This window comes from Sulfitobacter sp. 1A13368 (genome assembly GCF_043557275.1).
GTDB lineage: Bacteria > Pseudomonadota > Alphaproteobacteria > Rhodobacterales > Rhodobacteraceae > Sulfitobacter > Sulfitobacter faviae.
Genome location: NZ_JBIFFR010000007.1, coordinates 169,381 through 222,819, shown reverse-complemented (window position 1 = coordinate 222,819; position 53,439 = coordinate 169,381). Strand labels below are relative to the sequence as shown.

Sequence of the window (53,439 nt, the reverse complement as noted above, 5' to 3'; positions counted from 1 at the left end):
CGGTTGTAGCTCAGTTGGTTAGAGTACCGGCCTGTCACGCCGGGGGTCGCGGGTTCGAGCCCCGTCAACCGCGCCACTTTCCCACTCCATTTCGTAACGTGCAGGCGCTAAGACCTAGTTCGCGCAGGCTTATTTAGCGCGGCCCCTTGAGGCCCGGCCAATGGAATATATGGCGACCGGGCAGGCCCGATCGCCAATCTGCTCAGGTCAGCGCATCAATGATGCGCGCCCAAGAGCGGATGCCTTTGTGAAAGCTCTCCATGTCGTATTTCTCGTTCGGGGAGTGGATTTGATCGTCATCCTTGCCGAAACCGATCAGCATCGGCTCGGTCCCGAGAATCTTCTGAAAATGCCCGGCAATCGGAATCGAGCCACCACAGCCGATATAGGCCGCGGGCACCTGCCATTCGTCGCTCAGCGCTTGGCGCGCGGGTTCAAACATCGGATGGCCAATCTCCACGCCCGAGGCTTGGCTGGCGCCATGGCCTGAGAACTCTACCGTGCAGTCTTCGGGCAGCCTCTCTGCCACCATCTTGCGGAAGTTCTCACGGATGGCGAGCGGGTCTTGCGTACCGACGAGGCGGAAGCTGATCTTGGCATGCGCCTCGGACGGCAGCACCGTTTTAAAGCCATCGCCGGTATAGCCACCCCAGATGCCGTTGACCTCACAGGTCGGGCGCGACCAGATCATCTCAAGCGGGGTGCGGTCCTGCTCACCCGCCGGTTTGCTGAGACCCACATCGCCGAGGAAGGCGGCATGGTCAAAGGCCAAACCCTGCCACTGTGTTTCCAGATCCTCGGGCAGGTCCGGCACGCCGTCATAGAAGCCGGGGATGGTGATGCGGCCTTCGTCGTCATGCAGCGACGCGATCACCTTGCTCAGCGCGCGGATCGGGTTCATCGAAATACCGCCATACATGCCCGAATGCAGGTCTTTCGACGGGGCGGTGACGGTCAGCTCTTCGCCCAAAAGCCCGCGCAGCATGGTGACGATGGCAGGGGTCTTGCTTTCGAACAGTCCGGTGTCGCAGATCATCGCCACATCGGCTTTCAACTCCTCGGCGTTCTCCTCCATGAAAGGGACGAGGGAGGGGGAGCCGGATTCCTCTTCGCCTTCAAGGAAGAAGGTGATGCGGCAGGGCCAATCGCCTTTCACCTCTTTCCACGCGCGTAGGGCTTCAATGATGGTCATCAACTGGCCCTTGTCATCGGCGGCCCCGCGGCCCCGGATCACGCGACCCTTTTCCGTCTCCTCAACCGCCGGATCGAAGGGATCGCGGTCCCAAAGGTTCAGCGGGTCGACCGGCTGCACGTCATAATGGCCATAGAACAGCAGATGCGGCTTACCTTCGCCCACATGACCCACGACCATTGGATGCCCCGGTGTGGCGCGTTTTTCGGCTTCCACGCCCATGGATGTAAGGTCGGCCACCAGCCAATCGGCGGCGCGGTCGCAATCGGCCTTATAGGCCGGATCGGTCGAGATTGACGGGATGCGCAGCAGGTCCAACAGACGGTCGGTGGCGGCGGGCAGATCGTTGTCGATCCGGGCGAGAACATCGTCGAGGGACATGGGCATAATTCCTTGCGCTTGTGAATTTGGCGCGAAGGTATCAGGCGGGCAGGGCGTGTCCAGTGGCCGCAGGGCCCGCGTTCAGAAGGTGAGCGAGAGGCGGCTGCCCTCGGCGGTAAGCTGGCTGTCGACCTGCGCATTCAACTGCGACGCCGCCGCCGCCATCAAGGTTTGCCCAATGCTGTCGGCCCGCCCTTTGCCCTCGTTCGCGGCCCCGATGCCATCGTCTTTGCACTCAAGGTGGAAATTACCGTCTCGCAGGCTGAGGTCGATTTCGATATGGCCGGGCGCGCCATCCGGGAAGGCGTGTTTGATCGAATTGGCGGCAAACTCGCTAATGATCAGCCCCAAGGATGAAGCCGCGCTGGATCGTAGGGTCACAGGGTCCGACCGGTAGCTGATTTTGACATGCCCCGGTGCGGTTTCTCGCAAAAGCTCCAGGACCCTGTCGAGGTATTTGCCCATATCGACCTCATCGCGCCCCTGTCCGGTTTGCAACTCCCCATGCAGGGTTGCCATGGCGTTGACACGGCGCTGAATGCCGTTCAACACATTGACCGTGGTCGTGTCATCCAATTGCCGGGTGTGCAGCCGAACCATGGCCGACAGTGTCTGGAGCGAATTTTTGACCCGGTGGTCGGCCTCGCTCATCAGAACGGCTTGGCTGCGCAGGGAAAGGCGCAGGTCGAGTTGCTTCATCACCTGACGGGACAAGACAGAGATCGCCTTGCGCTGCAGCGCGGTCAGCCTGCGGGGTTTGGTGTCGAGGATGCACAGCGTGCCAAGCGGCAGCCCGTTGGACGCAATCAGCAGCGCACCTGCATAAAACCGCAGCCCGTCGCCTGCGGTGCACAGCGGGTTGTCGGCCATGCGCGGGTCTTTCAGCGTGTCGGGAATCTCAACGAAGCGCTCTTCCAGAATCGCGTGAGAGCAGAGCGAGGTTTCGAGCGGCGTCTCGCGCGCACCCAGACCCACTTCGGCCTTGAACCACTGTCTGTCCTTGTCGATCAGGTTGATCACTGAAATCGGCGCGTCACAGATCTCAGCCGCCAGTTCGACGATCTCGTCGAACTCCTCCTCGCGCGGGGTGTCGAGAATCTCGTAATTATAAAGCGTCCGCAGGCGCTGGTCCTGCTGGGGATGTGGAGTGGCGCGCAAAACAAACTGCCCTTTCTGGGTTGGTCCTTTGGAAACATGAAAGCGGCTGGCAATACAAGCGAACAATCTTAAATCGAGCGTAGAACGCGCAGCGCCTGCGACAGTTCGCCCCGCAAAGGGGCCGGGATAAGAGATTGAAGCTTCGGCTTTGGATCTGTAATCATTCTAAAAGCTGAATATGGAGGGGCCCCCTCCTGTTCGCGCCAAAAGATGGAGACGCGCATGGACTATAACGAGAAGCTCGACGCGGCGATTGCGCGCCTGCATGACGAAGGACGCTACCGGACCTTCATCGACATCGAGCGTCGCAATGGTCAGTTCCCCCATGCCGTCTGGACCAAACCCGACGGGTCGCAGCAGGATATCACCGTTTGGTGCGGCAACGACTATCTGGGCATGGGGCAGAACCCCGTGGTGATCGAAGCCATGGAAGAAGCGCTGCGCGCCACCGGCGCAGGCTCTGGCGGGACGCGCAACATCTCGGGCACAACGGTCTATCACAAGCAGCTCGAGGCCGAACTGGCCGATCTGCATGGCAAGGAAGCGGCGCTGCTGTTCACCTCGGCATATATTGCCAATGACGCCACGCTTTCGACCCTGCCCAAGCTCTTTCCCGGGCTGATCATCTATTCCGACGCACTGAACCATGCCTCCATGATCGAAGGCGTGCGCCGCAATGGCGGAGCCAAGCGTATTTTCCGCCACAACGATGTCGCCCATCTGCGCGAATTGATGGAAGCGGATGACCCTGCCGCGCCCAAGCTGATCGCCTTTGAATCGATCTATTCGATGGACGGCGATTTCGGCCCCATCGAAGAGATCTGCGATCTCGCGGATGAATTCGGCGCGCTGACCTATATCGATGAGGTGCACGCCGTGGGCATGTACGGCCCGCGCGGGGCAGGGGTCGCCGAGCGTGACCGGTTGATGCACCGGCTCGACATCATCAACGGCACGCTGGCCAAGGCTTATGGCGTGATGGGCGGCTATATCGCCGCCTCTGCCAAGATGTGCGACGCGATCCGTTCCTATGCACCGGGGTTCATCTTCACCACCTCGCTGCCGCCTGCCGTGGCCGCGGGGGCCGCGGCCTCGGTCGCCTATCTCAAACGCGCGCCCGAGTTGCGTGAGAAACACCAGCAGCAGGCCAAAGCGTTGAAACTGCGGCTGAAGGGGCTGGGCCTGCCGATCATCGACCATGGCAGCCACATCGTGCCCGTCATGGTGGGCAACCCGGTGCACACCAAGCTTCTGTCGGACATGCTGCTCGAAGATCACGGGATCTACGTCCAGCCCATCAACTTCCCCACCGTGCCGCGCGGCACGGAGCGGTTGCGCTTCACGCCCTCGCCGGTACATGGGCCTAAAGAGATGGATGCACTTGTCCGGGGGATGGACGTGCTCTGGTCGCATTGTGCGCTGAATCGTGCCGAAGCCGCGGGCTAACGCAGCGCTATTCGTGTTTTGCGTTGTCTTGTGGTAGCCTTTTGTCAAGAAAAGGCTACATCCGAATCGTTGGGGCGTGTTTGGATCAAAGCTACAGGCTAACAGGGACAGGGCATATTGATGATCGGGCGATGGGCCTCCAGAACCGCTGAGGACGAAACAGTCGAACCCAAAGGGTTCGATGCATTCGAATTGCGGTTGGGGGATGTCATGCGCGGCGAACGGGCCACGCTTGGTAAATCCCTGCTCGACGTGCAGCGCGAATTGCGCATCAAAGCTTCCTATATTGCCGCAATCGAAAACTGCGATCCCGGCGCATTTGACACGCCCGGCTTCATTGCGGGCTATGTGCGCTCCTACGCGCGCTACCTCAATATGGATCCCGATCAGGCCTTTGCCGCCTTCTGCAAGGAATCCGGTTTCGCCGTGGCCCATGGCATGTCCGCCGAAGCCTCTGTGGTCAAAAAGCCGAGCTTTGAGGAGCGCCGCAAGTCCCCGAAAGAAGACGATCTTTTCGCCCGGCCCAACACGCCCTTCGTGCCCACGGGCGACGGGTTGCTCAGCCGGATTGAGCCGGGGGCGGTTGGCTCTTCGCTGGTGCTAATCGCGCTGATCTCGGCCATTGGTTTTGGCGGCTGGACCGTGCTGAAAGAGGTGCAGCGCGTGCAGGTGGCCCCGGTGGATCAGACCCCGATCGTGCTTTCCGATCTCGACCCGCTGGATGGGGCACTGGCCAGCGCGCCTGACGCAGAAGACGATTCCGCCGCGCCGCAAAGCGTGGAAAGCCCCCGGGGCGAGGCGCTGGACCGGCTTTATCGCCCACAAGCGCTCGACGTGCCGGTGCTGGTGGCGCGTGACGCGCCGATTGCTTCTATCGACCCGCGCTCTGTCAGCAATTTCCCGACGCCGGACCGCCCCGATACCGCCGCGCAAGGCACCGTGGTGGCCGAGGCGACGGAGGGCGATGACAGCATCACCAGCGCCATCGACGAGGCGGTGATGCTCGCCAATGCCGATACCGACCTGCCCAAACCGCAGGTTGTGGAGCCTTTGGGCGAGAAAGTGCGCATGGTCGCCGCTTACCCCTCTTGGGTCCGAGTGCGCGCGGCTGACGGCACAGTGATTTTCGAAGGCGTGATGAACAAGGGCGACACATGGGATGTCCCCGTCACTGAAGAGCCGCCCTCCCTTCGGACGGGCGAATCCGGTGCGCTATATTTCGCCATGGCGGATGGCTGTTTCGGCCCCGTTGGGCCGCGCGGAGCAGTGACCTCCAACGTGCCGCTCCACGCGCAGGCTCTGGCTGAGCTTTATGAGCCGGTCGATCCGACGGCGGAGCAATCGCTCAGCCGGATGTTTGCCGATCTCGAAGGCTCGCTCGACCCCTCCGCTCTGGCGGCGATGCCCTGTCAGGGCAGCTAAACGCGCGGGCCGCCGCTTCCCATTGCACATGAGGCCCCGGCTGAATAGGTAGGGGGCCAAAGCCCCTGATCCCGCGAAAGGTGTCTTCATGTCGCTTCATTCCATTCGCCCTTGGCGTGATATTCCGCGTCGCAAGTCCCGGCAGATCATGGTGGGCAATGTGCCGGTGGGCGGTGACGCGCCGATCACCGTGCAGACCATGACCAACACGCTGACCACTGATGTCTCCGCCACCATCGCACAGGTCCAAGCCGCCGCTGACGCAGGCGCCGATATCGTGCGCGTCTCGGTCCCAGATGAGGACTCGTCCAAAGCCCTGCGTGAGATCGTGCCCGAAGTGTCGGTGCCCATCGTTGCGGACATCCACTTTCACTACAAGCGCGGGATCGAAGCCGCCGAGGCCGGTGCCGCCTGTCTGCGCATCAACCCGGGCAATATCGGCGATGAAAAGCGGGTGCGTGAGGTCATCAAAGCCGCGCGGGACCACAATTGCTCGATCCGCATCGGCGTGAACGCGGGCTCGCTGGAGCGGCATCTGCTGGAGAAATACGGCGAGCCATGCCCCGATGCGATGGTCGAAAGCGGGCTGGATCACATCAAAATCCTGCAAGACAACGATTTCCACGAGTTCAAGATTTCCTGTAAAGCCTCGGACGTTTTCATGGCCGCGGCGGCCTACCAACAGCTCGCCGATGCCACCGACGCGCCCATCCACCTCGGCATCACCGAGGCGGGCGGGCTTATGTCGGGCACGATTAAATCGGCCATCGGACTGGGCAACCTTTTGTGGAGTGGCATCGGCGATACCATCCGCGTCTCCCTCTCCGCCGATCCGGTGGAAGAGGTGAAGGTTGGCTATGAAATTCTCAAATCCCTCGGGCTGCGGCACCGAGGGGTGAACATCATCTCCTGCCCCTCCTGCGCGCGGCAGGGGTTCGATGTGATCAAAACCGTCGAGACCTTGGAGAAACGGCTGGAGCATATCAAGACGCCGATGAGCCTGTCGATCATCGGTTGCGTGGTGAACGGCCCCGGCGAGGCGCTGATGACCGACGTGGGCTTTACCGGTGGCGGGGCCGGGTCTGGCATGGTCTATCTGGCGGGCAAACAGAGCCATAAGCTCGGCAATGAAGGTATGATTGACCATATCGTCGAGCAGGTCGAGGAACGCGCGGCGCAGATTGAGGCTGAGGCGGTAAAGGCGGCTGAGTAGGTTGGGGGCTGGGCCGCTGGCGCTGTGTTGGTTGAGAGGCTGGGCAGAGGTATTTTTAAAAGGATGAAGATGATGGGAAGCGCGTGAGCCGGGAGGTTGGCGCGCTTTATCTGTTGTTGGAATGGGTTATTAATCAGTGGGTTGGGGAGTGGTCTTCAGCTTGTTTGGGGTGAGGTGTTTTTCGAGGACGATGGGCGGCATGTACCCGTTGAGGATCATTTCGGGCAGCACGTAGAAGGGGGCGTCGATGAGCTCTAGGGTGGCGGCCCAGCGGGCGGGCTGGGGGTGGCTGAGATCGTGTTGGATGAAGGTGATGCCGTAACGCTTTGTGACCGCGGTCAATTCTTTGGCGGCGGCAGCGCAGGTTTCGCAGTCTTCTGCGGTAAAAAGCGCGATGGGGTGGCCCCCCAGAAGGTCGGGAGCGAGCTGTTCGAGCAGAGACAGGTCGTTTTGGATATGCCGTTGCATCTGCGTTGGGCCGGCCAAGGCTTTGGCGATGACATCGCCATTGGCTAGGATCGCGGCGCGGAGTTCGGTTTCAAACGCATCTCGCGCGGACGGTTCATCGGCCCCGGCGGGCTGGGCCAGCGCGAGCGCGGCCAAGACTGCCAGGGCGCGCATCTTTAGCCGCGCTTTTCTTCTACCAGTGCCATCATTTGATCATAGGGCAGGTAGCCGCGCAGCATTTCGTCTTGCATGACGAAGGTGGGCGTGCCGGTGATCTGCAACTTTTGGGCCAGCGCGCGGGTTTGGGCGATCTCTTGCGTGACCGCGTCGCTGTCCATCTCGGCTTCGATTGCTGCGACATCCAGATCGAAGCTTTCGCCCAAGCGGCGGAGGGCGGGGAGGGTGACCGCTCCGTTGAAGGCCATAAGCGCATCGTTCAGTTGTTTGTAAGCGTCATCGCCCGCGACCTGTTTGGTCGCCACGGCAAAGCGCGAGGCCAGCAGCGATTGGTCGCCAAGGATCGGGAACTCTTTGACGATCAGTTTGATGTTACCGTCGGTTTCCAGAAGTTTGGCCACTTCGCCATGGGCGCGTTTGCAGTAGCCGCAGCGGTAGTCGAGGAATTCAACCAGCGTGATGTCCCCCTCCGGGTTGCCGCCGACCCAAGAGTAGCCATCGTCGAAAATCTCATCGGCATTGGCGGAGACCAGATCGAAATCCGCCTGCATCTGCGCTTGGGCCTGACGGTTTTGCATCTGCTCTACCGCTTGCAGGATCACTTCGGGGTTTTCCATCAGATAGGCGCGGACCTCGGCCCGGAACTGCGCGCGTTCGGCGTCCGTAAGCTCGGTCAGGTCCATCGCCCCGGCGGGGGCGGCAAGGGTGACTGCACCGGCGAGGGCGGGGGCGAGGAGGCGGGCGAACATGGGCGGTCCTTTCGGTAGAGCTGCGAAATAGGGGCCAAGGGTTGACGCCCGGCATCAGGCGCGGTGAAAGCACATGCCGACAGTAGGAGCAAGCCCATGCGCAATTCAACCAGGTCCGCCGTTGATCCCTTTATCGTGATGGACGTGATGCAGGCCGCCAGCGCCGCCGAAGAGGCGGGCCGTCACATCATTCATATGGAGGTTGGCCAGCCCGGCACGGGCGCGCCGAAAGGGGCGGCAGCCGCGCTGACCAAGGCGATGGGTGAGGGGGCCTTGGGCTATACCGTGGCGCTTGGCCTGCCCGCTTTGCACGCGCGGATCGCGAAGATGTATGGCGAATGGTATAACGTCGATCTCGATCCGGCGCGGGTGGTGATTACCCCCGGGTCGTCGGGCGGGTTTCTGCTGGCTTTTACCGCGCTTTTCGATTCCGGGGATCGGGTGGGCATCGGCGCGCCGGGCTATCCCAGCTACCGTCAGATCCTACGCGCCTTGGGGATGCGGCCCGTCGATCTGCCCGCCGCGCCGGAGAACAGATATCAGCCCGTCGCGGCGGATTTCGCGGGGGAAGACCTGCGCGGTTTGCTCGTGGCCTCCCCCGCCAATCCTTCGGGTACGATGCTCGACCGGCTCGCCTTGACGGCGCTGACGGATGCCTGTGCGGCCAATGACATGTCCTTCATCTCTGACGAGATTTACCATGGCATCGAATATGACAAGAAGGCCGTGACCGCGCTGGAGGTCACCGATGACTGCTATGTAATCAACTCCTTCTCGAAGTATTTCTCGATGACCGGTTGGCGCGTGGGCTGGATGGTGGTGCCCGAGGATCAGGTGCGCGTGGTCGAGCGGATCGCGCAGAACATGTTTATCTGCGCGCCCCATGCCAGCCAGATCGCCGCGCTGGCGGCGATGGACTGTGACGACGAATTGCAGGCCAATCTCGCGGTCTATCGGCGCAATCGCGACCTGATGATCACCGGTTTGCAAGAGGCGGGGTTTACCGACATCGCCCCGCCCGATGGGGCGTTTTACGTCTATGCCGATGTTTCGCGCTTTACCGATGACAGCCGCGCCTTTGCGGCGGAAATTCTGGAGAAGGCTGGCGTCGCCGTGACCCCCGGGCTCGATTTCGACCCGGCGCGGGGGCATAAGACGCTGCGCTTTTCCTATGCGCGCAGCACGGCGGATATGGAGGAGGGCATCGCCCGGCTCAAAGCCTTCATGGCGGCGCGCTGAGTGCTGGTTTGGCCGCGCGGCAGGTGGTAGAAGGGCGAAAACGGGCAGGGTGGTCGATCATGCGGGCAATTCTTAGAGGACTGGCAGTGGCGCTGGCCTGTGCGGGGCCGGTCACCGTCGCGGCGCAGGAATTGACCGCGCTGGCGCGGGTCGATCCGGTCGAAAGCGCTGTGAGTGATCGCTGGTTTGGCAAGACCGACCTGACCGTGGCGCTGAGCCAGGGGGTGCCTTTCCGTGTTTTTCTGCTGGATGATCCCGCCCGCCTGATCGTCGATTTCCGCGAGGCGGATTGGTCAAATGTCGCCCGGGGAGATCTGTTGGGAAAACCGGGCCGTATCTCGGCCCTGCGGTTTGGCGCGTTTCAGCCCGGTTGGTCGCGTCTGGTGGCGGATTTGGCCGAGCCGATGGTTCCCGCCGAGATTGGCATGCCGGTCGATGCAAGCAGTGGCAAGGCGCGGCTTGAGATTACCTTGGAAGTCGTCGAGTCGGAGGTTTTTGCCAAGGCCGCGGGCGCGCCGGTGGACCCTGATTGGACCACCGCGCTCACCGCGCCGCCGAAACCTGCGGTGGCAGACAAAGACAGTTTCACCGTCGTTCTAGACCCCGGCCACGGCGGCATCGACCCCGGTGCGCAGCGCGAGGGGTTGGACGAGAAAGACCTGATGCTCAACTTCGCCCGCGACCTGCGTGATGCGCTGCGGCGCAAGGGTGTGGATGTTTTGCTGACCCGAGACGAGGATATCTTTGTGGCTTTGGAGCACCGGGTGGCCATCGCCCATCAGGCTGAGGCCGATCTGTTTATCTCGCTCCACGCCGACAGCCTGTCGCAGGGCGGGGCGAGCGGGGCGACGGTCTATACCCTTTCCGATGATGCCAGCGATGTGGCGACCGAACATCTGGCCGCGCGACATGACCGGTCGGACATCATCGCGGGGGCGGATTTGACCGGCTCAGATGATCAGGTGGCGGGCATCCTGTTGGACCTTGCCCGGCAAGAGACCGAGCCGCGCTCAGATGCGCTGGCCGAGATTTTGGTCGAGGGCATGGGCGCAGCGGGCGGGCCGTTGAACAGCCGGCCTCTGCGGCGGGCGGGTTTCTCGGTCTTGAAGTCTGCCGATATTCCTTCGGTTTTGGTCGAAGTGGGGTTCCTGAGTTCCAAGCGCGATCTGACCAATCTGCGCGATCCGGTGTGGCGCGCGTCGATGGTGAGCGCGATGGCGGATGCGATCGTGACATGGCGTGATCAGGACGCGGCGCTCAAGCCTTTGATCAGAAAGTAAATTAGAAAGATATGGCTGCTTTGGCGATGGGCGAAGATTCGCCCCCGCTGGCGGCCATGTGTTTTGACCCGAGCCGGTGCATCCTGTATAGGCTCGGAACTGTCTCTAGCCAATGGTGGTCCGCGCGCGTGTTTCGATTTGTTCTGTCCTTTTTCGGGGGGATCTTTACCACCCTGACCCTGAGCGTCGGCATGGTGGCTTTGACCATCGGAGCGGTGTTCTGGATGTATGGCCGGGATTTGCCCAGCCATGAGTCGTTGGCGCAGTACACGCCACCGACGATCAGCCGGATTTACTCAGGCCAAGGCCGTCTGATCGACGAATTCGCCAAGGAACGTCGTCTTTTCGCCCCGGCCAATACCATTCCGGATCTGGTGAAACAGGCCTTCATCTCGGCAGAGGACAAGAACTTCTACACTCATGAGGGCTATGACCTTCGCGGCATCGGTGCGGCGGCGGTGGATGCGGTCAAATCGCGCGGGCGCGATGTGCGCGGGGCTTCGACGATCACCCAGCAGGTGATGAAGAACTTCCTGTTGTCGGGCGACCGCCGGGCCGAGCGTAAAATCAAGGAGATCATCCTTGCCTCGCGTCTGGAAGAGACCCTGAGCAAAGAGAAAATTCTCGAGCTCTATCTGAACGAGATTTTCCTCGGCCAGAACTCCTATGGCGTGGCGGCGGCGAGCCAGACGTATTTCAACAAGACGCTGAGCGAGTTGGCCCCGCATGAGGCGGCCTTCCTCGCCTCGCTGCCCAAGGCACCCTCGGATTACCACCCGGTGCGCCGCAAGGACCGCCTGCTGGCACGGCGGAACTTCGTGCTGCGCGAGATGAAAGAGAACGGCTATATCTCGGAAGCGGTCTATGAAACCGAAGTGGCGCAGCCGCTGCGCTCGGTCCAGAACGGTGATTTCGAGAGCTTCAAGGCCGAACTGCCGCCGCGGGATTACTTCACCGACGAAATTCGCCGCCAGTTGAGCGAGGATTTCGGTGAGGGGGAGTTCTTTACCGGCGGTCTGACCGTGCGCGCGACCATCGACAACGAGATGCAGCCCATCGCCGCCAACGCCCTGCGCCGTCAGCTGGAGCAATATGACCGCGGGCAGGGCATCTGGCGCGGGACACGCTTCGAGATCCCCGCCGATCAACTGGACAGCGAAGAGAAATGGCGTGCAGCACTTGCGGACCTGCGGGTGCCGCGCGACATCGATCTGGAGAACCAGTGGTATCCGGCGGTGGTGCTTGAGGTCGGCAGCAATGACGCCCGCATCGGGATCGAAGGCGTCGAGGATGACGAAGACGGCCACTGGATTCCGGCCAAGGACGTGCAATGGGCGCGCAAACGGCTGGATGACGGCTCTCTCGGGCGCAAGGCTCAGGTGGCGGGCGACCTGCTTGAAGTGGGCGAGGTGGTCTTGGTCCGGCGCATGACCTCGGACAGCGACGGCTCATTCATCCGCTGGACATTGCGGCAGGTGCCAGAGGTGCAGGGCGGTTTCGTCGCGATGGACGTGCACACGGGCCGCGTGATCGCGATGCAGGGTGGCTTTTCCTATCAGGCGAGCGTGTTCAACCGCGCCACACAGGCCAAGCGCCAGCCGGGGTCAAGCTTCAAGCCCTTTGTCTATGCCTCCGCGCTGGACAGCGGCTATAGCCCCGCGACCATCGTGGTCGATGCCCCGATTGAGATCAACACGCCGCAGGGCGTTTGGCGACCGCAGAACGCCTCGCATAAATTCTATGGTCCGACGCCCCTACGCACCGGGATCGAACAGTCGCGCAACCTGATGACCATCCGTCTGGCGCAAGAGGTCGGGATGGATGTGGTCGGCAGCTATGCGGAGCGTTTCGGCGTCTATGACGACCTCGCGCCCTTGCTGTCGAACGCGCTCGGCAGTCAGGAAACCACGCTTTATCAAATGGTTTCGGCCTATGCGATGTTCGCCAATGGCGGTGAGCGGGTACAGCCCACTTTGGTTGACCGGGTGCAAGACCGCTATGGCCGCACCGTCTACAAACATGATGAACGCAAATGCTACGACTGTGAGCAGATCAACCTCGCCCCCGGCGAGGCGCCGCGGATCATTTCCAACCGCGAGCGGGTGATGGACCCGGTGACCGCCTATCAGTTGACCTCCATGATGCGCGGCGTGGTCGAGCGTGGCACGGCGCGCAATGCGGTGAACCTGCCGGTGCCGATCGCAGGCAAGACAGGCACCACCAACGATGAGAAAGACGCGTGGTTCGTGGGCTTTTCCTCCAACGTGGTGGCGGGCTGCTATATCGGTTTTGACACCCCACGCCCGATGGGCCGGGGCGCGGGCGGCGGGCGGCTTTGTGCGCCTGTCTTCCAGCGCTTCATGAGCCAAGCGATCAAGAAATACGGCGGCGGTGACTTCGCAGTCCCCGACCAGTGCCGCTTTATCAAGATCGACCGTTTCACAGGTGCGCGGCTGAGCGACAGCGCCACCGGCGCCAATGTCGTTTCGGAATGTTTCCGCGATGGCGAAGAGCCGCTCTTTGGCATCTCTTTCGATGGCGGTTTTGCCATGGGGGCGGACCTGCCGCTGGTCGAAGAACTGGGCGGCTCCTCCTCGCGTGAGGTCACGACATCGACCGGCAAGAAAGCCACCGTCGGCCCCAAGGCGAGCTTTGGCACGCTGAGCTCCGGCGGTCTTTACTAATCAGGCCAAAGGGGGCGGGGCAAAGTTGCGCTTTGCCGCCCCCCACTTGCCGCCGCTGGCGGGCTGGTCTATCTCTCGTGCGGCTCCGGTTTTCGGGGCCGCATTACTTATCAAAGGCAGGCACACATGCGCGCAGAGGCACAGAATACCGCGGACCAGATCAGCAAATCGCTGGAATTGCTGGCCCAGCGACTGGATGTGGAGACCGCGCCCTACCGGCTGGAAGAATTCAACGCCCGCGTCGAAGACCCGAACCTTTGGGACAACCCCGATGCGGCGCAAAAGCTGATGCGCGAGCGTCAGTCGCTCGTGGATGCCATCGACACCTATGAGGGCATCAAACAAGAGTTGGCCGACAATCTCGAACTGATCGAACTGGGCGAGATGGAAGAGGACGAAGAGGTCATCTCTGACGCCGAAGCCGCGTTGAAGGCGCTGGCCGAAAAGGCCGCGCAGAAGGAACTCGAAGCGTTGCTAAACGGTGAGGCCGACAGCAACGACACCTTCCTTGAGATCAACGCAGGCGCGGGCGGCACGGAAAGCTGCGACTGGGCCAGCATGCTGGCGCGGATGTATGTCCGCTGGGCCGAGAAGAAGGGCTATAAGGTCGATCTTCAGGCCGAAAGCGCGGGAGACGAGGCAGGCATCAAATCCGCGACCTATAAGATTGAAGGCCATAACGCCTATGGCTGGCTGAAATCCGAAAGCGGCGTGCACCGTCTGGTGCGCATCTCGCCCTTCGACTCGGCAGCCAAGCGGCACACCTCTTTCACCTCCGTGAAGGTCTACCCGGTGGTCGACGACAATATCGAAATCGAAGTGAACCCGAGCGACATCCGGATCGACACTTATCGGTCCTCCGGCGCGGGCGGTCAGCACGTCAACACCACCGACTCGGCGGTGCGGATCACCCACCACCCCACGGGCATCGTCGTGACCTCTTCGGAGAAATCGCAGCACCAGAACCGCGACATCGCCATGAAAGCGCTGAAATCGCGGCTCTATCAGATGGAGTTGGACAAGCGCTCGGCGCTGGTGAACGAGGCGCATGAGAACGCAGGCGACGCGGGCTGGGGCAACCAGATCCGCTCCTACGTTCTGCAGCCCTATCAGATGGTCAAAGACCTGCGCACCAATTACGAGACCTCGGACACCAAAGGCGTGCTCGACGGCGATCTCGACGGGTTGATGGGGGCGACGCTGGCGCTGGCGGTCTCGGGCAAAAGCCGGGCCGAGGCGCAGGGCGACTGAGCCCATGACGTCCCCTTCATGGAATGACAGTGATCAATAGGGGGACATGATGGAATTGCTAAATTGGGACGCCTCAGAACTGTCTGAGGCACTGGCCGCGCGAAAGATCTCCGCGGTCGAGTTGATGCAGGCGACATTGGCCCGGATCGAGGCGGTGAACGGCAGGGTGAATGCCGTCGTCTCCCTCCGCGATCGCGACGCTCTGCTGGCCGAGGCTGAGGCCGCTGACGCGGGCCCGCGCAAGGGCTGGCTGCACGGCATTCCCATGGCGATCAAGGATTTGGCGGATGCAGAGGGGCTGCCCACCTCGCAGGGCTCGCCGCTGTTTGGCGCGGCCCCGGCCACGCGGGATCACCCGGCGGTCGCGCGGCTTCGCGCCGCCGGGGCGATTGTGATTGGCAAGACCAACACCCCGGAGTTTGGCCTTGGCAGCCATACGTTTAACCCGGTGCATGGGGCGACCTGCAACCCCTATGACCTCGGTCGCTCGGCTGGCGGCTCCTCTGGCGGGGCGGCGGCGGCGCTGGCGGCGCGGATGGTGGCCGTGGCCGATGGCTCCGACATGATGGGCTCCCTGCGCAATCCGGCGGGGTGGAACAACGTCTACGGCATGCGGCCCAGTTGGGGCACGGTGCCTTCGGGCAATGACGGCGATCTTTTTTTGCACCAGCTTTCGACCTTGGGGCCGATGGCGCGCAGCCCGCGCGACCTTGCCGCCCTGCTGGACGTGATGACAGGCTATGATCCGCGCGAACCGCTGACCCGCACGACCCCCGATGCGGCACCGCAGATCGACGCGGCACTGGCCCCCCAGCGGATCGGCTGGCTGGGTGACTGGGGCGGTGCCTTCCCCTGTGCGCCGGGGATCATCGACCATAGCGAGGCGGCGCTGAAGCGCTTGGCCGACCTTGGCCATACGGTCACGCCCTTGGCGGCACCCTTTGATGCGGAGGCCATGTGGGAAAGCTGGATCACCCTCCGGTCCTTTGCCGTGGCGGCCTCTCTCGGGGCGATCTATGACGACCCCGCTCGGCGCGAGGGGCTGAAACCTGCCGCGCAATGGGAGGTCGCACGGGGGCAGGGGTTCTCGGCCTCTGACATCCAGCGTGCCAGTAGCATCCGCTCCAATTGGTTCCGCGCGGCGGATGCTCTTTTTGAGGAAGTCGACGTGCTGGTGCTGCCTTCGGCGCAGGTCTGGCCCTTCGCTGTCGAACAGGTGCACCCGACCGAGATCGACGGTCAGCCGTTGGATACCTATCACCGTTGGATGCAGGTGGTGGTCCCGGCCAGCCTGATTGGCCTGCCGGTGGTCAACATCCCCGCGGGTTTTGATGCGCGCGGTCTGCCCTTGGGGCTGCAACTGATCGGCAGGCGCGGCGGTGACGCGCGTCTGTTGCAATTGGCCCAAGGTTGGCATGAGGCGACGGGCTATCCGCAGGCGCAGCCGCCCCAGCTATAGCCGGTCTCAGTTAAACGGTGCGTCGGGCTGAAGCAGGCGGCGGTGGTAGGGCATCAGCGCGTCGATGTCGGTGAACCCCGCCTGCCGCGCGGCGGGCAGAACGGTTTTGGGGTCTCTGCCGATATACTCATAGGTCAGCCGGGTCACCCGCGTGCCCGCGGCGCTTTCGGGGGCGGTGCGGGTGACGTAGCCCACCCAAAAGTTATTCTCGAAAGAGGCGACGCGGTTGAGGTAGTTGAACGACCCGGTCAGCGTGCGACGCCGCGAAACGACGATGGAAACCCCATTCTCTTGTCGTGAGACGATGCCGCGATATTCCCGCGCCATCGGGTTGGTCGGCAGCTCTTGTGCACGCAGCGATGGCGCGCTCTCATAGCCGCGCAGGAAGGTGTTGCTGCCATGGCGCGTGATAAAAACCACGCCGGTCACGAACCTGTCCTGATCCAGAAAAGACCGCCGCGCGAAACGGTAAAAACCGCTTGGAAAATCCGCCTCGGGCACGTTTTGAACCCCAGTGCCCAGAAAGTCGCGCAGGAAGCTGTTGTTGATAGGGTCTTGGTTCAGGGAAATCTCGGTTACCGGCTCCAGCAGCACCCGCGCGTCGATCTCGAAAAAGCGGCAGATCCGGGCCAGTACATCGGGCCGGGGGAAGCTTTCGCCCGAGAGGTAGCGGTTGAATTGCGTGCGATTGATGCCAAGCTGCCGGGCAAGGTCAGAGATCGAGGGGTAATCCGCTGCCAACTGGCGCAGATTGGCGCCGAACATGCTACGAAGTTCAGAGGGGGAGCGGTTGGGAGCGGACATGCGGCCTCGTTCTGATTTGCGTCGCGGCCTTAAAATAAAAGCCGTTATGGCCAGATGGTTAACAGGCTGACGCGAAGGCGCGTCAAAGCTGACGCTGATTTGTAGCTGACCCTACTGGAACCGACACAAAATGCAAGCGGACGTTGCATTTTAACCTATGTTTCACCTCTTTCGATTGTCGCAGAATGGAGAACAAACATCGAAAGCGGGGTGTACTATGATTGGTGTAGTTCTGTGGAGCGATAATAGCGCCGGAAAAGCGGTTTTCTGGTGCGAAGATCAAGGCGATCTTGCCTATTACGAAGAGCCGGCGATCCGTGTCGGGCAGGGGGCGGGGTTTGACACGGGCGATATGGTGCAGTTCGACGTCTCAGTACATCGCAAGCTGCGTATCGCGGACAACCCCCGGCTGGTGCAGGAGAAAGCGGCTTCGCATCTGCCCGAGGCGCTGCGGCAAGATAACCCCGTGGCGGCAGAGCCGGAGGCAGAGGGAAAGCGCCAGCAAGGCGCCCAGATCATCCCCTTTACCGCCAAGCCCGGACCGCGCCAATTCCGCGCGGCCCAGCTGAAAGCTTAAACGCCCCGCGTGTCAGACACCACGGGCGAGGGCGGCCACGCCGGTGCGGGCGACATCAGCCAGCCCCAGCGGGCGCATCAACTCGGCGAAAGCGTCGATCTTGTCGGGCGCGCCGGTGATCTCGAAAACAAAGCTTTCGAGCGTGCTGTCGACCACATTGGCGCGGAAGATATCTGCCAGCCGCAATGCTTCGACCCGATGCTCGCCCTTGCCGACGACTTTGAAAATCGCCAGTTCCCGCTCCACGCTTGGCCCTTCGACGGTGAGGTCATGCACCTCATGCACCGGCACGATGCGACCGACCTGCGCCTTGATCTGCTCGATCACCTGCGGCGTGCCGCTGGTGACGATGGTGATGCGCGACAGATGCCCGGTGTGGTCCACCTCGGCCACGGTCAGACTGTCGATATTGTACCCCCGGCCTGAGAACAGGCCGATCACCCGCGCCAGCGCGCCGGGCTCGTTCTCGACCAGCACGGCCAGCGTGTGTTTTTCAACCACATCCGAGAAGTTGGGCCGTAGGTTATAGGCGGAATGCGAGGTCGCACCTTTTTTGATTTTTAGGGCAGCCATGTCTTCGTCCTTCTTCATCTTCGCCGGAAACTTCAACAATTTCCGGGACGTTTTCTTTTAAAGAAAACGGGTTACACCAACACCGATCCTTTTGCGTCGATCACACCTTGAGTCTCATGATCGCCGGGCAACAGCATTTCGTTATGCGCCTTGCCGCTTGGGATCATCGGGAAGCAGTTCTCATGCTTCTCGACCAGACAGTCAAAGATCACCGGCCCGTCGTGGTTGATCATCTCCATGATCGCATCATCAAGGTCATCGGGGTCCGAGCAGATGATCCCCTTGGCGCCAAAGGCTTCGGCCAGTTTGACGAAATCGGGCAGGGCTTCGGACCAGCTTTGCGAATAGCGCTCACCATGCAGCAGTTCCTGCCACTGGCGCACCATGCCGAGCCGTTCGTTGTTGAGGATGAACTGTTTCACCGGCAGGCCGAATTGCATCGCCGTGCCCATTTCCTGCATGTTCATCAGCCACGAGGCTTCACCCGCCACATTGATCACCAGTGCCTCGGGGTGGGCCATCTGCACGCCGATGGAGGCGGGGAAACCATAGCCCATGGTGCCAAGGCCGCCCGAGGTCATCCAGCGGTTCGGCTCCTCAAAGCCGAGGTATTGCGCGGCCCACATTTGGTGCTGGCCCACTTCGGTGGTAATATAGCGGTCATGATCCTTGGTCAGCGCTTCGAGCCGTGCCAGCGCGTGCTGCGGTTTGATCACCTTGCCGGTCTGGTTGAACTTGAGGCAGTCGATGCTGCGCCATTCTTCGATCTGCTGCCACCATTTCGCCACCGCCTCGCTATTGGTCTTGCGGCCGCGCGATTTCCAGACCTTCAGCAGGTCTTCGAGCACATGTGCCACATCGCCGACGATCGGAATGTCGATGCGGATCACCTTGTTGATCGACGATGGGTCGATGTCGATATGCGCCTTGGTGGATTTCGGGCTGAAACTGTCGATCACGCCGGTGATCCGGTCATCGAACCGCGCGCCGATGTTGATCATCAGGTCGCAGTCATGCATCGCCATATTGGCCTCGTAGAGCCCGTGCATCCCGAGCATCCCAAGCCATTTGTCACCCGACGCCGGGTAGGCGCCGAGGCCCATCAGGGTGGAGGTGATGGGAAAGCCGGTGGCATCGACCAATTCGCGCAGCAACTGGCTCGCCGCCGGGCCGGAGTTGATGACCCCGCCGCCGGTGTAGAAAATCGGACGCTTCGCCGTCTCCATCGCCGCGACCAGTTCGGTGATCTCGGCCATGTCGCCCTTGACCTGAGGCTGATAGCGCGAGGTGGAGGGTTTGGGGGACTCGTAGTGGCCAGTGGCGAATTGCACGTCCTTGGGGATGTCGATCAGCACCGGGCCAGGGCGGCCATGGGTGGCGACATGGAAGGCCTCGTGCAGAGTGGCGCCAAGGGTGTCGGTCTCTTTCACCAGCCAGTTGTGCTTGGTGCAGGGGCGGGTGATGCCCACGGTGTCGGCCTCTTGAAAGGCGTCCGAGCCGATCATGAAAGTAGGCACCTGACCGGTCAGCACCACAAGCGGAATGGAATCGAGCAGCGCATCCGTTAGGCCCGTGACCGCATTCGTGGCACCGGGGCCGGAGGTCACCAGCACAACGCCCGGCTTCCCAGTGGAACGGGCATAGCCTTCGGCGGCGTGCACCGCCCCTTGTTCATGGCGCACCAGAACGTGTTTGATCGAATTCTGCTGAAAGACCTCGTCATAGATCGGTAGCACCGCGCCACCGGGATATCCAAAGACGGTGTCCACACCCTGGTCAATCAGGGCTTGGACGATCATTTTCGCTCCGGTCATCTGGCGTTTCATCTTGGGTGCTCCGTAAGGCAGGTTATTGCGATTGGCATAAAAAAACCCCCGGTCTGACGGGGGCGCATGGGAAGGATTATGGTCTACCGTTACCGGCCCATGCGCGTGTGTCTTACAATAATGACTAGGTTGGTCATCTTCAGGGTCCTTTAAGCGTGGCGTGAGATTAGGAGGGGGAAAGAGGGGCGTCAACAGCGAAATGGCGAAAATCTTGTGTGTCAGGCGGGATTATCTGTAGGTTTATTTCACAACGTGCCTCATCTTGGTTATTTTCGGAAAGATTTGATCGGCGCGGCGTACTTTCCTGCATTTCCGGCGCGGTATCGCACAAAGCAAAATGGGCCGCCCAAGGGGCCGCCCGTTAATAGTGCCAAAATCAATAGGTTTTCTCAGCGCGGGCTGACATCCGGCAGGGTAATATTGGCCACCTGTTCGGCGATGGGATCGTTGCTGAGCGGGTGCTGGTCGGGCACGAAACCCTCAGGATCGCGCAACTTTTGCCACTGCCCGCCCATATAGACCTCTAGCCCCGAGAATTTAGCCTTATACCCCATCTTCTGGCTGCCGGGCACCCAATAGCCCAGATAGACATAAGGCAGCCCCGCCGCGCGGGCGATTTCGATATGGTCGAGGATAATGTAATTGCCCAGCCCGTTGCGGGGCCGGTCGGGGGTGTAGAAGGAATAGACCATGCTCACCCCGTCGCCCAGCACATCGGTCAGGCAGACGCCGACGAGGGCATTGTCGGCCTCAGGGTCGGTATATTCGATCACCCGGCTGCGGATCGGGGTTTCCTCGATCATGGCAGCGAATTCGAATACGTCCATATCCGCCATGCCCCCATCCGCATGGCGGCTATCAAGGTAGCTGCGGAAAAGGTCATATTGCTCTTCCGTGGCCCAAGGCGATGTCGCGCGGCGCTCAAGCCCTGCGTTGCGCTTCAGGATGCGGCGCTGACTTTTGCTGGGGCGAAAGGCGGCCACGTCAATCCGCGCGGAAAGACAAGCGGCGCAATCGGCGCAGGACGGACGGTACAGGACGTTTTGCGAGCGGCGGAAGCCTTGGCTCGACAGGCTGTCATTCAGGCGTGCGGCATTGTCGCCCTGAAGGGCGGTGAACAGCTTGCGCTCCATCCGGCCCTCCAGATAGGGGCAGGGCTGCGGCGCTGTGACATAGAATTGCGGTGTCAAAGGCAGTGTATGTCGCATGGGCTTCCAGCATTTATCGGGGGATGCTATCAACCACCCCCCGCTGCGCCAAGGGCAAATTTGCGTGATGCCCTAGCGGCTGAGGCGGCGGTTCACCGGCACGGTGCCAAGCGCCATGTCCGTGAGGCTCTGACGGCGGGCAGTGGTGCAGATCAAGACGGCCGAAACCACCTGAATGATCGTGACCGTCATCGACAGCGAATAGCCGATGGTGTGCAAAAGCGCGGTCATGAAATCAAAGGGTCGATCGCGGTTGTCACGCAGCTCCATCGCCATCAGGCGCATCCCCCATGTGGCCGAGCCGCCGGTCAGCGTGGCCACCCGGTAGGCAAAGCCCACCACCAGCGTCAGGAAGGGGAAAAAGAACAGCCCCGTAAAGGCCGTGAACGGCAAGATCAGCACGCAAAAGAGCAGGACAAGGGTCACATCGATGACCCAAGCCAGCAGCCGTTTGCCAGCGATGCCGTCATAGAATTGCGGGTGTAGGTCGGGGTCTGGGGTCTGGGTCATGTCTTGTCCTGCGAAAGGCCCCCCGGGCGCGATGCCGGGGGGCGGGGGTCAGGGTGCGATCAGGCGTTTGTGGCCGTCTCGTCCCGCTTGGCGCGCTCGTCCATGAACTGGTCGAACTCGGCCTTGTCCTTGGCCTCGCGCAGACGCTCAAGGAAGGCTTCGAAGTTGTGCTGCTCTTCCTCCAAACGGCGCAGGGTGTCGGCCTTATAGGCGTCAAAGGCGCGGTTGCCGGTGCTGCGCGACATCATCGCGCGGCTGGATTTGCGGCTGCAGGATTTCGAAGAGAACATGCGTTTGCTCCAAGTCATATAGGCAAGAAGGGCGAGGCCCAGGGGCCAGAAGAAGATGAAGCCGAGCACCATGGCGGCGATCCATGCGCCTTTGCCGCGTGCGTCCATCCAGGCTTCTGTCCGGGCCAGCCAGCTGGGGCGGGGGGAGTAGGTCGGGTCGGTGGTCACTGTCGTCATTGTTGAGCCTTTCGGTCGTGACGGGCCTGTCGCCGGCCCGGGCGTTTCGGATAATGTGAATGTCTTTCACATTGAATAGATCGGAACGCCGATGTCATTTCGCAAGGGGGCTATGTGAATGTTTTTTACATTATTTAGGAAGCGACAGTGAAATCAGCTACTTGCGCGCCCGAAAGCTGCGCGATTCTCTGCGGTTCAAGACAGAAAACGTGATGCGGCGTGCCCGCAGCGGCCCAGACCAGCGGGAATTGCAGCAGGTTGCGGTCAAACCAAGCGCGCGGCGGCGTGATATGCCCCAAAGGCGCGACGCCGCCGATGGCAAAGCCGGTCTGCGCCCGGATCAGCGCGGCATCGGCCTTGCCCAAAGGCTCCCCCGCCAGCGCCGCGGCCTGTTCGAGATCGACCTGCTGCGCGCCCGCGGTGATGAAGAGCAGCGCCGCCCCGCTGTCTTCGCCGCGCAGAACGATCGATTTCGCGATCTGGTCGACCGCGCAATCAAGCGCCGTGGCCGCATCCACCGCCGTCCGCGCCAAAGCCGTCTCGCGGATTTTCGGCGTCACCCCAGCGGCCTCCAGCGTGGCGCGCACCCGTTTCAAACTTTTGCTCATCTTCATTCCCTTGCTAGATGGCAAAGTCGTAGCAAGGCCACGCCCTGTCGCAACCCCCATTGACGCCGCTTGGATCAGCCCGCAAAGCTGGCCCCATGACAGACCCATCTCTCGCCGCCCGGATCACCCGTTCCCCCCGTGTCTATCACCGCGAACGCGCGCAGGATGCGGCGGCGCTGCTGCCCGATCTCGCGCCGGAGTTGCGCGAGATGATCTCGGCGGCGGCCTCGACCGCGCCCTATCTGATGGCGCTTTTGGAGAAAGAGGCGGGCTGGCTGAGCGCGGCGGTGGCCAATCCCGAAGCCGCTCTGGCCGAGAATTGCGCGGCAGCGGCGGAACTGGCCCCTGACCGGCTTGCCGATGGGCTGCGGCAGGGCAAGCGGCGCATGGCTCTGCTGACCGCGCTGGCCGATCTGGGCGGGGCATGGTCGCTGGAGGAGGTGACCGACGCGCTGACGGAATACGCCGATGCCGCCAGCGGCGCGGCCCTGCGGGCGGGGCTGGCGGCACAGATCAAACGCGGCAAGCTGCCGGGCATGACGATGGACGATCTTTCCGATTGCGCCGGCATGGTCGTCTTTGCCATGGGCAAGATGGGCGCGGGGGAGCTGAACTATTCCTCAGACATCGACCTGATTTGCCTTTTTGATGAAAGCCGTTTTGCACCTGATGATTTCCACGCCGCCCGGAGCGCCTTCGTCAAAGCCACGCGCGCCATGTCTGCCACACTGAGCGAGAATACTGCCCAAGGCTATGTCTTCCGCACCGACCTACGCCTGCGCCCCGACCCGGCGGTCACCCCCGTCTGCATCGCGATGGAGGCAGCGGAGCGCTATTACGAAAGCCTTGGCCGCACATGGGAGCGCGCGGCCTATATCAAGGCCCGCCCGGCAGTGGGCGACATCGCGGCAGGCGAGGCGTTTTTGCAATCCCTGCGCCCTTTCGTCTGGCGCCGCCACTTGGATTTCGCCGCGATCCAAGACGCCCATGACATGCGGCTAGCAATCCGTGAGCACAAGGGCTTGGGCGGCCCAATCACCCTGCCGGGCCATGATATGAAACTGGGCCGGGGCGGCATCCGCGAGATCGAGTTTTTCACACAGACCCGGCAACTCATCGCCGGGGGCCGGGATGCGGACCTGCGACCCCGCGGGACGCTGGCGGGATTGCGCGTGCTGGCCGAAAAGGGCTGGGTGCCCGAGGAGGTGGCCGCGACGCTTGGCGATCACTACCGCGCGCACCGCACGGTCGAACACCGGTTGCAGATGGTGCAAGACGCCCAGACCCACACGCTGCCGCGCAATGATGCCGATTTCGACCGGCTGGCCGCCATGATGGATATGGATGTCAAAGACTTGCAGGCTGATCTTCATGCGCGACTTCAAGCTGTGCACGACCTGATCGAAAGCTTTTTCGCCGCCACGAGGGAAGAGCCGGAAGCCGCGCGCCCTGCGCATCAATTCGACACTTCGGTGCTGGACCGTTGGCCCAGCTACCCCGCGCTGCGCTCGGAGCGGGGTGCGGATATCTTCGGGCGGCTCAAACCGCTTCTGCTGGACCGTCTGGCGCAATCGGCCAAGCCGGATGAGGGGCTTTTGGCCTTTGACGGTTTTCTCGCGGGATTGCCTGCCGGGGTGCAGCTCTTCTCGCTTTTGCGGGCCAATCCGCAACTGGGCGATCTCTTGGTGGATATCGTCGCCACCTCGCCCGCATTGGCCACGCATCTGTCGCGCAACTCCGGCGTTTTCGACGCGGTGATCGGCGGGGATTTCTTTTCGGACTGGCCGGGGCAGACCAAGCTGACTGAGATGCTGGAGCAGCACCTTGCGGGGGAGGCGGATTATGAATTGCGCCTTGACGGCACCCGCCGTTGGGCGCGCGAATGGCATTTTCGGATCGGCGTGCATCTGCTGCGCGGGCTGATCGACGCGGCCACCGCCGGGCGGCAGTATGCCGAGCTTGCCCAAGCCGTCTTGCAGGCGCTTTGGCCCGTGGTCGTCGATCAATTCACCACCCGCCATGGCCCGCCGCCGGGGCGCGGGGCGGTGATCCTTGGCATGGGTTCGCTCGGGGCCGGGCGGCTGACGCCGACTTCTGACCTCGATATGCTGGTAATCTATGACGCCGATGGGGTGGAAAGTTCCGATGGCCCCAAACCCCTCGCCACGCGCATCTATTACGCGCGGCTGACCCAAGCGATGATCACTGCGATGACCGCGCCGATGGCCCAAGGCAAGCTCTACGACATCGACATGCGCCTGCGCCCTTCGGGCAATCAGGGGCCGGTGGCGACCAGCCTTGCCAGTTTCGAGAGCTATCAGAAAGAACAAGCATGGGTGTGGGAGCATCTGGCCCTCACCCGCGCCCGGGTGATCGCGGGGGCAGAGGATCTGGGCCGCGATGTTGACGCGCTGTGCAAAGACATCCTCAGCCGCGCCGCCCCGCGTGACAAGGTGCTGGGGGAGGTGGCCGATATGCGCCGCCGCATCGCCGCGGCCCGCAGCCCCGCAGGTGCGCTCGACGCCAAGACCGGCGCGGGGCGTTTGCAGGATATCGAACTCTTCGCGCAGGCGGGGGCGCTCATCGGGGGTACCGGCGCGCGTGAGATCGACGCGGGCCTTGCCGCCGCCCGCGACGAAGGGATGATCGACACCGAAGGGGAGGCGACCCTCTCCGCCGCCTATACCGACGCTTGGACCCTGAACTGCGCCGCGCGGCTGCTCTCGGCCAATCCGATCGAGGCGGGGGCGATGGGGCAGGCGGGGGCGAGTTTCCTCTGCCGGGTGCTGGAATGTGACGACCTCTCTGCCTTGGAAAGCAAGATGCAGACCGACTACGACAGCGCCGCGCAGATCATCAACGCGGCGCTGCCAGTGCCACGGCGGGAGGGCGCATGAGCGATCCCGATGACCCCAAGGGCCTGATCCGCGAATCCTACCGCATGGAGGGGATCGGCCCCGCCGAATGCCGCAGCATCTTCCTTGATTGGGCTTTGAGCCTGCCCGACGGACACGACAGCAGCGCCGCCATTACCCGATTGCTGGAACAACACCGCGCCACCGCCGATCACCCGATGACCCAAGTGCTGCGCGAGGGGCAGACGACGCTCACCACCCCGCGCCGTCGGGGCGGCTGGCGGGGCAGGGCGCGCAACTGACCGCCGATGGGGGCTTGCGAAACCTCTTTCCCCAGCCGCGCGAACGCAGTACGAGGGGCGCTATGACAACGCCCCAAACCCCCTCCGCCCCGCAGCCTGCCACACGTCCCGTGGTGCGCCTATTGCCCAAGGCCAACGCCCGCGCCATCCGCCACGGCTTTCCTTGGGTCTATGCCAATGAATTGGTCACCGACCGCCGCACGCGCGGGCTCGCCCCCGGCACGCTGGCGCTGTTGGAGGATGCCGAGCGCAAGCCCATGGGGCTGGTCGCGGTCAATCCGAATTCCAAGATCATCGCCCGGATGATCGACCAAGACGCCGAGACGCAGATCGATCAGGCCTGGTTCGAAGCCCGCCTCAATCGCGCCCTTCAACTGCGCAGCCAGCTTTACGATCAACCCTATTACCGCCTGATCCATGCCGAGGCCGATGGCCTGCCGGGTGTCATCATCGACCGTTTCGGCGATACCTGCGTGATCCAACCCAATGCCGCTTGGGCCGATGCGCTGATCGAACCGCTCGTCGCCGCGCTGCAATCCGTGACGGGCGTGCACAACGTACTCAAAAACGCCTCAGGCCGGACCCGCAAGCTCGAAGGGCTCGACGATGCCTCGGCCACGTTGGCGGGCGAGACGCCCGAGGGGCCGCTGCCGGTGCCGATGAATGGCGCGACCTATATGGCCGACCTCACCGGCGGGCAGAAAACCGGCCTGTTCTACGACCAACGCCCGAACCACGCCTTTGCCGCCAATCTCGCGCGGAATGGCGCGCGGGTGCTCGATGTTTTCTCCCACGTCGGCGGCTTCTCCCTCGCAGCACTTGCGGGCGGCGCGGCCTCAGCGCTGGCGGTGGACGGCTCCGCCCCCGCGCTGGAACTGGCCGAGGCCGGGGCCGCAGCGATGGGCATGCAAGACCGTTTCGCCACCCGCCAAGGCGATGCTTTCGACGTGCTCACCGCCCTGCGGGACGAGGGCGAGACTTTCGATGTGGTGATCTGCGACCCGCCTGCCTTTGCCCCCTCGCGCCAAGCGGTCGACGCTGGCTTGCGCGCCTATGAACGTGTCGCGCGCCTCTCGGCGCAACTGGTGGCGGAGAACGGCATTCTGGGGCTTTGCTCTTGCTCTCATGCCGCTGACCTGAACCAGTTCCGCACGGCTTCGGTGCGCGGCATCGGTCGGGCCGGACGCCGCGCCATGCTGCTGCACACCGGCTTCGCCGGGGCGGACCACCCGCAACTGCCGCAGCTTGCGGAAAGCGGCTACCTCAAATCGCTGTTCTTCCGCCTGTGATGAAAGCGCGCCCCCGCGTGCTGATCGACGCTTGCGTGCTTTACCCCACGGTGATGCGCGAAATGGTGCTCGGCGTGGCCGCAGGGGGCGCGTTCGAGCCGATTTGGTCGGCGCGTATCTTGGAGGAATGGGCCCGCGCGGCGGTCAAGCTTGGCCCCGCGGGCGAAGCGCAGGCACGGGCCGAGATTGCGCTGTTGCGCGGCAAATGGCCGGGGGCCGAGCGCGAGGCTTCCCCCGGTCTGCAAGCGCGGCTTTGGCTGCCGGATGAGAATGACATCCATGTGTTGGCCGTCGCCGTGGCCAGCAGTGCCGATATGATCCTGACGCTGAACGCCAAGGACTTCCCGCGCCAAATCCTCGCCGAAGAGGGGCTGAGCCGGGCCGATCCCGACAGCTACCTGCATGGCATCTGGCAGGCGACGCCGGAGATGGTCGCCCCCGTGGCCGAAGCCGTTCTGCAAGAGGCGCGGCGGCTTTCCGGTGAGCCATGGGAAATGCGCGCGCTGCTGAAAAAGGCGCGGCTGCCGAGGCTGGCAAAGGCTTTGGGCTAGGTCAGCCGTCCCACCGCAACTGCATCTGGCGCAGCTTGTCGATCCGCTCTTCCGTCTTTGGATGGCTCAGCAACCACGCAGGCGGACGGTTGCCGCCAGATTGGCTCAGCGCGTCGAGTTTTTCAAACAGGGAGATTTGCGGGCCAATGCCGATCCCGGCCTTGGTGAGCAGGGCGGCGGCATAGGCGTCGGCCTCATATTCATCGTTACGCGACAGCCGCGCGGCAAGCAGGCTGGTCAGCCCGCTGGCGATCCAGACGCCGATGCCGGGAATGAGCCGCCCGAGCACCATCGCAAGGGCCGTGCGCAGGGCGTTTTGGCCCGAGAAATCAATCATCCGGCGGCGCGAATGGCCAAGCGCGACATGGCCCAATTCATGGGCGATGACGCTTGCCAATTCTTCAGCCGTTACAGCACCTTGGCGGAATTTGTTGTAGAAGCCGCGGGTGATGAAAATCCGCCCATCGGGGGCCGCCAGCCCGTTTACGGGTTCGATCTCATAAAGATGCACCTTGATGCGCGGCAGGTCGAGCGCGCGGGCCATGCGGTTGCTGATCTCGTTTAACTTCGGATCGACCAGCGGCGTCGATTTCGCATCCAACTCCCGCGCCGTGCGCCAAGCCGAGAAACGGTACATCGCCAGCGCATAGAGGATGGCGAGAAGGATGGGGATAACGCGGATCATGCGCTCAATATGGGGAGCGGGGGGACCGGGGGCAAGCGGCCATGGCCTGCGCCCCGGTCGTATTCTTGGCGATCAGACGAGTTTCGCGTCCATCGTGATCTCTGCCGTCAGCAGCTTAGAGATCGGGCAGTTCTCCTTGGCGGTTTTCGCCGCCTTGTCGAAGTCCTCTTGGCTCGCGCCGGGGATGCTGGCCTCAACCGTCAGATGCACCTTGGGCACATGAAAGCCGCCGTCTTTCTCTTCCAGATGGACCTCTGCCTTGGTCTCGATACTGTCGGGCGTCAGGTCGCTTTGCCCGAGGATCATCGACAGGGCCATGGAAAAGCAGGAGGCATGGGCCGCACCGATCAACTCTTCGGGGTTGGTGCCTTGCTTGCCTTCGAAACGGGTGTTGAAGCCATAGGGCTGGTCGGACAGCACGCCGCTTTCGGTCGAGACATGGCCATTGCCCTCTTTGAGCGAGCCTTCCCATTTCGCGCTGCCGGATTTGATGATCGGGGACATTCTATTTCCTTCCACATTGCTTGCCTTCGCCCCCTGAGGTGGCGCGGCGCGGCAGGCTGTCAAGGAAGGGGTCAGCGCGTCATGGTCTTAATGCCACGGCTCAACCCTTCGAGCGTCATGGGCACCATTGCCTCGGGGCCGAAAATCTCTTGGATCATGGCGATGGATTGGGTGTAGCCCCACTGCCGTTCGGGGACGGGGTTGATCCACAGGTGGTTCGGCCATTGGTCCCGCGCACGCGCCAGCCATGTGGCTCCCGCCTCGGCATTCCAGTGCTCATTCGCGCCGCCCGGATAGGCGATCTCATAGGGCGACATGCTGGCATCGCCCACGAAAATGCATTTGTAGTCAGAGCCATAGCTGCGCAGCACCTCATGGGTGGGGATCTGCGCATCCCAGCGGCGGCGGTTGTCGCGCCACACGCCTTCGTAGAGACAATTGTGGAAGTAGAAATGTTCGAGATGCTTGAACTCACCTTTCGCGGCGCTGAAGAGTTCCTCGACCACTTTCACATGCGGATCCATCGAACCGCCGATGTCGAGAAACAGCAGCACTTTCACCGCATTGCGCCGCTCGGGCCGGGTTTTAACGTCGAGATAGCCATGTTCCGCCGTGGCGCGGATCGTGCCGTTGAGGTCAAACTCCTCTGCCGCGCCATCGCGCGCCCAACGGCGCAGGCGTTTCAGCGCCAGTTTAATATTGCGGGTGCCGATCTCGACATTGTCGTCGAGGTTGCGGAATTCGCGCTTATCCCAGACCTTGACCGCGCGTTGGTGGCGGCTTTCCTTCTGGCCGATCCGCACGCCCTCGGGATTGTAGCCATAGGCGCCGAAGGGCGAGGTGCCCGCCGTGCCGACCCATTTGGAGCCGCCCTGATGCCGGCCCTTCTGTTCCTCCAGCCGCTTTTTCAGCGTCTCCATCAGCTTGTCGAAACCGCCCATGGCTTCGATCTCGGCCTTTTCCTCAGGCGTGAGGTGCTTTTCGGCCATCTTGCGCAGCCAGTCTTCGGGCAGGTCCACGGCGTCGAGCACATCGTCGAGGCTGATCTTCTCCAACCCTTTGAAGGCGGCGGCGAAGGCGCGGTCGAACTTGTCGATGTTGCGCTCATCTTTGACCATCGACACGCGGGCGAGATAGTAAAACGCCTCAACGTCATAGGTCGCAAGCCCCGCTTTCATACCTTCGAGAAAGGCCAGAAATTCCCGCAGGGAGACCGGGACATTGTGGCGGCGCAGCTGATCGAAGAAGGGCAGAAACATCAGACGCTCAATGCGCGGTCCAGCAGAACCGTGGCGATCATGCCGACGATGAGAAAGGCCATGCCATAGCCCGCGGCATATTGCGCGATGTCCTTGCGGTTGCCGCCGCGTTTGCGCGCGGTCAGCCCGCCGATAATCGCGCCGATCAATGCCAATCCGAGTGCTATCATAACCTATTGCCCGTTTGTTTTGCGGGCCTATCCATTGCGCGGGTTTAGGCTTGCGATCTCGCGCAGCTTGGCCCGCACGGCCCAGTCAGGGCCAAAGCCGTATCGCGCCCAGCCGATGCTGTCCAGCCTGACGCGGCGCGCCTCAATGCCGCGGCCTTCGATCTCCAACGCTTCGGCCTTGAGCAGCATGAGTGTGGCCAGAAGGGCGGCGTTTTCGCTGGCTTCGGCCACGGGCAGATGCGGCGCGATCAGCGCCAGCGCGCCTGCGCCGTCGCCGATGGTCACCGCATAGCCTGCTCGCTGGGTGGCGACATAGGCGCGGTGCAGCGTGGTGCCGGGGGTGCGGGCATAGAGGGCGTCGGCGGTTTGGTAATGCGCCTGTGCGGCGGCGGGTTCGGTCATCTGGATGACCCGGCCCATGGCGTAATGCGAAAAGGCGTGGCGGTTGTCCTGCCAGCCCTGCGTCTCGGCGATGCGCAGCGCATCGCGGGCGGCCTTCAGCCGGGCGTTGCGGCCCACGTCGCGGCCAAGGGCGGTTTGGATCGCGCGGCTCCAGACCTGCGGCGTGGCGCGGGCGGGGCGGGGGGCGACGGTGCCGCCTGCGGGGTTCACCCGGGCCAGAATGCCCGGCAGACGGGCGGCCACCTCCTCGCGGTTCATGCCCGAGCGCAGCGCGGGGTCATAATAGATGCGCAGCACCAGCATGTCGAAACCGGTCAGCACCGTATGCACATTGTCGTCGTTAAACACCGAATCCGGCAGGCGGTAGAGATCGTTCAGCGGCCCAAGCGCTTGGGCCAGTTCCTCATGCAGGCAGTCGCGGCTTTCCTGCGGGCTCACGTCATTGGGCAGGAAGATCGCCAGCTTGCGCCGCTCGGTCAGGCGGGTCCAATCGGTGGCGGGCGAGCGGCGCGCGCGGCGGTATTCCTCAAGCGTGCTGACGTTTGGCACTACGAAACAGGCCGCCTGCGGCAAGAGCCGCCGGATCTGGCTGCGGTTCACCGCTTGAATGGTGATGCTTGCCTCTCCGCCCGTGACCTCACGCAGTTCGATCCCGGCCTCGCGGCGCAGACGGGCCAGCAGTCGCGCAAGGTCCGGCCCCAGCGTGGCGGGCGGCTGGCCCAGCACGCGCAGGGTGATCGGCCCCTCGAAACGGGTCAGAACGGGCAGGGCGCGGCCACTTTCCATCCGGAAGGACAGGTCGAGGAAATCCTCCGCCAGCGCGGCATTCGACACATGCGGCTGAGCGGGGCGGGCTTGGGTGAACTGTTTCATCGGGGGCAGGGTGCTGTCGGCGATGACCGCACGGGTTGCCACTTCGGAATGCGAGGCGGGCACGCAGGCGTTCAGCAGCAGCATCAGCGGCAGGATCAGCCGCGCCTTCACGCTGCGTCTCATGCGCCGGGGCCCCATGCGCCCGGGCCTCTCTGCCTCCCTGCGTGGGCTGCTCTATCCCAATATGCGCGTGGCGCGGTTGCTGATTGTCCTTGCATCTGCCTGCCCCATCGGTCGTTTCAACCCGGGTCTTTGCGCCCGTGATTGACCTCAGCCTAGGCAGGCGAAAAATCAAAAGCGAGGAAAATACCCGCTTTTGACGTAAAGTGGCATTTGTGTTGCCGCCCTACCGCTGGCGACGCGCCATGAAGGCCAGCCGCTCGAACAGATGCACGTCCTGTTCGTTCTTCAACAGCGCGCCATGCAGCTTGGGCAGGGCGTTGGGGCCGTCCTTGGCCAGATCTTCGGCGTCCATATCCTCGGCCAGCAGCAGTTTCAGCCAGTCCAGCACTTCGGAGGTCGAGGGTTTCTTCTTCAGCCCCTGCTGTTCGCGGATCTCGTAGAACTGCGTCAGCGCGGTGGTCAGAAGCTGTTGCTTGATGCCCGGATGGTGCACTTCGACGATCTGTTTCAGCGTCTCCATGTCGGGGAATTGGATGTAGTGGAAGAAACAGCGGCGCAGGAAGGCGTCGGGCAGTTCTTTTTCGTTGTTCGAGGTGATGATGACGATGGGGCGCTGCTTGGCCCGGATCGTCTCACCCGTCTCATAAACGAAGAATTCCATCTTATCGAGTTCCTGCAACAGGTCGTTGGGAAACTCGATGTCGGCCTTGTCGATCTCGTCGATCAGCAGCACGACCTTCTCGTCCGCCTCGAAAGCCTGCCAAAGCTTGCCCTTGCGGATGTAGTTCTTCACGTCATGAACCCGCTCGTCGCCCAACTGGCTGTCGCGCAGACGGTTCACGGCGTCATACTCGTACAGGCCCTGCTGTGCGCGGGTGGTCGATTTGATGTTCCATTCGATCATGCGCAGGCCCAAAGCGTCGCTGACCTGCCGCGCCAACTCGGTCTTGCCGGTGCCGGGCTCGCCCTTCACCAGCAATGGCCGCTCCAGCGTCACCGCCGCATTGACGGCAATTTTCAGGTCATCGGTGGCGACGTAGTCTTTGGTGCCTTGGAATTTCATCTTGTTTTCAACCTCGTGTGACGGGCGCTTGATCCTTGGCCTTTAACCAAAAATCAAAGGGATTGTGTAGTGACAATTGTTACCCGCTCAGATAGACGCTGCGGCAGGGGACGATGTCGGGAGACAGGCCTTTTTAATGTCTGAATTGAAAAACGCCGGGGAAAAACAAATGAAGCAGGAAATCTTCCTGCCGGACGACTATCGTCCGGCCGAGGACGAGCCATTCATGAATGACCGTCAGCTTGAATACTTTCGGCGCAAGCTGATCAACTGGAAAGCGGAACTGTTGGCAGGTAGCCGCGACACCATCGAGACACTACAAGACGGCACCCGGAACATCCCGGACGTGACCGATCGCGCTTCGGAAGAGACCGACCGCGCCTTGGAACTGCGCACCCGGGATCGGGCGCGTAAACTGGTCGGCAAGATCGACGCGGCGCTGCGGCGGATCGACGAGGGAGAGTTCGGTTACTGCATGGTCACCGGCGATCCGATCTCGCTAAAACGGCTGGACGCGCGGCCCATCGCCACCATGACCCTTGAGGCGCAAGAGCGTCACGAGCGGCGCGAGAAAGTCCACCGCGACGACTGACATCACCTGAAACACCACACGCCGGGGCAAATGCTTCGGCGTTTGTGGTTGGGGCGCGAATGAAACCTTCCAATGCGATTGTCGTGGGCGGCGGGATCGGCGGGCTGGCGCTGGCCACGGCGCTGGCGCGGCGTGGCGTGGCCGTGACCCTGCTCGAACAGGCCGCCCGCTTTTCCGAGATCGGTGCCGGGTTGCAGATCAGCCCCAATGGCCTCGCCGTCCTGCGCGGGCTGGGGCTTGAGCGCGGGTTGGCAGCGCGCGGCGCGGTGCGCGGGCAGGCGGTACGGCTCTGCGACTACGCCAAGGGCGGCCAAGTGGCGCGGCTTGATCTGACCCGTCTGCCGGATGATCAGCGCTATTATTTCCTCCACCGTGCCGATTTGGTCGATCTGCTGCGCGAGGCCGCGCAGCGTGCCAACGTCAGCTTTGAGACCGACGCGCAGGTCGCCTCCATCCACCCCGGCGCTTTGCCGCAGGTGCAGATGGCGCGCGGCGGGCGGCGGCGGGCGGAACTGGTGGTGGCCGCCGATGGCATCCACTCGGTCGGGCGGATACAGTTGAATGGGGCGGATCAGGCGCGGTTCTCGGGGCAGGTGGCATGGCGCGCGCTTATCCCCAACGTGGTCGATCACCCGCCCGAGGCGCGGGTCACCATGGGCCCGGGGAAACATCTGGTCAGCTATCCGCTGCGCGAGGGGCGTATGGTCAACCTCGTGGCCGTGGAAGAGCGCGACGATTGGGCCGCCGAAGGCTGGCACCACAGCGACGATCCTGCCAACCTGCGCCGCGCCTTTGCCGGTTTCGGCGGTGAGGCCGCGCAGATGTTAGAGATGGTGCAGGACGTGACCCTGTGGGGGCTGCACCACCACCCCGTCGCCGCCGATTGGCAGGCGGAGGGTGTGGCGCTTTTGGGCGATGCGGCCCATCCGACACTGCCCTTTCTGGCGCAGGGCGCGAATATGGCGTTGGAGGATGCATGGGTTTTGGCCGATTGCCTGACCCGCCATCCGCGCGACGTGGCGCTCACCGCCTATCAGGCCGCGCGCATCGACCGGGCGCGGCGCATCGTGAAAACCTCCGAAGGCAACGCCACCCGCTATCACCTGCGCTCAGGTCCGATACGCTTTGCGGCCCATACCGGGCTGCGCATCGCCTCAACGCTGGCGCCCGGCGCGATGCTGCGGGTCTTCGATTGGCTCTATGCCCATGACGTGACGAAAGGGTAGAGGCCGCCGCGGAAGGACGGCGGCCCCAAACACTCAACCCGCGCGTTGCAGCATGCCAAACAGGTCGCGCGGATCATCCGGGTCGGCCAGAAGGTCGAGCGGCTGGAACAGCCCGGTTTCGGCAATCTGGTCGCGGACATAGCGCAGGGCCGAGAAATCTTCGATCGCGAAGCCCACGGAGTCGAACAGGGTGATCTGTTGCGCATCGCGGCGGCCCTCTGCCTGACCGGTCAGCACCTGCCAGATCTCGGTCACCGGGTGGTCAGGCTCAAGCTGCTGGATTTCGCCCTCGATGCGAGTCTGCTCGGGGTATTCCACGAAGATGGCCGAACGGTGCAGGATCGCGGGCGCCAGTTCCGTCTTGCCCGGACAGTCGCCGCCGATCGCGTTGATATGTACGCCGGAGCCGACCATATTGTCGGTCAGGATCGTGGCATATTGCTTGTCCGCGGTGCAGGTCGTGATGATCTGCGCGCCCATGATCGCCTCCTCGGCACTGTCGCATTCCACCACCTTCAGCCCCGAGCCCGCCAGATTGCGCGCGCATTTCGCGGTCGCCGCGCGGTCGATGTCGTAAAGGCGCACCTCGTCCACGCCGCAGATCGCCTTCATGGCGAGGCTCTGGAACTCGGACTGCGCGCCGTTGCCGATCATCGCCATGACCCGGCTGCCCTTGGGTGCCAGCAGCCGCGCCACCACCGCCGAGGTCGCCGCCGTGCGCAGGGCGGTGAGGATCGTCATCTCGGTCAGCAGCACCGGGTAGCCGTTGGCCACATTGGCCAGAAGGCCAAATGCGGTGACGGTCTGGAAGCCGGTCTTGGTGTTGTCGGGGTGGCCGTTGACGTATTTGAAACCGTAAACATCGCCGTCAGAGGTCGGCATCAACTCGATCACGCCCTTCTCGGAATGGCTCGCCACGCGCGGGGTCTTGTCGAAAAGCTCCCAACGTTTGAAATCGGCTTCGATGTAGTCGGCCAGCCCGCGCAGCATCTCTTCGACGCCGACATGGTGGATCAGCTTCATCATCTGATCTACGGAAACAAAAGGCACCAGTGCCTTGTCGGAGGGTTTGAGGTTGGTCATCTTGGGGTCTCCAATCAATATGCGCGTGTGGGGCGGTCAAAGACGCGGCGGCCAAAGGCCGAGGCGGTGAGGTCGACCATCAGCTGCGCGGTGCGCCCGCGTTCATCGAGGAAGGGGTTCAGCTCCACCAGATCGAGCGAGGTCATCAGACCGCTGTCCGAAAGCATCTCCATCACCAGATGCCCCTCGCGCACGGTGGCGCCGCCCGGCACGGTGGTGCCCACGGCGGGCGCGACGGAAGGGTCGAGGAAATCAACGTCGAGCGAGACATGCAGCATCCCGCCCGCCGCCGCGACCTTGTCGAGGAAACGTTGCAGCGGCTTGGCGATGCCGCTCTCGTCGATCTCGCGCATGTCGACGTAAGTAACGGTGGTTTCCTGCAAGGCGGCACGTTCGGCGGCATCGACGGAGCGCAGCCCGATCATGGCGATATTGTCATGGGGCAGGGGGCTATCCATTTTTGGGAAGCCGTCAAAGCCCTCGCGCCCGGTGACATAGCCCAAAGGCGTGCCATGCAGATTGCCGCTGTCGCTGGTCTGGGGCGTGTGGAAATCCGTATGCGCATCGAGCCAGAGCACGAAGAGCGGGCGGCCCGCCTTCTCGGCGTGGCGCATCGCGCCCAGCACGGTGCCAAGCGCCAGCGCGTGGTCGCCACCCATGAAGATCGGCAGCCCGTCGTCCATCGCCGCATCGGCGGCGGCGGCGAGGCTCTCGGTCCAGGCGATGGTCTCTTCCAGCGCGTGCAGTTTGTCGTGCTCCTTGGCGTGGTAGGGGGCAGGGGCCACGTTGCCGCGGTCGGTCACGCTATGGCCGAGGTCGCGCAGCGCGCGCTCCAGCCCCGCGGTGCGGTAGGCGTCCGGCCCCATCAGGCAGCCGCGACGGCGCTTGCCGCTGTCCAGCGGAACGCCCAGCAAAATACAGTTCTGTTGGTTCGACATGGGGGACTCCTGAGATGTTTGATCTCAGATAATCCGCGCATCTGTCGAACGACAAGCCGTCAAACTGTCCGTTTCGGGGGTGTTTTTGACAAACTGGAAGGTCACCTGTCCAGTTTGTCCGGTTCTCGTTCTTCAGGCCGCCTTCCGCGCGGCGGCGACCCAAAGGCCGACCAAGATGAAAGAGAAAATCGCGTTCCACCCGGCCATCGACAGGCCCAGAAACTGCCAGACGATCTCATCGCACATGACCAAGCCGCTGGGGCCTTCGGTCGACAGCAGCGACCCGCCATCGAGGCTGCCCAAATCCATGCCGCCGCCGGTGCAGGAACTTGGCCCGGGCCACCAGCCCCATTCCACACCGGCATGAAAGACGCCAATCAACGCGGTCACCGCCGCCGCCAAAGCGCCGAGCCAGGCCAGCACGCGCGGCCCGCCAAGCAGTACGATTGCCCCAAACAGCACCGCCGCCGCATGGGGCCAGCGCTGCCAAAGGCACATCTGACAGGGCGCGTAGCCGCCCAGATGTTGAAACCCGAAAGCCCCCAGCAACAGCGCGGCCGAACCGAGCGTCGCCAGCAAAGTCAATGTCTTACCCGTCATAGAACCTTCACCACCATGAAGCCGCCGATCAGCAGGGCGACGGCCAATGTGAACATCAAACCCAAGCGCCGTTCAATGAAGTCTCGGATCGGTGCGCCAAAGCGCCACAGCAGCCCCGCCACGACAAAAAACCGCAGCCCGCGGGCGAGGATCGAGGTCATGATAAAGGTGCCAAGCGGCATACCCGTCCAGCCCGACATGATCGTGATGACCTTGTAGGGGAAGGGGGTGACCCCGGCGACCAGCACCGCCCAAAAGCCCATGTCATTGAACCGGGTCGAGAATTCCGCCATGGCATCGGTCTTGCCCAGACTTGCAAGGATCGGCTGGCCGAGGTTCTCAAAGGCCAGCGCGCCGATGGCATAGCCCAAAAGCCCGCCCAAGACCGACGCGAGCAGCGCCACCCCGGCGATCAGCCAGGCGCGATTTGGCCGCGCGATGATCATCGGGATCATCAGGATGTCGGGGGGGATGGGAAAGAAGGAGCTTTCGACAAATGCGACAACGGCAAGCGCCCAAAGGGCATGGCGGTGTTGGGCCAGGCCCAGGGTCCAGTCATAAAGGCGGCGGATCATTATTGGGGGCTCCGGCTGTTTTGAATGCCTCACCATGTCGCGCGGCCAAGGTCAAGCAACTGGGCGCGCAGCGCGGGTGAAAATCCACTTGCTCCTGCCGCTTTTGCAGGCTACATCGCCCTACGTGCCCAAGTGGCGGAATGGTAGACGCAGGGGATTCAAAATCCCCCGCCGCGAGGCGTGCCGGTTCGAGTCCGGCCTTGGGTACCACCTTTTTCGTAAGGTTTTCCGCATATTCGTATAAGTGAGACCGGTCCTCTGCGCTTTCGGGCCTGTTCATTCTTCGCGCCAAAACACTGCGATCACCTCCTGCGCCATCTTATTCTGCACTGTAAAATCAGTATCCCCCGCACCGCCGCCTTCGGGGTCGGTGAACCAACGCCAGATCCAGACGTCTTGAATCCCCCGGGCCTCAAGGGCGCGGAGCCAGCGATCCAGCACCTCGGCCTGAAGCGCCATGTCGGCGGGGGCGGCGCGTTCTTCGGCGCTTTCCCATGGGCGCGCGGTCGCGCCTTCGGCGGAGCGGAGGCCGATTTCCGCGATCCAGAGGGGTTTTGCGTGTTTTCGCGCCACGGCGGCGACCCGGTCCAATTCTGCGGCGATGGCGCGGTCCCAATCGGTCGGCGCGTCCGGGGCGCCTAGAACGGGGTAGAGGGATACCGCTACGGCATCCAGTTCGGGCCAGAAGGTGATCTTCTCGGCCTCATCGGCGCCATGGGCGACATAGGTGAGTTTTCCGCTGAAAAGCGCGCGTATCTCGGCGATGGTCTCGCCCCAACGCGCCGCCCCCGATACGCCGCGCAATTCGGTGCCGAGGACAAGCACGTCGGCGCCGTTACGCTCTGCTGTGAATGCGATGGCGCGTAGAACCTCTGCGTAGGCGGCGTGCCATGCGTCTGCGCTGTCCGGCTCGGGGGCAATGGCGCCGGCCCAGCTTTCGGGCACCCAGACATGGGGTTTGACGATGGCGGCGATCCCGGCGGCGTGCAGCTGCGCGATCCCGGTGGCGATCCTGTCATGGGGCAGCGCATCCCCCATGACGATGGCGCTGGAGCTGGGCGAAGGCTGCCATAGGAAGGGGATCACCGTCGCCGCCGTCGCGCCTGTGTCACGTAGCCGCGCGATGCTTTGGGCGGCGGCGGGGCTGCCGAAGGGAGCGTTCGGCGTCTCGATCAGGTTGAACCCGCGTAGGATGCCACCCGCCTCTCGGGAAAATGCCGCTGTCGCAGTCAAAGCGGTAGAGCCGAGGGCCCAGAGAAGCGTGCGACGGTCGATCATGGGGCTAGGGTAGGATGACTTCCCCTGCCGCACAACGGCATGCTGGCGAAGCTGCGTGGCCTTTTGGTCACAGCCGCGAGCCAAATAGCGTCAATTTCGCGTAAAACTGGCGGGCTTTTATCTGTCGGACCCGCGCAGAGCCCAGTGACAATTCCCTTTCCCCGCTCGGCCCAAGCGCGTAGGCAGCGCCTACCTTGGAAAACGAGACATATCATGGCGCAGAATGCCACCATCTACAAAGTCGAGCTTTCGGTCTCGGACATGGACCGTCATTATTACGAGACCCATAAGCTGACCATCGCCAAACACCCTTCGGAAACCGATGAGCGCCTGATGGTGCGGCTGGTGGCCTTTGCCCTTAACGCCCATGAGCATCTGGAGATGACCAAGGGCCTCTCTACGGATGATGAGCCGGACATCTGGCAGAAGAGTCTGAGCGGCGAGTTGGACGTTTGGATCACGCTCGGCTTGCCGAGTGAGAAGGTCCTGCGTCAGTCCTGCAACAAGGCGGCGAAGGTCGTGGTCTACCCCTATGGCGGCAAGACGGCGGAGGTCTGGTGGGATAAGGTCAAGAACGGCACCACCCGTTTTGACAATCTGGACGTGGTGAACCTGGCCGAGGCCGACACGAAAGCGCTGGCCGATCTGGCAAACCGCGCGATGAAGCTTCAGGTGATGATCCAAGACGGCGAGGTGACGGTGAACCTTGATGAGGCGATGGTGACCCTCACGCTCGACCGTTGGAAGACTGCCCAGTAAAGGACGGCGCGCTTAACTACTGTAGAAAAAGAGGCGCGCCGCAATCGGGCGCGCCTTTAAATTTAAACGTCCAGCTTCTTGTCGCCGCGCTTCCATGCCAGCGGCTGGAAAACCTCATCCACCGGGGTCTCGGCAACGTGGTTGACGTAGTTGGAGATGGTTTTCTGCGCCATGCCGAGGATCACGTCCAGCACCGCGCGGTGGCCATAGCCTGCGTCGAAAAACGCCTGCATCTGTGCGTCGGAAACGAAGCCGCGGTTGCGCACCATTTGCACGGTGAAGGTCCGCAGCGCTTCAAGTTTGGGCGTCGGCAGGGCGGTTTCATTGCGCAGCGCGTCGCTGATCTCGTCCGAGACCTTCATCATCTTGGCGATGCCGGTGTGGGCGGGCACGCAGTAATGGCACTCGTTCTCGACGTTGATCGACTGCCAAACAACGGTCAGCTCTTCGGCGTCGAACTCGGTCTCGGTGAAAAGCTTGTGCAGCACCTGATAGCCTTCATAGGCCTGCGGGCTTTCGGCCAGCACCTTGTGCAGACCCGGCAGGCGGCCAAAGGCCTTTTGCGATTCTTCCAGCAGCGGCTTGGAGGCTTCGGGCGCGGTGTTTTGGTCGTGGGACGGGAATGTCATGGTTTCTACCTTTGTAAATCGTCGATATCCGTCATTTAGGCTTTCTTGAGCGATCACTCAAGTATATATTTGAGTGATCGTTCAACATATGGTGATCTCATGCCCCGCAAACCGAACCACGACCGAGCCGAGTTGATCGACCGCGCCCGCGATCTGTTCTGGCGTCAGGGCTGGGCGGGCACGTCGCTGAAAGACCTCGAAGCGGTGCTGAAGATGAAGCCCGGCAGTTTCTACGCGGCCTTCGGGTCAAAAGAGGCGCTGTTTGAAATCGCTTTGGACAAATATGCCGAGGATGGGGCCGGGCGCTTGGCCGAATTGGTCGCGGAACATGGTCCGATGGCGGCGCTGAAACGCTATCCCGAATTGGCGATCTGCCGCGAGGAAGCTCCGGCCAAAGCCTGCATGCTCTCCAAAACCTTGTTGGAGCTACAGGCTCATGGCCACCCGTTGGCGAAACGGGCCAGCGCGCATCTTATGGGGATGGAAGAGCAATTCGCGGCGCTTTTCGCGCAGATGCAGCGAGACGGGGAAATCGGCGCGGGGCATGATCCAAAGGCGCTGGCCCGGCGCTATCAGAGCGATCTTTTGGGCCTGCGCGTCTCGGCCGAGCGGGAGGGGATCGACGCCCATGCCATCGCCTGCGAGATCGCGGAAGGGCTGGAGCGGCTGTAGCCCCAGAGGGCGCTATTCGATCTGCTCTTCCAACATTGTGGTGATCTTGCGCCGTTGAAAGATATTGCGGATCTGATGCGCCATGATCCGCTCCGGCACGAAATATGGTTTGCCGTCTTTCCATTCCGCCCGGAACTCATGCCGCGCGGCGATCAGCTTGGTGGTATGGCCATCCGCTGCAGCAACGGTGAGGTCCATCTGCCGGACTTTATCGAACAGCCCCTCGGTCCCGATGCGCGTCTCGGCGCGACGCAATAGGTCCAGAAAGCTGCCGATGTCGATGAAATCACCGCTTTTGATCGGCCCCTGATTGGTGCGGGTCAGGGGGTTCTCCACATCGTTCAACGCCACCTCTTCGCGTTCGGTGACCTTGACGTGATAGGTTTTCTCCTCCGTCACGACCCGCGCCATGACCTCCAGCAGGTAAATCGGCTCGGCCCCCATATTCGTCACGAAGCAATGGGCATTCTCATCCCGCGCGATCGAGCGGTTGATCAGGATCACCGGCTGCCGCTGCCGCCGGAAGTTGAGCCATAGGATATGCAGATAGGCGAGCCAGACCACTGCCGTAAAAAGGCTCACTGCCACTTGCAACGTGCCGGAATTCTCTGCAATCCAATCAAGCATCCTATCTCTTCCTTATCAAGCCTGCGGGGGGCGCGAGATTAACGCACGGGGCGGCGCTTCGTTGCACAGAGATTGGCGGGGCGGGGTTGACCGGGCGGTATTATATCAATAATTCGCGATATATGGATAATGAAGACGCCCTCCAAGCCTTCGCCGCCTTGGGTCAGCCGACCCGGCTGGATGTCTTTCGCCTGCTGATCAAAGCGGGCGGTAAAGGCATGTCGGCGGGCGAGATCGGCACCGCGCTTGATGTGCGGCAAAACACGATGTCGGCCAACCTCTCGGTACTGGCCCGCGCGGGGTTGATCCGCAGCAAGCGCGAAGGGCGCAGCATTCGATATTTCGCCGATATGAATGGGCTGCGCGCGCTGCTGGGCTTTCTCTTGGAAGACTGCTGCGGCGGCCAGCCTGAACTGTGCCAACCGCTGCTGGATGAGCTGACCTGTTGCTAACCCCATAGATACAAACGAAAGACCGCCATGACCGATACCGCAAACCCCGCATCCGCTGGCCTTGGGGCGTTTGAACGCTGGCTCTCGCTCTGGGTGGCGCTGGCCATCGGGGCGGGGCTTTTGCTGGGCAATCTCTTTCCCGGACTCTTCGGCGCGCTGGCGGCACTTGAGGTCGCCTCGGTCAACCTGCCGGTGGCGGTGCTGATCTGGGCCATGGTCTATCCGATGATGGTCGGCGTCGATTTCGGCGCGCTGCGGCAGGTGGGGGACAAGCCGAAAGGGCTGGTGGTGACGCTGGTGGTCAACTGGCTGATCAAACCCTTCACCATGGCCGCCCTCGGAGTGCTGTTCTTCAACTACGTTTTCGCCGGGCTGATCCCGCCGGATGATGCGCAGGCCTATCTGGCGGGGGTGATCCTCTTGGGGGCAGCGCCCTGTACCGCGATGGTTTTTGTCTGGTCCAACCTCACGCGCGGCGATGCCACCTATACGCTGGTGCAGGTCAGCGTGAACGATGTGATCATGGTCTTCGCCTTTGCCCCGATCGTGGCTTTCCTCTTGGGTGTGACCGACATCACCGTGCCTTGGGACACGCTGCTGATCTCGGTCGGCCTCTACGTCATGCTGCCGCTGCTGGCCGGCTACCTCACCCGCGGGCGGTTGGTAGCTAAGGGCGGTGAGGCGGCGGTCGACGCTTTCAAGGCTCGGGTGCAGCCCTTTGCCATCATGGGGCTTCTGCTGACGGTCGTGTTGCTCTTTGGCTTTCAGGGCGAGGTGATCCTCGACCGTCCGCTCGTCATCGCGCTGATCGCCGTGCCGCTGTTGCTGCAATCCTACGGCATCTTCTTTATCGCCTATGGTGCTGCGCGGGCGTGGGGCATTCCCTTCAACGTGGCCGCCCCCTGCGCCTTGATCGGCACGTCGAACTTCTTTGAACTGGCCGTCGCCGTGGCGATCAGCCTGTTCGGACTGGGGTCGGGCGCGGCCTTGGCCACCGTCGTGGGTGTCTTGGTCGAAGTGCCGGTCATGCTCTCCCTCGTGGGCTTTGCCAACCGCACACAGCATTGGTTCCCCGCCGCCAAATGAACCACGCCCGATAACCCACTGCCGCCTAAGGATATTCCCGTGACCGATACGCCAAATATCGAAGAAGACCACTTTAACCCCATCGACGAGGCCCGCCTCCTGTCGCCTGACCGCGCCACCCACGGCCCGCGCATTCTTCTTCTCTACGGCTCGCTTCGCCCGCGGTCCTTCAGCCGCCTGATGACCGAAGAGGCCGCTCGCATCCTCACCCGTCTCGGGGCCGAGACGCGCACCTTCAACCCCACGGGCCTGCCGCTGCCCGACGATGCCGCGCCTGAGCATCCCAAGGTGCAGGAACTGCGCGATCTGGTGTCATGGTCCGAAGGCATGGTCTGGTGTTCGCCCGAACGCCACGGCGCGATGACGGGGATCATGAAAACCCAGATCGACTGGATCCCCCTGTCGCTCGGCGGGGTGCGCCCGACACAAGGCAAGACATTGGCGGTGATGCAGGTCAGCGGTGGCTCGCAAAGTTTCAACGCGGTGAACCAGCTGCGCATTTTGGGCCGCTGGATGCGGCTGCTGACCATTCCCAACCAATCCTCGACCCCCAAAGCTTTCTTGGAGTTTGACGAGGATGACCGGATGAAACCCTCGCCCTTCTATGACCGCGTCGTCGATGTGATGGAGGAGTTGGTGAAATTCACCCTGCTGACCCGCGACAATAAGGATTATCTGCTCGACCGTTATAGCGAGCGTAAGGAAAGCGCCGAGGAGCTTTCCAAACGGGTAAACCAAAAGGCGATCTGACCGCCAAATGCAAACGGCAGGGCCAATCTTGGCCCTGCCGCATCATACTCGCGCTAAAAAGCGATCAGTCGTTGGACCAGCCGGAAACCGCTTTGATTTCGCAGAAGTCCTCGATCCCCCAAACGCCGCCTTCGCGCCCGTTGCCCGAACGTTTCATGCCGCCGAAGGGCGCACCTGCGCCACGGCTCTCGCCGTTCATCTCAACCATGCCCGAACGCAGCTTGGTCGCCAGACGGTTGCGGCGGGTGCCATCGCTGGATTGAACATAGTTGGTCAGGCCATAGACCGTGTCATTGGCCATCTCGACGGCCTGATCCTCGCTCTCGAACTTCATGATCGACAGCACGGGGCCAAAGATTTCCTCACGAGCGATGGTCATATCGGGCGTCACATCGGCGAAGACCGTGGGTTTGACATAGAAACCCCGGTTCAGATGCTCGGGCCGACCGGTGCCACCGGCCACCAGCCGCGCGCCTTCGTCGATGCCTTTCTGGATCAGGTCTTGGATCTTGCCCCATTGCGCCTCGTTCACGACCGGGCCGATGTGGCGGCCCTCTTCGCTGGCGGGGCCGACTTCGACCTTATTGGCCACTTCGGCTGCCGTCTCGACCGCTTGGTCATAGACGCTGGCCTCGACCATCATCCGGCTCGGCGCGTTACAGCTTTGGCCGGTGTTGTTCATCATATGCAGCACGCCGCGTTTGACGGCCTTGTCATCGGCATCGGCGAAGACAAGGTTCGCGCCCTTGCCGCCAAGCTCCAGATGGACCTTCTTCAGCGTATCCGCCGCGTTCTTGGAAATCGCGATGCCGGCGCGGGTGGAGCCGGTGAAGCTCACCATATCCACATCCTCATGGCCGGTCATGGCGGTGCCCACGGTCGCGCCGTCGCCGTTCACAAGGTTGAAGACACCGGCGGGGAAGCCTGCCTCATCCATCATCTCGGCAAAGATCACCGCGCTCAGCGGGCTTTCCTCAGACGGCTTCAGCACCATGGTGCAGCCCGCGGCAACAGCGGCGCCGACTTTCAGCATCACTTGGTTCATCGGCCAGTTCCACGGCGTGATCATCGCCACGACGCCAACCGCTTCGTGAATGATCCGGTCGTTTGGCGCGTGATCCCCCAAGGGCTTTACGAATTTGAAATCTTTCGCCGCTTTGATGAAGTTCTTCAGGTGGGTGTAACCCGCCCCCCATTGGGAACTGCGCGCCATCTCGATGGGCGCGCCCATCTCGGTGCTGATCGCTTGGGCCATGTCCTCGGTCCGGGATTTATAGACCTCGGCCAATTTCTCCATCAGCGCGATACGCTCTTCGGGGGCGGTGGCCATCCATGCGGGCAGGGCGGCCTTGGCCGCGGCTACGGCGGCGTCCACATCCTTCGGCCCGCCGAGCGAGATCACGGTGCAGGGTTCTTCGGTCGACGGGTTGATGACCTTATGTTCACTGCCCTCAAGCGGGGCAACCCATTTGCCGTCGATATAGAAATCACGTTTTTCGATCATGCTCTGTCTCCGTTATTGGCCAGGCGCGCGTCTTTCTTGCCGCCTAGAAGTGTCCGGGAATCGCCGGCTCCCGATATGCCTAGGACAATTTTACGGGGCGGAAAAGTTCGGAGGTGATTTTTGATCAAAAAGACGGGCGCGGCGGCCCGAAACCCGTGGGCGGGCAGGGCGCGCGCTTAGCCCTGCGCCGGGAAGCTGATTTCGACGCAAAGCCCGTCTTGGCCTTCGACCTTCAACGTCGCTTCGTGCTGGAAGGTCAGCGTGCGGATCATCCGCCAGCCCAACGAATCCGACCGCTCGGGCCGTTTGGCGTCCTCAGGCAGGCCGACGCCATCGTCATAGACCTTGAGCGTCAGACCTTCATCGCTCTCTTGCGTGACCTCAATGGTGATCACCCCTTTGTCGCGCCCTTTGAAAGCGTGTTTATAGGCGTTGGTGATCAACTCCCCCACGATCAGCCCGATGTCGACGGCCAGTTTGTTGTCCATCTTGAGGCTGGGGCAAATCAGCTTGATGCCGATGTTCTGACGATCCCCGGTAAAGGCGCGTTCGGCGTTTTTGGCGACCTCATCCAGCATGTCCGCAAGGTCGAGATCGGTGCTGTTGGTTGAGCGTTGCATCAACTCATGCGCCTTGGAAAGCGAGCCGACGCGGGTTTCCAACTCGCGCAGCACTTGGCGGGTCTCGTCCTCTTTGGCTTGGCTTTTGCTCATCCGGATCAGCGCCACGATCAGGGCAAGGTTGTTGCCCGTGCGGTGATGAAGCTCTTGCATCAAGAGGTCGCGGTCGGCGATGCCTTCGCTGAGTTCGCGGTTCTGTTCGGTCAGCGCGGCGGTCGGGTCTTTGGCGTTATAGGCCTCCAGCGCCGCCATGGCATCGGCCTTGATCTGCTCAACCGCGCTTTGCGGCTCGGGCAGCAGGAACTCCGCATGAACCCGCGTGCCTTCTTGCCCGGTGTCCACATCGAAACGCGCCGCGATACGCTGCACGCCGCGCAGGCCGAGGCCCAGACCGGTCTCCGACACGATGTCGCGGGTGGGGTCGAGCTTGTCTTCCTCGATCCCGCGGCCCTGATCGATTACCGTTAGGCCAAGGGCGGGCTTCCCGTTGACATCCGTCAGTGAAAAGCGCGCGCGGCCTTTCTGGCCGTGCTCTATCGCATTGCGGCCCAGTTCCACGGCGGCGGTCACGGTGCGCGTCCGCTCGAATGAGGTAAAGCGCATGGCTTCGGTGAGGGTCAGGGCGATCTGGCGCAGGGCTGCGATATCACCGCCCTTTTCAAGGTTCACCGATGTGAGGTTCGTTGCTTTCATCAGTCCGCGTCCCGTGCAATGCGTATGACCACGATGGAGGCGTCGTCACGCCCGCGAAATGCCCGGTCGAGCAGGTAGCCAGCGATCAAAAGCGGAGATTTCCACAATAGACCCTGTGGGAGATAGCTGTCGCGCAGGGTTTTCAACCCGTCGCTGTGCAGGATCATCAGATCCCCCGGTTCAAGGTCAAAGGTGTCTTCATAGCCTCGCGTGGCGCGGGCACCGATCCGCCCGTCACGCACCGGCAGGCGTTTGACCGCACCGTCGCGGACCCGCAGCGTGGCGATATTGCCCAAGGCAGCATAGCGCAGGACCATCTGCGGCTGCGCGATATGTACAAGGGCCGCCACCGCGCCGCGCTTGCCGATCAACTGCTCGGTCACCTCATACATCACCGCGCCCGGCTCACTGTTGAAGCTGCGCGTGGCTTTGACGGCGTCGGTGACCTCCAGCGAAGCGGCTGCGGCTTCGGGGCCATGGCCCAACCCGTCGCACAGCAGGATGTCGGTGGCTTTCGGCGTCTGCCGCAGCAGGTAATCGTCGCCACACTCCTCTTCGTTCGGATGGCAGACCCGTAGGCCCACGGCCTCGACCCCATGGGTCGGGCAGGGGGTACTGTTTTTGACAAAGCTGCAAACGATGGTGGTGCCCACCTCCGGCCCGCTGAAAATGTCGAAATCATTCGACAGGCGGCGGATCGCCCCGAGGCCCAGCCCAGCAGAGCCGCCGCTGCTCATGCCGTCCTGAAACATGTGATCCATATCGCTGATGCCGGGGCCACGGTCGGTGAAGATCATCACGATCTTATCGCCCTTGCCCTCGGCCGGGGCATTGATCAGCGCGCGGCCCTTTTCGGCGTAGCGCAGGATGTTGGTGGTGGCTTCGGTGGCGACGATGGCCAATTCGTCGGTCCGGTGTTTGGGCCAGCCGTGTTCAGCGGCCAGACGACGCGCGGCGCGGCGCACCACGGCGATGGCGCTTTGGTCCTGCACTTCGACCCACTGTATCATAGGTTCACACTCATCAACACGCTGGTGCCCCCGCCCACGGCGGTGCGGATTTCAAATTTCTGGGCGAGCCGCTGTGCGCCGCCCAAGCCCCGGCCAAGCCCGCCGCCCGAGGTATAGCCGTCCGTCAGGGCCAATGCCACGTCCTCGATCCCCGGTCCCTTGTCCCAACAGACCACGCTCAACCGCTTGGCCTTCGGGTCGACATAGATGGAAAATTCGCCGCCGCCAGCATGAACGATCGCATTGCGCGCGATTTCACTGACGGCGGTGGCGAAACGTGTGATATTCAGCGCCGAGGCGCCATGTTCTTTCATGTAGCGCGCCACGGCTTGGCGGACCGTAACCGCGTCGCCGCTGGTCTTTAGTTTGAACTGAGAGAGAAGAACCTGCGCCCCAAGGTCCTTTTCATCAAACGCGTCGTAGCTGGGTGAGGGCATGGGTCAGGCTCAAGGCGGTGCGGATTTCTGGCAAGTACATGCCAAGCTCAACCAGCGTGACCGCCACTGTGGGGCGCATGCCGACCACATAGGTATCCGCCGCCAGCAGGCGAGAGATCCCCGCCAACTGCGCAATCACCCGCCCAACGAAAGTGTCCACGATCTCAAGCGCCGAGATATCGAGGATCACCCCATCGATGCGATTCTGGGATATCTTGTTCGACAGCCGATCCTGAAGCTCCAAAATCTCCGTGTCCGTGATGTCATCCTGTATCGAAACGAGGAGCGCATGTTCGACCAGATTAATCGACGTGACACCGGCCACCTTATTGGCCCTCGGTCTTCTTGATCACATAGCCGACGGTCATCAGCGCATCCGACAGGGCGGTGCGGATGCTGGACCGGGTAGAGACGGTACCCACGTCGATGCCAAGCTGCACCATGGTCTGGGCGATCATCGGGCTGATGCCGCTGATGATACATTCGGCCCCCATCAGGCGCACGGCGGCGGCGGCGCGCAGCAGGTGTTGCGCCACTTGCGTATCGACAGTGCCCACACCGGTGATGTCCATGATGACCACTTCGGCCTGACGCTCAAGAATGGTCTGCAGCAGGTTCTCCATCACCTCTTGGGCGCGGGCGGAATCCAGCGTGCCGATCAGCGGCAGGGTCAAAACGCGGTCCCAAAGCTCGACCACAGGAGTCGACAGTTCCAGCATCTCTTGGCGCTGGCGATCAATGATCTGCTCACGCTCAAGAATGAAGATCTCGTTGGTGTAGATGGCAAAGGCATCGACCAAACGGGTGACCAGCATCACGTCGCGGATCAGCATCGCGTGGTCGCTGTCCAGCATCGTTTCAAGCCGTTTGAACAGCGGCGTTTTCAACGCCAGCACAAAGGTCGCCATCTCGGTCGGGGTCACGCCCCGGTTGACCCGCTCGCGGCTGACATCGGTCAGAACGGCGCGCAGATCGTCCCATTGGGTATCGTCAAAGTCGAAATCCTCGCCGGTGACCCCATCGCGCACACCTTTGGAGAAGGCTTTGAGCAATTCGCGGTTCTGGTTACGGCTCTCCGCATCGGAGAACAGGTCAGAACGCTTTACGCCTTCTTTGACCTGCGTTCCCAGCCACTCCTCGATGATACCTTTGAAATCGGTGTCGAGAACAGTCAGAATATTGGCCGTAGCAGATTGCGGCATCTTGAACCCCAGTATTTATTTCACCCCCCATAGGCCAATCGTGTGCGTGAGTGTCAATAGGACGCAGGGAGTTTGATCGGCGGTAAAGCGCCGTTTTACAGAATGAAATGGCGCGTAAGTAGCTGTTTTTAAGCAGGCTCTCGCGACGAAACGTAAGGGTCGCCTGCAAAAAGGGCAGCAACGGCGCTTTGGCCGGGTGCTGCCCCTTTCTTGGTCTTGTCTTGCGGCTGTCAGGTTGCCGCGAGGTTATTCCGCCGCCTCGCCGGGGTGACGCGGCACCAGCGCGCGCACCAGATCGCGCATATGCAGCACGCCAACCTGTTTGCCTTCGCGCATGACGCGGTAGTTGTTGGTGGTATCCCCGCCGGAGACCGCGATGATGCTTTCCAGCGTGTCGTCGAAATCAACCTCACCGGCCACATCCGTGGGCGGTACATCGGTCTTTTCCATGACAGAGCGGACGCGCAGCACGCGGGCACGGTTAATGTCGCTGACGAAGGCTTCGATATAGGGATCGTTGGGGTTCAGCAGGATATGCTGCGGCTCGCCCTGTTGGACGATGAACCCGTCTTTGAGGATCACCAGATGATCCGCCAGTTTCAGCGCCTCGTCCAGATCGTGGGTGATGAAGATCACGGTCTTATGCAGTTCTTCCTGCAATTCGATCAGCAGGTCCTGCATGTCGGTGCGGATCAACGGGTCGAGCGCGGAAAACGCCTCGTCCATCAGCATCACGTCGGAGTTTGAGGTCAGCGCCCGGGCAATGCCCACACGTTGCTGCATCCCGCCGGAAAGCTGCGCGGGATACTGCTCTCCTTGGCCTTCCAGCCCGACGCGGTTGAGCCATTTGGTGGCCTCATCCGCGTATTTGCTGCGGCTCTTGCCTTCGATCTCCCAACTCAGTCCGGTGTTTTCCAGCACCGTGCGGTGGGGCAGCAGGGCGAACTTTTGGAACACCATCGACATGTCATGCTTGCGCAACTGGCGCAGGCGACGCTCGTTATAGTCGAGGATGTTCTCGCCGTTCACGATGACCTCGCCCGCCGTGGGGTCGATCAGCCGGTTGAGGTGTCGGATCAGCGTTGATTTGCCCGAGCCCGAGAGCCCCATGATCACCGTCGTCTTGCCCGCAGGCATGTCCACGTTGATGTCATTGAGACCCAGCACATGGCCGGTTTCGGCCTGAAGGTCGGCCTTGCTCATCCCGCCCCGCACCTTTTCCAGCGCGGATTTGGGATCGTCGCCGAAGATCTTATAGAGATTGCGGACGGAAATCTTGATGTCGTCTGTCATGTCTGGCCTCACTTCTGCGCCGCGTTGATCCGCGCAAGCGCGGCTTTGGTGACCCGGTCAAGGATGATCGCAAGAAGCACGATCCCCAGACCCGACAGGAGGCCCACGCCCAACTCAAGGCTGCGAATGCCGCGCAGCACCAGCACGCCAAGACCGGGAGCGGACACCAGCGAGGCGATGACGACCATGGCAAGGCTCATCATGATGGTCTGGTTCACACCGGCCATGATATTGGGCAGCGCCAGCGGGATCTGCACCTTGTAAAGCTTTTGGCGGTTGGTCATGCCAAAGGCATCCGCGGCCTCGATTACGTCCTTGTCGACCAGACGGATGCCGAGGTCAGTCAAGCGCACCACGGGTACGATGGCATAGAGGATGATCGCGATGCCGTAGAGCTTGGGCTCGGTCACCGAAAAGAGGAAAATCAACGGGATCAGGTAGACGAAGGGTGGCAGGGTCTGCAGCATATCCAAAACCGGGATCATCGAGCGTTGCACCCTGTCACTGCGCGACATGGCGATGCCGATGGGCACACCCAAAAGCACGCAGATGAAGGCGCAGACAAAGATGATCGCCAGCGTCTGCATGGTGTGCTCATAAAAGTCGATGAAGGCGAGGAAGCCAAATACCAGCGCCACGAGACCCACCAGCTTGAGCGAACGGCCCACGGCATAGGTGATTGCCATCAAAAGCGGGATCATCACAAACCACGGCACCGATTGCATCAGCCAAAGCGCGTTCTCCAGCGCCCAGCTCAGCGGTTGGGTGAGGGGGTCGACAACAACTTTGAGACTGTCCTTAATGGCAAGGAAGCCTTGCTCCAGCCCTTGGGTCAGGTCGCGCGATTGTGGGATGGCGTCGCAACTGTCGTGCAGCGCATCCAGAGAGGGAAAGGGCATGTCCCAAAGCGTGGTGTCGGTATCACCGCCCGCTTGGCCCATGAGGTCGGCCATGGAGCTTAGCCCGCCGCCTTGATCGTCGCCGCACCAGTCCCGCAGGCCGAGCGTGTCAAAGAGATTGTCGTAGGTTGCCATCTGTCGCTTTCCCGGCCTGCATCAGACCGTTTGCTTTCGGGGAGGGGGCCGGGGCGCCGCGCAGGCCGCGCGGCGTCGGCTGCCCCATGCAGTGGCGGCAATTCAAACCTATGTCCTTACAAAGGAACTGCGCTTCGGGCCAAAGGGGCCAAGGCGCAGTCGGTATGAAAAGACGTAAGTCTTGCCGCCGGTCATCGAAACGAACGGGCGGGAAACCCTGATGAGTTCCCCGCCCGTCGTTTTGGTCAGTCTGTCTTACTGCTCAAGCAGCTTGGACAGGTTGCCACGGGCGTCATCGCTCAGCCATTCGGCCCAGACGTCCTTGTTGTTTTGCAGGAAATACACCGCCGCTTCCTCGTTGGAGGCGTTGTTTTCACCCTGCCATGCCAGCAGCTTGCTCATCTCGTCGGTCTTGAAGGTCACATTGCCGATGAACTCCGCGATCTCGGGGTTCTCGTCGTGGAAATCCTTGGTCATGACGGTCAGCACCGGCGCGGTCGGGAAGGCCGAAGGTTTGGGGTCCGGCGTGTCGGCGTTCTGGTTGGCGTTATGCGCGGCTTCGTCATATTCGCCCAGATCGACGCTGGTCATGTCGTATTTGCCAAGCGGGGTGGTGGGCGCCCAATAGTAGCCGAACCAAGGCTCTTGGCTCTCATAAGCCGACGCCATCGAGGTCACCATCGTCTCACCCGAGCCGTGGTTGAAGACTTCGATGCCGTTGCCTTCGAGGTCATAGGCCCGCGCGAGGTTGTCGCTCACCACGCGGCAGCCCCAGCCATCGGGGCAGTTGTTGAACATGCCGCCGACCAGTTCGGGGTTTTCCAAGATGCCTTCGATGGTCTTCAGCTCGGGGTGCTCTTCGGCCAGATAGGTGGGGATCCACCAGCCTTCGACGCCGCCGGGATCGAGCACGGAGGTCAGCTCAACAATCTTGCCGTCCGCTTTCAGCTTTTTGTAAGCGTCACCGGCGGAGTTCGGCCACAGTTCAGGCACGATGTCCGGCTCGTTGTTTTCGGACAGGGAGGTCACGGCGGGGGTGGTGTCCGAAGGCACCACGGTCACGTCGCAGGAATAGCCCTGTGTCAGCAGGAATTCGGTGACGGCGGTGACGATCTGCGCCGAAGCCCAGTTCATTTCCGCGATCGAGACTTCGCCACAGTCCTGTGCGGCGGCGGCCATCGGGGTTGCAACGGCAAAGGCCGTGCCAAGCAAATAGCGTTTCATAGTGATATCTCCTCTATTGTATCCGCAGTGTCACGCAGCCGCGCACCGCTGATCTTTGCCCCTTTCCATCAAGAAGGAGCCGGTCGCGCGATAGGCGCGGCAGCTTTCGATGGGCGGGTTTGCTGGAGATATGAAAACAAATCATGCGCCCCTGTGCAACACGATTGCCGGGCGCAAGACGCAAGAACGGGCACCGCGCCGGGCCTGACGCGATGCCGCTATATGCGGCGTTCCCATGCAGAACGCCATATTTTTAAGGGTCGGCACGGCCCCTCACGCGGGGCACGGGCCAGAGCATTCAGCGGCGGGAAAAACTTTCCATGTCGCGGATGTGCTGGGGGATGTCTTTGCGGTTCAGGCCGATATCCTGAAGCAGACGGTCGTCCATCGCGTTCAAGGTCGACAGCG

54 protein-coding genes and 1 tRNA gene (1 of these 55 only partly in view) are annotated in these 53,439 nt (G+C 62.4%); 21 read left to right on the top strand and 34 right to left on the bottom strand.

Translation table 11 applies throughout. From position 1 onward, the window contains the following. Positions 1-202 precede the first annotated feature (202 nt). Both ACGYK4_RS15105 and ACGYK4_RS15100 read right to left on the bottom strand, forming a co-directional pair. The gene (locus tag ACGYK4_RS15105; protein ID WP_394457214.1) at positions 203-1,573 is read right to left on the bottom strand and encodes a M20/M25/M40 family metallo-hydrolase; all 1,371 of its coding nucleotides are present in this window, start codon (positions 1,571-1,573) and stop codon (positions 203-205) included. An 81-nt stretch (positions 1,574-1,654) separates the two neighbouring features. Then, a complete protein-coding gene (locus ACGYK4_RS15100; protein ID WP_394457212.1) occupies positions 1,655-2,731 on the bottom strand; it encodes a sensor histidine kinase in 1,077 nt (358 codons plus the stop codon). 222 nt (positions 2,732-2,953) lie between these two features. Between ACGYK4_RS15100 and hemA the strand changes: the two genes are divergently transcribed. The 3 genes from hemA (at position 2,954) to ispG (ending at position 6,812) form a co-directional block, all read left to right on the top strand. Continuing rightward, on the top strand, positions 2,954-4,177 hold the full coding sequence (gene hemA / locus ACGYK4_RS15095; protein WP_067265045.1) for a 5-aminolevulinate synthase: 1,224 nt from the start codon (positions 2,954-2,956) through the stop codon (positions 4,175-4,177). A 120-nt stretch (positions 4,178-4,297) separates the two neighbouring features. Then, positions 4,298-5,599: a helix-turn-helix domain-containing protein gene (locus tag ACGYK4_RS15090; RefSeq protein ID WP_394430921.1), complete on the top strand. Its 1,302-nt coding sequence runs from the start codon at positions 4,298-4,300 to the stop codon at positions 5,597-5,599. 88 nt (positions 5,600-5,687) lie between these two features. Beyond that, entirely contained in the window at positions 5,688-6,812 is a 1,125-nt protein-coding gene (ispG, locus tag ACGYK4_RS15085; RefSeq protein ID WP_394430923.1) for a flavodoxin-dependent (E)-4-hydroxy-3-methylbut-2-enyl-diphosphate synthase, read from the top strand. 129 nt (positions 6,813-6,941) lie between these two features. Here the strand turns inward: ispG and ACGYK4_RS15080 are convergent, their stop codons facing one another. Both ACGYK4_RS15080 and ACGYK4_RS15075 read right to left on the bottom strand, forming a co-directional pair. Next, on the bottom strand, positions 6,942-7,433 hold the full coding sequence (locus ACGYK4_RS15080; protein ID WP_394430925.1) for a disulfide bond formation protein DsbA: 492 nt from the start codon (positions 7,431-7,433) through the stop codon (positions 6,942-6,944). A gap of 2 nt (positions 7,434-7,435) precedes the next feature. Then, a complete protein-coding gene (locus ACGYK4_RS15075) occupies positions 7,436-8,185 on the bottom strand; it encodes a DsbA family protein (RefSeq protein ID WP_394457211.1) in 750 nt (249 codons plus the stop codon). 96 nt (positions 8,186-8,281) lie between these two features. Between ACGYK4_RS15075 and ACGYK4_RS15070 the strand changes: the two genes are divergently transcribed. The 5 genes from ACGYK4_RS15070 (at position 8,282) to ACGYK4_RS15050 (ending at position 16,098) form a co-directional block, all read left to right on the top strand. Further along, positions 8,282-9,424: a pyridoxal phosphate-dependent aminotransferase gene (locus tag ACGYK4_RS15070; RefSeq protein WP_394457210.1), complete on the top strand. Its 1,143-nt coding sequence runs from the start codon at positions 8,282-8,284 to the stop codon at positions 9,422-9,424. Between the two features lie 59 nt (positions 9,425-9,483). Beyond that, complete coding sequence (locus ACGYK4_RS15065) at positions 9,484-10,704, top strand: N-acetylmuramoyl-L-alanine amidase (protein ID WP_394457209.1); 1,221 nt, start codon at positions 9,484-9,486, stop codon at positions 10,702-10,704. Between the two features lie 128 nt (positions 10,705-10,832). After that, positions 10,833-13,388: a penicillin-binding protein 1A gene (locus ACGYK4_RS15060; RefSeq protein WP_394420113.1), complete on the top strand. Its 2,556-nt coding sequence runs from the start codon at positions 10,833-10,835 to the stop codon at positions 13,386-13,388. 126 nt (positions 13,389-13,514) lie between these two features. Then, entirely contained in the window at positions 13,515-14,639 is a 1,125-nt protein-coding gene (prfB, locus tag ACGYK4_RS15055) for a peptide chain release factor 2 (RefSeq protein WP_394402811.1), read from the top strand. A gap of 49 nt (positions 14,640-14,688) precedes the next feature. Next, entirely contained in the window at positions 14,689-16,098 is a 1,410-nt protein-coding gene (locus ACGYK4_RS15050) for an amidase (protein ID WP_394457208.1), read from the top strand. 6 nt (positions 16,099-16,104) lie between these two features. Here ACGYK4_RS15050 and ACGYK4_RS15045 read toward each other — a convergent pair whose 3' ends face one another. Next, the gene (locus ACGYK4_RS15045) at positions 16,105-16,902 is read right to left on the bottom strand and encodes a helix-turn-helix domain-containing protein (RefSeq protein ID WP_169306045.1); all 798 of its coding nucleotides are present in this window, start codon (positions 16,900-16,902) and stop codon (positions 16,105-16,107) included. Between the two features lie 217 nt (positions 16,903-17,119). Here ACGYK4_RS15045 and ACGYK4_RS15040 point away from each other — a divergent pair, with 217 nt between their 5' ends. After that, positions 17,120-17,479 carry a hypothetical protein gene (locus ACGYK4_RS15040; RefSeq protein ID WP_394430938.1) on the top strand — a complete coding sequence of 120 codons (360 nt, stop codon included), beginning with the start codon at positions 17,120-17,122 and terminating at the stop codon, positions 17,477-17,479. A 12-nt stretch (positions 17,480-17,491) separates the two neighbouring features. On the opposite strand, the gene ilvN is transcribed toward ACGYK4_RS15040, so the two are convergent. The 6 genes from ilvN to ACGYK4_RS15010 form a co-directional block, all read right to left on the bottom strand. Continuing rightward, a complete protein-coding gene (ilvN, locus tag ACGYK4_RS15035; RefSeq protein ID WP_067268661.1) occupies positions 17,492-18,052 on the bottom strand; it encodes an acetolactate synthase small subunit in 561 nt (186 codons plus the stop codon). 71 nt (positions 18,053-18,123) lie between these two features. Then, the gene (locus ACGYK4_RS15030) at positions 18,124-19,878 is read right to left on the bottom strand and encodes an acetolactate synthase 3 large subunit (protein ID WP_394430940.1); all 1,755 of its coding nucleotides are present in this window, start codon (positions 19,876-19,878) and stop codon (positions 18,124-18,126) included. 389 nt (positions 19,879-20,267) lie between these two features. Further along, entirely contained in the window at positions 20,268-21,086 is an 819-nt protein-coding gene (locus ACGYK4_RS15025) for an arginyltransferase (protein WP_394430942.1), read from the bottom strand. A gap of 72 nt (positions 21,087-21,158) precedes the next feature. Continuing rightward, a complete protein-coding gene (locus ACGYK4_RS15020) occupies positions 21,159-21,596 on the bottom strand; it encodes an RDD family protein (RefSeq protein ID WP_394457207.1) in 438 nt (145 codons plus the stop codon). 59 nt (positions 21,597-21,655) lie between these two features. Next, complete coding sequence (locus tag ACGYK4_RS15015) at positions 21,656-22,063, bottom strand: DUF2852 domain-containing protein (protein WP_209218085.1); 408 nt, start codon at positions 22,061-22,063, stop codon at positions 21,656-21,658. A 134-nt stretch (positions 22,064-22,197) separates the two neighbouring features. Further along, positions 22,198-22,671, bottom strand: coding sequence for a YbaK/EbsC family protein (locus tag ACGYK4_RS15010; protein WP_394457206.1), 474 nt, complete (start codon positions 22,669-22,671; stop codon positions 22,198-22,200). 95 nt (positions 22,672-22,766) lie between these two features. Between ACGYK4_RS15010 and ACGYK4_RS15005 the strand changes: the two genes are divergently transcribed. The 4 genes from ACGYK4_RS15005 (at position 22,767) to ACGYK4_RS14990 (ending at position 27,668) form a co-directional block, all read left to right on the top strand. Further along, entirely contained in the window at positions 22,767-25,568 is a 2,802-nt protein-coding gene (locus ACGYK4_RS15005; protein ID WP_394457205.1) for a glutamine-synthetase adenylyltransferase, read from the top strand. Then, complete coding sequence (locus ACGYK4_RS15000) at positions 25,565-25,828, top strand: hypothetical protein (protein WP_394457204.1); 264 nt, start codon at positions 25,565-25,567, stop codon at positions 25,826-25,828. Before ACGYK4_RS15005 ends, ACGYK4_RS15000 begins: the two co-directional genes overlap by 4 nt. Before the next feature lie 62 nt (positions 25,829-25,890). Beyond that, complete coding sequence (locus ACGYK4_RS14995; RefSeq protein ID WP_394457203.1) at positions 25,891-27,117, top strand: RSP_2647 family RNA methyltransferase; 1,227 nt, start codon at positions 25,891-25,893, stop codon at positions 27,115-27,117. Further along, positions 27,117-27,668, top strand: a complete 552-nt coding sequence (locus tag ACGYK4_RS14990; RefSeq protein WP_394430954.1) for an RSP_2648 family PIN domain-containing protein — start codon at positions 27,117-27,119, stop codon at positions 27,666-27,668. The genes ACGYK4_RS14995 and ACGYK4_RS14990 overlap by 1 nt, the downstream gene beginning before the upstream one ends. A 1-nt stretch (position 27,669) precedes the next feature. Here ACGYK4_RS14990 and ACGYK4_RS14985 read toward each other — a convergent pair whose 3' ends face one another. The 6 genes from ACGYK4_RS14985 to ACGYK4_RS14960 all read right to left on the bottom strand — a co-directional run bounded on the left by ACGYK4_RS14985 (position 27,670) and on the right by ACGYK4_RS14960 (position 32,747). After that, the gene (locus ACGYK4_RS14985) at positions 27,670-28,353 is read right to left on the bottom strand and encodes a M48 family metalloprotease (protein ID WP_271693509.1); all 684 of its coding nucleotides are present in this window, start codon (positions 28,351-28,353) and stop codon (positions 27,670-27,672) included. A 72-nt stretch (positions 28,354-28,425) separates the two neighbouring features. Further along, complete coding sequence (locus ACGYK4_RS14980) at positions 28,426-28,857, bottom strand: OsmC family protein (RefSeq protein ID WP_394407430.1); 432 nt, start codon at positions 28,855-28,857, stop codon at positions 28,426-28,428. Between the two features lie 71 nt (positions 28,858-28,928). After that, the gene (locus tag ACGYK4_RS14975; RefSeq protein ID WP_322327887.1) at positions 28,929-30,116 is read right to left on the bottom strand and encodes a VWA domain-containing protein; all 1,188 of its coding nucleotides are present in this window, start codon (positions 30,114-30,116) and stop codon (positions 28,929-28,931) included. Further along, complete coding sequence (locus ACGYK4_RS14970) at positions 30,116-30,286, bottom strand: apolipoprotein acyltransferase (RefSeq protein ID WP_067262001.1); 171 nt, start codon at positions 30,284-30,286, stop codon at positions 30,116-30,118. The genes ACGYK4_RS14975 and ACGYK4_RS14970 overlap by 1 nt, the downstream gene beginning before the upstream one ends. Before the next feature lie 27 nt (positions 30,287-30,313). Then, a complete protein-coding gene (locus tag ACGYK4_RS14965) occupies positions 30,314-31,684 on the bottom strand; it encodes a DUF2927 domain-containing protein (protein WP_394430958.1) in 1,371 nt (456 codons plus the stop codon). A 223-nt stretch (positions 31,685-31,907) separates the two neighbouring features. Beyond that, positions 31,908-32,747 (bottom strand): AAA family ATPase, encoded by an 840-nt coding sequence (locus tag ACGYK4_RS14960; RefSeq protein WP_394430960.1) that lies wholly within the window; start codon positions 32,745-32,747, stop codon positions 31,908-31,910. 169 nt (positions 32,748-32,916) lie between these two features. Between ACGYK4_RS14960 and dksA the strand changes: the two genes are divergently transcribed. Both dksA and ACGYK4_RS14950 read left to right on the top strand, forming a co-directional pair. Next, complete coding sequence (dksA, locus tag ACGYK4_RS14955; protein WP_067262021.1) at positions 32,917-33,339, top strand: RNA polymerase-binding protein DksA; 423 nt, start codon at positions 32,917-32,919, stop codon at positions 33,337-33,339. 59 nt (positions 33,340-33,398) lie between these two features. Beyond that, positions 33,399-34,565: an FAD-dependent monooxygenase gene (locus tag ACGYK4_RS14950; RefSeq protein WP_394457202.1), complete on the top strand. Its 1,167-nt coding sequence runs from the start codon at positions 33,399-33,401 to the stop codon at positions 34,563-34,565. 33 nt (positions 34,566-34,598) lie between these two features. On the opposite strand, the gene ACGYK4_RS14945 is transcribed toward ACGYK4_RS14950, so the two are convergent. The 4 genes from ACGYK4_RS14945 to ACGYK4_RS14930 all read right to left on the bottom strand — a co-directional run bounded on the left by ACGYK4_RS14945 (position 34,599) and on the right by ACGYK4_RS14930 (position 37,761). Beyond that, on the bottom strand, positions 34,599-35,648 hold the full coding sequence (locus tag ACGYK4_RS14945; protein WP_394457201.1) for an ornithine cyclodeaminase: 1,050 nt from the start codon (positions 35,646-35,648) through the stop codon (positions 34,599-34,601). A 14-nt stretch (positions 35,649-35,662) separates the two neighbouring features. Beyond that, positions 35,663-36,586 carry an arginase gene (gene rocF / locus ACGYK4_RS14940; protein ID WP_394457199.1) on the bottom strand — a complete coding sequence of 308 codons (924 nt, stop codon included), beginning with the start codon at positions 36,584-36,586 and terminating at the stop codon, positions 35,663-35,665. Positions 36,587-36,718: 132 nt separating this feature from the next. Next, a complete protein-coding gene (locus ACGYK4_RS14935) occupies positions 36,719-37,186 on the bottom strand; it encodes a disulfide bond formation protein B (protein WP_394457198.1) in 468 nt (155 codons plus the stop codon). Next, a complete protein-coding gene (locus tag ACGYK4_RS14930; protein ID WP_209218107.1) occupies positions 37,183-37,761 on the bottom strand; it encodes a YqaA family protein in 579 nt (192 codons plus the stop codon). Before ACGYK4_RS14930 ends, ACGYK4_RS14935 begins: the two co-directional genes overlap by 4 nt. Before the next feature lie 126 nt (positions 37,762-37,887). On the opposite strand from ACGYK4_RS14930, the gene ACGYK4_RS14925 reads away from it, so the two are divergent. Next, positions 37,888-37,971 (top strand) — tRNA-Leu (locus ACGYK4_RS14925). A gap of 66 nt (positions 37,972-38,037) precedes the next feature. On the opposite strand, the gene ACGYK4_RS14920 is transcribed toward ACGYK4_RS14925, so the two are convergent. Continuing rightward, positions 38,038-39,039 (bottom strand): glycoside hydrolase family 113, encoded by a 1,002-nt coding sequence (locus tag ACGYK4_RS14920; protein WP_394457197.1) that lies wholly within the window; start codon positions 39,037-39,039, stop codon positions 38,038-38,040. A gap of 213 nt (positions 39,040-39,252) precedes the next feature. Here ACGYK4_RS14920 and ACGYK4_RS14915 point away from each other — a divergent pair, with 213 nt between their 5' ends. After that, on the top strand, positions 39,253-39,798 hold the full coding sequence (locus tag ACGYK4_RS14915; protein ID WP_394457196.1) for a YaeQ family protein: 546 nt from the start codon (positions 39,253-39,255) through the stop codon (positions 39,796-39,798). A gap of 62 nt (positions 39,799-39,860) precedes the next feature. Here the strand turns inward: ACGYK4_RS14915 and ACGYK4_RS14910 are convergent, their stop codons facing one another. Next, positions 39,861-40,427 (bottom strand): carboxymuconolactone decarboxylase family protein, encoded by a 567-nt coding sequence (locus ACGYK4_RS14910; RefSeq protein WP_394407446.1) that lies wholly within the window; start codon positions 40,425-40,427, stop codon positions 39,861-39,863. Between the two features lie 99 nt (positions 40,428-40,526). Between ACGYK4_RS14910 and ACGYK4_RS14905 the strand changes: the two genes are divergently transcribed. Beyond that, complete coding sequence (locus tag ACGYK4_RS14905; RefSeq protein ID WP_394457195.1) at positions 40,527-41,099, top strand: TetR/AcrR family transcriptional regulator; 573 nt, start codon at positions 40,527-40,529, stop codon at positions 41,097-41,099. Between the two features lie 12 nt (positions 41,100-41,111). On the opposite strand, the gene ACGYK4_RS14900 is transcribed toward ACGYK4_RS14905, so the two are convergent. Further along, positions 41,112-41,726 carry a hypothetical protein gene (locus tag ACGYK4_RS14900; protein WP_394457194.1) on the bottom strand — a complete coding sequence of 205 codons (615 nt, stop codon included), beginning with the start codon at positions 41,724-41,726 and terminating at the stop codon, positions 41,112-41,114. A 122-nt stretch (positions 41,727-41,848) separates the two neighbouring features. Between ACGYK4_RS14900 and ACGYK4_RS14895 the strand changes: the two genes are divergently transcribed. Genes ACGYK4_RS14895 through arsH form a run of 3 tightly spaced genes read left to right on the top strand, consistent with a single transcriptional unit; the run spans position 41,849 to position 44,014 of the window. Beyond that, positions 41,849-42,178, top strand: coding sequence for an ArsR/SmtB family transcription factor (locus tag ACGYK4_RS14895; RefSeq protein ID WP_394457193.1), 330 nt, complete (start codon positions 41,849-41,851; stop codon positions 42,176-42,178). Between the two features lie 27 nt (positions 42,179-42,205). Then, positions 42,206-43,264 carry an ACR3 family arsenite efflux transporter gene (gene arsB / locus ACGYK4_RS14890; protein ID WP_394457192.1) on the top strand — a complete coding sequence of 353 codons (1,059 nt, stop codon included), beginning with the start codon at positions 42,206-42,208 and terminating at the stop codon, positions 43,262-43,264. A gap of 39 nt (positions 43,265-43,303) precedes the next feature. Further along, entirely contained in the window at positions 43,304-44,014 is a 711-nt protein-coding gene (gene arsH, locus ACGYK4_RS14885) for an arsenical resistance protein ArsH (protein WP_394408908.1), read from the top strand. Positions 44,015-44,078: 64 nt separating this feature from the next. Here the strand turns inward: arsH and ACGYK4_RS14880 are convergent, their stop codons facing one another. From ACGYK4_RS14880 to ACGYK4_RS14835, 10 genes are all read right to left on the bottom strand, one after another. Continuing rightward, positions 44,079-45,518 carry an aldehyde dehydrogenase family protein gene (locus ACGYK4_RS14880; protein ID WP_394457191.1) on the bottom strand — a complete coding sequence of 480 codons (1,440 nt, stop codon included), beginning with the start codon at positions 45,516-45,518 and terminating at the stop codon, positions 44,079-44,081. Positions 45,519-45,694: 176 nt separating this feature from the next. Next, positions 45,695-46,831, bottom strand: a complete 1,137-nt coding sequence (locus ACGYK4_RS14875; protein WP_394457190.1) for a sensor histidine kinase — start codon at positions 46,829-46,831, stop codon at positions 45,695-45,697. After that, complete coding sequence (locus tag ACGYK4_RS14870; protein WP_394447430.1) at positions 46,831-47,841, bottom strand: ATP-binding protein; 1,011 nt, start codon at positions 47,839-47,841, stop codon at positions 46,831-46,833. The genes ACGYK4_RS14875 and ACGYK4_RS14870 overlap by 1 nt, the downstream gene beginning before the upstream one ends. Further along, positions 47,838-48,278: an ATP-binding protein gene (locus tag ACGYK4_RS14865; protein ID WP_394417941.1), complete on the bottom strand. Its 441-nt coding sequence runs from the start codon at positions 48,276-48,278 to the stop codon at positions 47,838-47,840. Before ACGYK4_RS14865 ends, ACGYK4_RS14870 begins: the two co-directional genes overlap by 4 nt. Next, positions 48,250-48,603, bottom strand: coding sequence for an STAS domain-containing protein (locus tag ACGYK4_RS14860; protein WP_271687493.1), 354 nt, complete (start codon positions 48,601-48,603; stop codon positions 48,250-48,252). The genes ACGYK4_RS14865 and ACGYK4_RS14860 overlap by 29 nt, the downstream gene beginning before the upstream one ends. Position 48,604: 1 nt before the next feature. Further along, positions 48,605-49,480, bottom strand: a complete 876-nt coding sequence (locus ACGYK4_RS14855; RefSeq protein WP_271687490.1) for an STAS domain-containing protein — start codon at positions 49,478-49,480, stop codon at positions 48,605-48,607. A 246-nt stretch (positions 49,481-49,726) separates the two neighbouring features. Next, positions 49,727-50,773, bottom strand: coding sequence for a glycine betaine/L-proline ABC transporter ATP-binding protein (locus ACGYK4_RS14850; RefSeq protein ID WP_394457189.1), 1,047 nt, complete (start codon positions 50,771-50,773; stop codon positions 49,727-49,729). 8 nt (positions 50,774-50,781) lie between these two features. Beyond that, entirely contained in the window at positions 50,782-51,807 is a 1,026-nt protein-coding gene (locus ACGYK4_RS14845) for a proline/glycine betaine ABC transporter permease (protein ID WP_271693596.1), read from the bottom strand. Positions 51,808-52,062: 255 nt separating this feature from the next. Then, positions 52,063-53,031 (bottom strand): ABC transporter substrate-binding protein, encoded by a 969-nt coding sequence (locus ACGYK4_RS14840; protein WP_067268365.1) that lies wholly within the window; start codon positions 53,029-53,031, stop codon positions 52,063-52,065. A 298-nt stretch (positions 53,032-53,329) separates the two neighbouring features. After that, positions 53,330-53,439, bottom strand: the 3' end of a protein-coding gene (locus ACGYK4_RS14835) for a DUF1127 domain-containing protein (RefSeq protein WP_169306066.1). 163 nt of this gene lie beyond the right edge of the window; only the last 110 of its 273 coding nucleotides appear in the window; its start codon lies beyond the right edge, outside the window — the gene reads right to left on this strand; it ends in the stop codon at positions 53,330-53,332.

Excerpts from the sequence above, each read along its gene's own strand:
- ACGYK4_RS14905 (WP_394457195.1), top strand. The coding sequence starts at position 40,527 with ATGCCCCGCAAACCGAACCACGACCGAGCCGAGTTGATCGACCGCGCC.
- hemA (WP_067265045.1), top strand. The coding sequence starts at position 2,954 with ATGGACTATAACGAGAAGCTCGACGCGGCGATTGCGCGCCTGCATGAC.
- ACGYK4_RS15040 (WP_394430938.1), top strand. The coding sequence starts at position 17,120 with ATGATTGGTGTAGTTCTGTGGAGCGATAATAGCGCCGGAAAAGCGGTT.
- ACGYK4_RS14950 (WP_394457202.1), top strand. The coding sequence starts at position 33,399 with ATGAAACCTTCCAATGCGATTGTCGTGGGCGGCGGGATCGGCGGGCTG.
- ACGYK4_RS14995 (WP_394457203.1), top strand. The coding sequence starts at position 25,891 with ATGACAACGCCCCAAACCCCCTCCGCCCCGCAGCCTGCCACACGTCCC.
- ACGYK4_RS14930 (WP_209218107.1), bottom strand. The coding sequence starts at position 37,761 with ATGATCCGCCGCCTTTATGACTGGACCCTGGGCCTGGCCCAACACCGC.
- ACGYK4_RS15090 (WP_394430921.1), top strand. The coding sequence starts at position 4,298 with ATGATCGGGCGATGGGCCTCCAGAACCGCTGAGGACGAAACAGTCGAA.
- ACGYK4_RS14945 (WP_394457201.1), bottom strand. The coding sequence starts at position 35,648 with ATGACCAACCTCAAACCCTCCGACAAGGCACTGGTGCCTTTTGTTTCC.
- ACGYK4_RS14870 (WP_394447430.1), bottom strand. The coding sequence starts at position 47,841 with ATGATACAGTGGGTCGAAGTGCAGGACCAAAGCGCCATCGCCGTGGTG.
- ACGYK4_RS14985 (WP_271693509.1), bottom strand. The coding sequence starts at position 28,353 with ATGATCCGCGTTATCCCCATCCTTCTCGCCATCCTCTATGCGCTGGCG.
- ACGYK4_RS14845 (WP_271693596.1), bottom strand. The coding sequence starts at position 51,807 with ATGGCAACCTACGACAATCTCTTTGACACGCTCGGCCTGCGGGACTGG.
- ACGYK4_RS15010 (WP_394457206.1), bottom strand. The coding sequence starts at position 22,671 with ATGAGCAAAAGTTTGAAACGGGTGCGCGCCACGCTGGAGGCCGCTGGG.
- arsB (WP_394457192.1), top strand. The coding sequence starts at position 42,206 with ATGACCGATACCGCAAACCCCGCATCCGCTGGCCTTGGGGCGTTTGAA.
- dksA (WP_067262021.1), top strand. The coding sequence starts at position 32,917 with ATGAAGCAGGAAATCTTCCTGCCGGACGACTATCGTCCGGCCGAGGAC.
- ACGYK4_RS15030 (WP_394430940.1), bottom strand. The coding sequence starts at position 19,878 with ATGAAACGCCAGATGACCGGAGCGAAAATGATCGTCCAAGCCCTGATT.
- ACGYK4_RS14970 (WP_067262001.1), bottom strand. The coding sequence starts at position 30,286 with ATGATAGCACTCGGATTGGCATTGATCGGCGCGATTATCGGCGGGCTG.
- ACGYK4_RS14865 (WP_394417941.1), bottom strand. The coding sequence starts at position 48,278 with ATGCCCTCACCCAGCTACGACGCGTTTGATGAAAAGGACCTTGGGGCG.
- ACGYK4_RS15075 (WP_394457211.1), bottom strand. The coding sequence starts at position 8,185 with ATGTTCGCCCGCCTCCTCGCCCCCGCCCTCGCCGGTGCAGTCACCCTT.
- ispG (WP_394430923.1), top strand. The coding sequence starts at position 5,688 with ATGTCGCTTCATTCCATTCGCCCTTGGCGTGATATTCCGCGTCGCAAG.
- ACGYK4_RS15105 (WP_394457214.1), bottom strand. The coding sequence starts at position 1,573 with ATGTCCCTCGACGATGTTCTCGCCCGGATCGACAACGATCTGCCCGCC.
- ACGYK4_RS15025 (WP_394430942.1), bottom strand. The coding sequence starts at position 21,086 with ATGCGACATACACTGCCTTTGACACCGCAATTCTATGTCACAGCGCCG.
- ilvN (WP_067268661.1), bottom strand. The coding sequence starts at position 18,052 with ATGGCTGCCCTAAAAATCAAAAAAGGTGCGACCTCGCATTCCGCCTAT.
- ACGYK4_RS14965 (WP_394430958.1), bottom strand. The coding sequence starts at position 31,684 with ATGAGACGCAGCGTGAAGGCGCGGCTGATCCTGCCGCTGATGCTGCTG.
- ACGYK4_RS15070 (WP_394457210.1), top strand. The coding sequence starts at position 8,282 with ATGCGCAATTCAACCAGGTCCGCCGTTGATCCCTTTATCGTGATGGAC.
- ACGYK4_RS14855 (WP_271687490.1), bottom strand. The coding sequence starts at position 49,480 with ATGCCGCAATCTGCTACGGCCAATATTCTGACTGTTCTCGACACCGAT.
- ACGYK4_RS14840 (WP_067268365.1), bottom strand. The coding sequence starts at position 53,031 with ATGAAACGCTATTTGCTTGGCACGGCCTTTGCCGTTGCAACCCCGATG.
- ACGYK4_RS15065 (WP_394457209.1), top strand. The coding sequence starts at position 9,484 with ATGCGGGCAATTCTTAGAGGACTGGCAGTGGCGCTGGCCTGTGCGGGG.
- ACGYK4_RS14880 (WP_394457191.1), bottom strand. The coding sequence starts at position 45,518 with ATGATCGAAAAACGTGATTTCTATATCGACGGCAAATGGGTTGCCCCG.
- ACGYK4_RS15000 (WP_394457204.1), top strand. The coding sequence starts at position 25,565 with ATGAGCGATCCCGATGACCCCAAGGGCCTGATCCGCGAATCCTACCGC.
- ACGYK4_RS15020 (WP_394457207.1), bottom strand. The coding sequence starts at position 21,596 with ATGACCCAGACCCCAGACCCCGACCTACACCCGCAATTCTATGACGGC.
- ACGYK4_RS14875 (WP_394457190.1), bottom strand. The coding sequence starts at position 46,831 with ATGAAAGCAACGAACCTCACATCGGTGAACCTTGAAAAGGGCGGTGAT.
- ACGYK4_RS15050 (WP_394457208.1), top strand. The coding sequence starts at position 14,689 with ATGGAATTGCTAAATTGGGACGCCTCAGAACTGTCTGAGGCACTGGCC.
- ACGYK4_RS15080 (WP_394430925.1), bottom strand. The coding sequence starts at position 7,433 with ATGCGCGCCCTGGCAGTCTTGGCCGCGCTCGCGCTGGCCCAGCCCGCC.
- ACGYK4_RS14935 (WP_394457198.1), bottom strand. The coding sequence starts at position 37,186 with ATGACGGGTAAGACATTGACTTTGCTGGCGACGCTCGGTTCGGCCGCG.
- rocF (WP_394457199.1), bottom strand. The coding sequence starts at position 36,586 with ATGTCGAACCAACAGAACTGTATTTTGCTGGGCGTTCCGCTGGACAGC.
- ACGYK4_RS14920 (WP_394457197.1), bottom strand. The coding sequence starts at position 39,039 with ATGATCGACCGTCGCACGCTTCTCTGGGCCCTCGGCTCTACCGCTTTG.
- ACGYK4_RS14910 (WP_394407446.1), bottom strand. The coding sequence starts at position 40,427 with ATGACATTCCCGTCCCACGACCAAAACACCGCGCCCGAAGCCTCCAAG.
- ACGYK4_RS14980 (WP_394407430.1), bottom strand. The coding sequence starts at position 28,857 with ATGTCCCCGATCATCAAATCCGGCAGCGCGAAATGGGAAGGCTCGCTC.
- prfB (WP_394402811.1), top strand. The coding sequence starts at position 13,515 with ATGCGCGCAGAGGCACAGAATACCGCGGACCAGATCAGCAAATCGCTG.
- ACGYK4_RS15005 (WP_394457205.1), top strand. The coding sequence starts at position 22,767 with ATGACAGACCCATCTCTCGCCGCCCGGATCACCCGTTCCCCCCGTGTC.
- ACGYK4_RS14960 (WP_394430960.1), bottom strand. The coding sequence starts at position 32,747 with ATGAAATTCCAAGGCACCAAAGACTACGTCGCCACCGATGACCTGAAA.
- ACGYK4_RS15015 (WP_209218085.1), bottom strand. The coding sequence starts at position 22,063 with ATGACGACAGTGACCACCGACCCGACCTACTCCCCCCGCCCCAGCTGG.
- ACGYK4_RS14990 (WP_394430954.1), top strand. The coding sequence starts at position 27,117 with ATGAAAGCGCGCCCCCGCGTGCTGATCGACGCTTGCGTGCTTTACCCC.
- ACGYK4_RS14895 (WP_394457193.1), top strand. The coding sequence starts at position 41,849 with ATGGATAATGAAGACGCCCTCCAAGCCTTCGCCGCCTTGGGTCAGCCG.
- ACGYK4_RS14975 (WP_322327887.1), bottom strand. The coding sequence starts at position 30,116 with ATGTTTCTGCCCTTCTTCGATCAGCTGCGCCGCCACAATGTCCCGGTC.
- ACGYK4_RS15045 (WP_169306045.1), bottom strand. The coding sequence starts at position 16,902 with ATGTCCGCTCCCAACCGCTCCCCCTCTGAACTTCGTAGCATGTTCGGC.
- ACGYK4_RS14915 (WP_394457196.1), top strand. The coding sequence starts at position 39,253 with ATGGCGCAGAATGCCACCATCTACAAAGTCGAGCTTTCGGTCTCGGAC.
- ACGYK4_RS14900 (WP_394457194.1), bottom strand. The coding sequence starts at position 41,726 with ATGCTTGATTGGATTGCAGAGAATTCCGGCACGTTGCAAGTGGCAGTG.
- ACGYK4_RS14850 (WP_394457189.1), bottom strand. The coding sequence starts at position 50,773 with ATGACAGACGACATCAAGATTTCCGTCCGCAATCTCTATAAGATCTTC.